The sequence below is a fragment of the Rhizobium yanglingense genome (assembly GCF_977109285.1).
Genome location: NZ_CDSAWY010000004.1, coordinates 336,104 through 393,774, shown reverse-complemented (window position 1 = coordinate 393,774; position 57,671 = coordinate 336,104). Strand labels below are relative to the sequence as shown.

The 57,671-nt window shown below is 61.4% G+C and carries 42 protein-coding genes, 9 pseudogenes and 1 riboswitch (2 of these 52 running past the window's edge); of the genes and pseudogenes, 30 read left to right on the top strand and 21 right to left on the bottom strand.

The annotated features are described in order from the left end of the window. Nucleotides 1–164, top strand: partial view of a hypothetical protein gene (locus ACW4PC_RS06850; protein WP_455873267.1) — the 3' portion only. It extends 61 nt beyond the left edge of the window; only the last 164 of its 225 coding nucleotides appear in the window; its start codon lies beyond the left edge, outside the window; it ends in the stop codon at nucleotides 162–164. 6 nt (nucleotides 165–170) lie between these two features. Here the strand turns inward: ACW4PC_RS06850 and ACW4PC_RS06845 are convergent. After that, nucleotides 171–1,806 (bottom strand): annotated as a pseudogene (locus tag ACW4PC_RS06845) (fumarate hydratase). Nucleotides 1,807–2,025: 219 nt separating this feature from the next. Here ACW4PC_RS06845 and ACW4PC_RS06840 point away from each other — a divergent pair. Next, entirely contained in the window at nucleotides 2,026–2,223 is a 198-nt protein-coding gene (locus tag ACW4PC_RS06840) for a hypothetical protein (protein ID WP_455873266.1), read from the top strand. A gap of 44 nt (nucleotides 2,224–2,267) precedes the next feature. On the opposite strand, the gene ACW4PC_RS06835 is transcribed toward ACW4PC_RS06840, so the two are convergent. Continuing rightward, on the bottom strand, nucleotides 2,268–2,408 hold the full coding sequence (locus ACW4PC_RS06835; RefSeq protein WP_455873265.1) for a hypothetical protein: 141 nt from the start codon (nucleotides 2,406–2,408) through the stop codon (nucleotides 2,268–2,270). A 123-nt stretch (nucleotides 2,409–2,531) separates the two neighbouring features. Next, a pseudogene (fumC, locus tag ACW4PC_RS06830) lies at nucleotides 2,532–3,939 on the bottom strand (class II fumarate hydratase). A 901-nt stretch (nucleotides 3,940–4,840) separates the two neighbouring features. Between fumC and ACW4PC_RS06825 the strand changes: the two are divergent. The 8 genes and pseudogenes from ACW4PC_RS06825 to gor all read left to right on the top strand — a co-directional run bounded on the left by ACW4PC_RS06825 (nucleotide 4,841) and on the right by gor (nucleotide 10,357). After that, nucleotides 4,841–5,053: a hypothetical protein gene (locus tag ACW4PC_RS06825; protein WP_455873264.1), complete on the top strand. Its 213-nt coding sequence runs from the start codon at nucleotides 4,841–4,843 to the stop codon at nucleotides 5,051–5,053. Beyond that, nucleotides 5,050–5,232: a hypothetical protein gene (locus ACW4PC_RS06820; RefSeq protein ID WP_455873263.1), complete on the top strand. Its 183-nt coding sequence runs from the start codon at nucleotides 5,050–5,052 to the stop codon at nucleotides 5,230–5,232. The genes ACW4PC_RS06825 and ACW4PC_RS06820 overlap by 4 nt, the downstream gene beginning before the upstream one ends. Nucleotides 5,233–5,463: 231 nt before the next feature. Continuing rightward, nucleotides 5,464–5,625, top strand: a complete 162-nt coding sequence (locus ACW4PC_RS06815) for a hypothetical protein (protein WP_455873262.1) — start codon at nucleotides 5,464–5,466, stop codon at nucleotides 5,623–5,625. A gap of 39 nt (nucleotides 5,626–5,664) precedes the next feature. Next, nucleotides 5,665–6,357: a L,D-transpeptidase family protein gene (locus tag ACW4PC_RS06810; RefSeq protein ID WP_455873625.1), complete on the top strand. Its 693-nt coding sequence runs from the start codon at nucleotides 5,665–5,667 to the stop codon at nucleotides 6,355–6,357. A gap of 439 nt (nucleotides 6,358–6,796) precedes the next feature. Continuing rightward, the gene (locus tag ACW4PC_RS06805) at nucleotides 6,797–6,943 is read left to right on the top strand and encodes a hypothetical protein (RefSeq protein WP_455873261.1); all 147 of its coding nucleotides are present in this window, start codon (nucleotides 6,797–6,799) and stop codon (nucleotides 6,941–6,943) included. 596 nt (nucleotides 6,944–7,539) lie between these two features. After that, nucleotides 7,540–8,247: pseudogene (gene rpiA, locus ACW4PC_RS06800) on the top strand (ribose 5-phosphate isomerase A). Between the two features lie 17 nt (nucleotides 8,248–8,264). Continuing rightward, nucleotides 8,265–8,840, top strand: coding sequence for a DUF2059 domain-containing protein (locus tag ACW4PC_RS06795; protein WP_455873260.1), 576 nt, complete (start codon nucleotides 8,265–8,267; stop codon nucleotides 8,838–8,840). A 128-nt stretch (nucleotides 8,841–8,968) separates the two neighbouring features. Next, nucleotides 8,969–10,357 (top strand): annotated as a pseudogene (gor, locus tag ACW4PC_RS06790) (glutathione-disulfide reductase). 28 nt (nucleotides 10,358–10,385) lie between these two features. Here gor and ACW4PC_RS06785 read toward each other — a convergent pair. After that, on the bottom strand, nucleotides 10,386–11,714 hold the full coding sequence (locus tag ACW4PC_RS06785; protein WP_455873259.1) for a TadE/TadG family type IV pilus assembly protein: 1,329 nt from the start codon (nucleotides 11,712–11,714) through the stop codon (nucleotides 10,386–10,388). 306 nt (nucleotides 11,715–12,020) lie between these two features. Here ACW4PC_RS06785 and ACW4PC_RS06780 point away from each other — a divergent pair. After that, nucleotides 12,021–13,402, top strand: a pseudogene (locus tag ACW4PC_RS06780) (class II 3-deoxy-7-phosphoheptulonate synthase). A gap of 192 nt (nucleotides 13,403–13,594) precedes the next feature. Then, a complete protein-coding gene (locus ACW4PC_RS06775; protein WP_455873258.1) occupies nucleotides 13,595–13,990 on the top strand; it encodes a GFA family protein in 396 nt (131 codons plus the stop codon). Here ACW4PC_RS06775 and ACW4PC_RS06770 read toward each other — a convergent pair. Together ACW4PC_RS06770 and ACW4PC_RS06765 are read right to left on the bottom strand one after the other, a co-directional pair. Then, nucleotides 13,987–14,520, bottom strand: a complete 534-nt coding sequence (locus ACW4PC_RS06770; RefSeq protein ID WP_455873257.1) for a DUF1003 domain-containing protein — start codon at nucleotides 14,518–14,520, stop codon at nucleotides 13,987–13,989. The two genes, ACW4PC_RS06775 and ACW4PC_RS06770, sit on opposite strands and share 4 nt — an antisense overlap. Before the next feature lie 630 nt (nucleotides 14,521–15,150). Further along, nucleotides 15,151–16,977 (bottom strand): annotated as a pseudogene (locus ACW4PC_RS06765) (LTA synthase family protein); the annotation flags it as partial. Between the two features lie 322 nt (nucleotides 16,978–17,299). Here ACW4PC_RS06765 and ACW4PC_RS06760 point away from each other — a divergent pair. The 3 genes and pseudogenes from ACW4PC_RS06760 to bluB all read left to right on the top strand — a co-directional run bounded on the left by ACW4PC_RS06760 (nucleotide 17,300) and on the right by bluB (nucleotide 20,766). After that, a pseudogene (locus tag ACW4PC_RS06760) lies at nucleotides 17,300–18,950 on the top strand (NAD+ synthase). Nucleotides 18,951–18,970: 20 nt separating this feature from the next. Continuing rightward, nucleotides 18,971–19,801, top strand: a complete 831-nt coding sequence (locus tag ACW4PC_RS06755; protein ID WP_455873256.1) for a TolB family protein — start codon at nucleotides 18,971–18,973, stop codon at nucleotides 19,799–19,801. A gap of 18 nt (nucleotides 19,802–19,819) precedes the next feature. Further along, a riboswitch (cobalamin riboswitch) is annotated at nucleotides 19,820–20,003 on the top strand. Nucleotides 20,004–20,079: 76 nt separating this feature from the next. Continuing rightward, nucleotides 20,080–20,766, top strand: a complete 687-nt coding sequence (bluB, locus tag ACW4PC_RS06750) for a 5,6-dimethylbenzimidazole synthase (RefSeq protein ID WP_455873255.1) — start codon at nucleotides 20,080–20,082, stop codon at nucleotides 20,764–20,766. Between the two features lie 7 nt (nucleotides 20,767–20,773). Here the strand turns inward: bluB and ACW4PC_RS06745 are convergent, their stop codons facing one another. Further along, the gene (locus tag ACW4PC_RS06745; protein ID WP_455873254.1) at nucleotides 20,774–21,859 is read right to left on the bottom strand and encodes a DUF2865 domain-containing protein; all 1,086 of its coding nucleotides are present in this window, start codon (nucleotides 21,857–21,859) and stop codon (nucleotides 20,774–20,776) included. Nucleotides 21,860–21,985: 126 nt separating this feature from the next. Beyond that, nucleotides 21,986–24,298 carry an NADP-dependent malic enzyme gene (locus ACW4PC_RS06740; protein ID WP_455873253.1) on the bottom strand — a complete coding sequence of 771 codons (2,313 nt, stop codon included), beginning with the start codon at nucleotides 24,296–24,298 and terminating at the stop codon, nucleotides 21,986–21,988. A 211-nt stretch (nucleotides 24,299–24,509) separates the two neighbouring features. Between ACW4PC_RS06740 and ACW4PC_RS06735 the strand changes: the two genes are divergently transcribed. Then, entirely contained in the window at nucleotides 24,510–25,316 is an 807-nt protein-coding gene (locus ACW4PC_RS06735; protein WP_074070286.1) for a UDP-2,3-diacylglucosamine diphosphatase, read from the top strand. Nucleotides 25,317–25,389: 73 nt separating this feature from the next. On the opposite strand, the gene ACW4PC_RS06730 is transcribed toward ACW4PC_RS06735, so the two are convergent. Next, a complete protein-coding gene (locus ACW4PC_RS06730) occupies nucleotides 25,390–25,896 on the bottom strand; it encodes an N-acetyltransferase family protein (protein ID WP_455873252.1) in 507 nt (168 codons plus the stop codon). A 242-nt stretch (nucleotides 25,897–26,138) separates the two neighbouring features. On the opposite strand from ACW4PC_RS06730, the gene ACW4PC_RS06725 reads away from it, so the two are divergent. Further along, the gene (locus ACW4PC_RS06725; RefSeq protein WP_455873251.1) at nucleotides 26,139–27,359 is read left to right on the top strand and encodes an MFS transporter; all 1,221 of its coding nucleotides are present in this window, start codon (nucleotides 26,139–26,141) and stop codon (nucleotides 27,357–27,359) included. Here the strand turns inward: ACW4PC_RS06725 and dgcA are convergent. Beyond that, on the bottom strand, nucleotides 27,311–28,294 hold the full coding sequence (dgcA, locus tag ACW4PC_RS06720) for an N-acetyl-D-Glu racemase DgcA (RefSeq protein WP_455873250.1): 984 nt from the start codon (nucleotides 28,292–28,294) through the stop codon (nucleotides 27,311–27,313). The genes ACW4PC_RS06725 and dgcA overlap by 49 nt on opposite strands. 100 nt (nucleotides 28,295–28,394) lie before the next feature. Between dgcA and ACW4PC_RS06715 the strand changes: the two genes are divergently transcribed. Genes ACW4PC_RS06715 through ACW4PC_RS06700 form a run of 4 tightly spaced genes read left to right on the top strand, consistent with a single transcriptional unit; the run spans nucleotide 28,395 to nucleotide 32,443 of the window. Continuing rightward, complete coding sequence (locus ACW4PC_RS06715) at nucleotides 28,395–29,561, top strand: MlaE family lipid ABC transporter permease subunit (RefSeq protein WP_455873624.1); 1,167 nt, start codon at nucleotides 28,395–28,397, stop codon at nucleotides 29,559–29,561. 9 nt (nucleotides 29,562–29,570) lie between these two features. Then, nucleotides 29,571–30,416, top strand: a complete 846-nt coding sequence (locus ACW4PC_RS06710) for an ABC transporter ATP-binding protein (RefSeq protein WP_455873249.1) — start codon at nucleotides 29,571–29,573, stop codon at nucleotides 30,414–30,416. A gap of 9 nt (nucleotides 30,417–30,425) precedes the next feature. Then, a complete protein-coding gene (locus ACW4PC_RS06705) occupies nucleotides 30,426–31,796 on the top strand; it encodes an MlaD family protein (RefSeq protein WP_194729819.1) in 1,371 nt (456 codons plus the stop codon). A gap of 32 nt (nucleotides 31,797–31,828) precedes the next feature. Continuing rightward, on the top strand, nucleotides 31,829–32,443 hold the full coding sequence (locus ACW4PC_RS06700) for an ABC-type transport auxiliary lipoprotein family protein (RefSeq protein ID WP_455873248.1): 615 nt from the start codon (nucleotides 31,829–31,831) through the stop codon (nucleotides 32,441–32,443). 104 nt (nucleotides 32,444–32,547) lie between these two features. Here ACW4PC_RS06700 and ACW4PC_RS06695 read toward each other — a convergent pair whose 3' ends face one another. The 3 genes from ACW4PC_RS06695 to ACW4PC_RS06685 form a co-directional block, all read right to left on the bottom strand. After that, nucleotides 32,548–32,931: a hypothetical protein gene (locus ACW4PC_RS06695; RefSeq protein WP_455873247.1), complete on the bottom strand. Its 384-nt coding sequence runs from the start codon at nucleotides 32,929–32,931 to the stop codon at nucleotides 32,548–32,550. Further along, nucleotides 32,921–33,181, bottom strand: a complete 261-nt coding sequence (locus ACW4PC_RS06690; protein WP_455873246.1) for a hypothetical protein — start codon at nucleotides 33,179–33,181, stop codon at nucleotides 32,921–32,923. The genes ACW4PC_RS06695 and ACW4PC_RS06690 overlap by 11 nt, the downstream gene beginning before the upstream one ends. Nucleotides 33,182–33,348: 167 nt before the next feature. Further along, nucleotides 33,349–39,513 carry an apolipoprotein A-IV repeat region-like domain-containing protein gene (locus ACW4PC_RS06685; protein WP_455873245.1) on the bottom strand — a complete coding sequence of 2,055 codons (6,165 nt, stop codon included), beginning with the start codon at nucleotides 39,511–39,513 and terminating at the stop codon, nucleotides 33,349–33,351. 463 nt (nucleotides 39,514–39,976) lie between these two features. On the opposite strand from ACW4PC_RS06685, the gene ACW4PC_RS06680 reads away from it, so the two are divergent. Both ACW4PC_RS06680 and ACW4PC_RS06675 read left to right on the top strand, forming a co-directional pair. Beyond that, nucleotides 39,977–40,345, top strand: a complete 369-nt coding sequence (locus ACW4PC_RS06680) for an Hpt domain-containing protein (protein WP_455873244.1) — start codon at nucleotides 39,977–39,979, stop codon at nucleotides 40,343–40,345. A 203-nt stretch (nucleotides 40,346–40,548) separates the two neighbouring features. Then, complete coding sequence (locus ACW4PC_RS06675; RefSeq protein ID WP_455873243.1) at nucleotides 40,549–40,869, top strand: 2Fe-2S iron-sulfur cluster-binding protein; 321 nt, start codon at nucleotides 40,549–40,551, stop codon at nucleotides 40,867–40,869. A 244-nt stretch (nucleotides 40,870–41,113) separates the two neighbouring features. On the opposite strand, the gene ACW4PC_RS06670 is transcribed toward ACW4PC_RS06675, so the two are convergent. Next, a complete protein-coding gene (locus ACW4PC_RS06670; RefSeq protein ID WP_455873242.1) occupies nucleotides 41,114–41,776 on the bottom strand; it encodes a DUF922 domain-containing Zn-dependent protease in 663 nt (220 codons plus the stop codon). A 103-nt stretch (nucleotides 41,777–41,879) separates the two neighbouring features. Here ACW4PC_RS06670 and folP point away from each other — a divergent pair, with 103 nt between their 5' ends. From folP to folK, 3 genes are read left to right on the top strand one after another with little or no spacing between them, the layout of a single operon-like run. Continuing rightward, on the top strand, nucleotides 41,880–42,743 hold the full coding sequence (folP, locus tag ACW4PC_RS06665; protein ID WP_455873241.1) for a dihydropteroate synthase: 864 nt from the start codon (nucleotides 41,880–41,882) through the stop codon (nucleotides 42,741–42,743). Next, nucleotides 42,743–43,114: a dihydroneopterin aldolase gene (gene folB / locus ACW4PC_RS06660; protein WP_194729814.1), complete on the top strand. Its 372-nt coding sequence runs from the start codon at nucleotides 42,743–42,745 to the stop codon at nucleotides 43,112–43,114. Before folP ends, folB begins: the two co-directional genes overlap by 1 nt. Further along, nucleotides 43,095–43,622, top strand: a complete 528-nt coding sequence (folK, locus tag ACW4PC_RS06655; protein WP_455873240.1) for a 2-amino-4-hydroxy-6-hydroxymethyldihydropteridine diphosphokinase — start codon at nucleotides 43,095–43,097, stop codon at nucleotides 43,620–43,622. Before folB ends, folK begins: the two co-directional genes overlap by 20 nt. 54 nt (nucleotides 43,623–43,676) lie before the next feature. Here the strand turns inward: folK and ACW4PC_RS06650 are convergent, their stop codons facing one another. The 4 genes and pseudogenes from ACW4PC_RS06650 to ACW4PC_RS06635 form a co-directional block, all read right to left on the bottom strand. Then, nucleotides 43,677–44,228 (bottom strand): hypothetical protein, encoded by a 552-nt coding sequence (locus ACW4PC_RS06650; protein WP_455873239.1) that lies wholly within the window; start codon nucleotides 44,226–44,228, stop codon nucleotides 43,677–43,679. Between the two features lie 202 nt (nucleotides 44,229–44,430). Beyond that, nucleotides 44,431–45,514, bottom strand: a pseudogene (locus ACW4PC_RS06645) (YcjF family protein). Then, a complete protein-coding gene (locus tag ACW4PC_RS06640; RefSeq protein WP_455873238.1) occupies nucleotides 45,511–46,986 on the bottom strand; it encodes a YcjX family protein in 1,476 nt (491 codons plus the stop codon). Before ACW4PC_RS06640 ends, ACW4PC_RS06645 begins: the two are co-directional and overlap by 4 nt. Nucleotides 46,987–47,061: 75 nt before the next feature. Continuing rightward, nucleotides 47,062–47,556 (bottom strand): SixA phosphatase family protein, encoded by a 495-nt coding sequence (locus ACW4PC_RS06635; RefSeq protein WP_455873237.1) that lies wholly within the window; start codon nucleotides 47,554–47,556, stop codon nucleotides 47,062–47,064. A gap of 275 nt (nucleotides 47,557–47,831) precedes the next feature. On the opposite strand from ACW4PC_RS06635, the gene dksA reads away from it, so the two are divergent. Then, complete coding sequence (dksA, locus tag ACW4PC_RS06630) at nucleotides 47,832–48,251, top strand: RNA polymerase-binding protein DksA (protein WP_028739636.1); 420 nt, start codon at nucleotides 47,832–47,834, stop codon at nucleotides 48,249–48,251. Between the two features lie 87 nt (nucleotides 48,252–48,338). On the opposite strand, the gene ACW4PC_RS06625 is transcribed toward dksA, so the two are convergent. After that, a complete protein-coding gene (locus ACW4PC_RS06625; RefSeq protein WP_455873236.1) occupies nucleotides 48,339–49,385 on the bottom strand; it encodes a flagellar biosynthetic protein FliO in 1,047 nt (348 codons plus the stop codon). 279 nt (nucleotides 49,386–49,664) lie between these two features. Between ACW4PC_RS06625 and cckA the strand changes: the two are divergent. Beyond that, nucleotides 49,665–52,275: pseudogene (gene cckA / locus ACW4PC_RS06620) on the top strand (cell cycle histidine kinase CckA). A 30-nt stretch (nucleotides 52,276–52,305) separates the two neighbouring features. Here the strand turns inward: cckA and ACW4PC_RS06615 are convergent. Together ACW4PC_RS06615 and ACW4PC_RS06610 are read right to left on the bottom strand one after the other, a co-directional pair. Then, on the bottom strand, nucleotides 52,306–53,232 hold the full coding sequence (locus ACW4PC_RS06615; protein ID WP_455873235.1) for a pseudouridine-5'-phosphate glycosidase: 927 nt from the start codon (nucleotides 53,230–53,232) through the stop codon (nucleotides 52,306–52,308). Nucleotides 53,233–53,262: 30 nt separating this feature from the next. Then, a complete protein-coding gene (locus tag ACW4PC_RS06610) occupies nucleotides 53,263–54,204 on the bottom strand; it encodes a carbohydrate kinase family protein (protein WP_455873234.1) in 942 nt (313 codons plus the stop codon). Nucleotides 54,205–54,436: 232 nt separating this feature from the next. Between ACW4PC_RS06610 and recA the strand changes: the two genes are divergently transcribed. Both recA and alaS read left to right on the top strand, forming a co-directional pair. After that, the gene (gene recA, locus ACW4PC_RS06605) at nucleotides 54,437–55,525 is read left to right on the top strand and encodes a recombinase RecA (protein WP_028739637.1); all 1,089 of its coding nucleotides are present in this window, start codon (nucleotides 54,437–54,439) and stop codon (nucleotides 55,523–55,525) included. A 152-nt stretch (nucleotides 55,526–55,677) separates the two neighbouring features. After that, nucleotides 55,678–57,671: the 5' portion of an alanine--tRNA ligase gene (gene alaS / locus ACW4PC_RS06600; RefSeq protein WP_455873233.1), read on the top strand. 667 nt of this gene lie beyond the right edge of the window; the window shows 1,994 of its 2,661 coding nt (coding positions 1–1,994); it begins with the start codon at nucleotides 55,678–55,680; the stop codon falls past the right edge of the window.

Here is a 57,671-nt window from a genome sequence, read left to right as displayed (position 1 = left end):
CATTGTTGCTGCCCGACAGCGGCTTCTTCGACGGCGCGTTCCGCACCGATATCCTCGCCAGCGTAAGGGCCGAAGAATCGCTGGGCGCTGCCGATTTTCAGGCTTTAGATCGCCTGGCCAGCACCCAGCAGATCGATCCGCGCAAGACCGCCGTGGTTCATTGATGGCACTCAGCCGAGATTGAGCTCCTGGAAGAAGTCGTTGCCTTTGTCGTCGATGACGATGAAGGCCGGGAAATCCACGACCTCGATCCTCCAGACGGCCTCCATGCCGAGTTCCGGATATTCCAGGACGTCGACCTTCTTGATGCAATCCTGCGCCAGGCGGGCGGCCGGACCGCCGATAGAGCCGAGGTAGAAGCCGCCATGCGCCTTGCAGGCTTCGCGCACGGCGCGGGAACGATTGCCCTTGGCAAGCATCACCATCGAGCCGCCGAAGGACTGGAACTGGTCGACATAGCTGTCCATGCGGCCGGCGGTGGTCGGGCCGAAGGAGCCCGAGGCGTAGCCGGCTGGCGTCTTTGCCGGACCGGCATAATAAACCGGGTGGTTCTTCATGTAGTCCGGCATGCCTTCACCCTTTTCGAGGCGTTCGCGGATTTTCGCATGGGCAAGGTCGCGCGCGACGATGATCGTTCCCGTCAGCGACAGGCGGGTCTTGACCGGATGTCTCGTCAATTCGGCAAGGATGTTGGCCATCGACTGGTTGAGGTCGATGCGGACCATCGAATTCCGACAGCTTCGTCTCGTCGATTTCCGGCATATACTTGGACGGATCGGTTTCCAGCTGTTCGACGAAAATGCCCTCGCGGGTGATCCTGCCCTTGGCCTGACGATCGGCGGAACAGGAGACGCCGAGGCCGATCGGCAGCGATGCGCCGTGGCGGGGCAGGCGGATGACGCGCACGTCGTGGCAGAAATATTTGCCGCCGAACTGGGCGCCGACGCCCATTTGCTGCGTCAGATTGTGGATTTCCCTTTCCATCTCGATATCGCGGAAGGCGTGGCCGCTCTCGGAGCCTTCCGTCGGCAGGCCGTCGAGGTAACGTGTCGAGGCGAGCTTGACGGTCTTGAGGTTCATTTCGGCCGAGGTGCCGCCGATGACGATCGCCAGATGGTAGGGGGGGCAGGCTGCCGTCCCCAGCGTCAGGATCTTTTCCTTGAGGAAGTCGATCATGCGGTCATGCGTCAGAAGCGACGGCGTGCCCTGATAGAGGAAGGTCTTGTTGGCCGAACCGCCGCCCTTGGCGACGAAGAGGAAATCGTAGGAATCCGTGCCTTCCTCATAAATGTCGATCTGGGCGGGCAGGTTGTTCTTGGTGTTTTTCTCCTCGAACATCTTGAGAGGCGCGAGCTGCGAATAGCGCAGGTTCTTCTTCTCGTAGGCGTCCATCACGCCCTCTGCGAGCGCTGTGTAATCGCCGCCTTCGGTCCACACCCGGCGGCCCTTCTTGCCCATGATGATAGCAGTACCGGTGTCCTGGCACATGGGCAGGATGCCGCTTGCGGCGATATTGGCGTTCTTCAGAAGGTCGTAGGCGACGAAACGGTCGTTTTCGGTTGCTTCCGGATCGTCGAGGATGGCGGCAAGTTGCTTCAGGTGGCCGGGCCGCAGCAAATGGTTGATGTCGGCAAAGGCAGTTTCGGCAAGCAGCCGCATGCCCTCTGGTTCTACCGTCAGGATCTCTTGTCCCCTGAAGCTGTCGACAGAGACGTGGTCGCTGCTGATCTTGCGGTAAGGGGTGGTGTCCTTGCCGAGCGGGAAGAGATCGTCAGCCATCGAAGTGACCTTTCTTGAGATTGGCATCGCACAGTTTGGAACCGATCTAAATCGGGCGAACGGCAAATGCAATCGTCAAGCAGGCATCGTTGCCCCCATCGAATGACGACCACAGCGGCATGATTATTCGGCGTTCATGCATGATCAGTTGTGATTATACGGGCTTTAAACCGGACTTCAGCGAGCCCAGATATCAGTAAGCGGACCGGGCAGAACGCCGAACAGGTCGAGCAAAGAGATACGACGATGCAAATGTCTCAGCATCATCATTTTTTGTCGTTAACGATGGCTCTCGTCATCGTCAGCAGCGCTGCAATCGCCTTCAGCAAAGGGAGCGGTTATCTAACCGGCGCCTTCCAAACTGAAATCCTTGCAAGGCTTAATCCTGCCGAGGTTTTTTATGCCGGTTCCTTGAAGGGGCCGGAGGTTCCGGCAGCACAGTAGAAATCCGCCCGGCCCGCAGCCGGGCCAAATCCTGACAGATCAGATTAGAACGCACGCTGGGGGCGGGAGAAGCCCTGCACGAAGTCGATGTCGTCGGCGGCTTCGTGATCACGGCTGACGCAGGTGGCGGTCAGCTTCGTCGAAAGGTTGTCGACGATCTGGCAATCGAGCGTAACACCGATCACACGGCGAAAGGCTCGCGATCGACCTCTGCGAGCCTTTTGTTTTCGGTCAGCCGGTTTCAGGGCGACCGCCCATCAGCTTTCGCCTGCCGGACAGGTTTGGGAGGCGGACGAGATCGCGCCGGTTTATTTCGGGCCGATCATCTGCTCGGGGCGGACGATCTCGTCGAACTGTTCAGATGGTGACGTAGCCCGCTTGCCGACGTGCTTCTTCGCTTCAACGTCGTGCCGTTCTTGTGCGCCGTCTTGGCGATCTTGGCGGCGTTGTCGTAGCCGATCTTCGGGGCAAGCGCGGTCACCAGCATCAGCGAGCGGTCGAGCGCCGCCTTGATGTTGTCTTCGCGGGCCTCGATGCCGACGACGCAATTGTCGGTGAAGGAGACAGCCGCATCGCCGAGCAAGCTGGACCGACTGCAGGAAGTTGTAGGCCATCAGCGGGTTGATAGACGTTGAGCTCGAAATGGCCCTGGCTGCCGGCGAAGGTGAGCGCGGCGTGGTTGCCGAACACCTGGGCGCAGACCTGCGTCAGCGCCTCGCACTGGGTCGGGTTGACCTTGCCCGGCATGATCGACGAGCCCGGCTCGTTTTCCGGCAGCGTACAGCTCGCCGAGGCCGGAGCGCGGGCCGGAGCCGAGCAGGCGGATGTCGTTGGCGATCTTGAACAGGGCGGCTGCTGCGGCGTTGATCGCGCCGTGGCTGAAGACCATGCGAATCGTGCGCGGCAAGCGCCTCGAACTTGTTCGGCGCGGTGACGAACGGCAATGCCGGTGATCTTGGCGATCTCGTCCGCGACCTTTTCGGCAAAGCCGACTGGGCGCGTTGAGCCCGGTGCCGACGGCGGTGCCGCCCTGCGCCAGTTCGCAAAGGCCGGGCAGCGTCATCTCGATGCGCTTGATCGCGGAGCGCGACCTGTGCGGCATAGCCGGAGAATTCCTGGCCGAGCGTCAGCGGCGTTGCGTCCTGGGTATGCGTGCGGCCGATCTTGATGATGTGGTCGAACGCCTTCGACCTTGGCTATCGAGCGCCGCATGCAGGTGCTTCAGCGCCGGCAGCAGGTCGTGGACGACCCGCTCGGCGCAGGCGATGTGCATGGCCGTCGGGTAGGTGTCGTTCGACGACTGGCTCATGTTGACGTGGTCGTTCGGATGCACCGGCTTCTTCGAGCCCATGACGCCGCCGAGCATTTCGATCGCGCGGTTGGAGATCACCTCGTTGGCGTTCATGTTCGACTGCGTGCCCGAACCGGTCTGCCAGACCACGAGCGGGAAGTGGTCGTTGAGCTTGCCGTCGATGACTTCCTGAGCGGCGTTGACGATGGCGTTGCCGATTGTCGGATCGAGGCCGGCCGAGTTCCATGTTGGCGCGGGCGGCGGCCTGCTTGACGATGCCGAGCGCGCGGACGATCGACGAGCGGCTGCTTTTCCCAGCCGATCTTGAAATTGCCGAGGGAGCGCTGCGCCTGGGCGCCCCAATAGCGGTCGCTCGCCACTTCGATCGGGCCGAAGGTATCTGTTTCCGTGCGCGTCGATGTCATCGTGATCCCTGCCTTCGTCATGTCGGTCATCAAGCCGAAGCGCGGGTATGCCGTCGCATCGCGGCGGTCTTATAGCTCCGAATGCGGATTCTCTCTGGCAAGCAAAAGTGCCCGGTGCTTCGTGAAACGAGGTATGACAAGGGCGCGCCATGCTATTCAGTCGTTTGTACGGGGCACTCGGCTTCCTTCGTGGTCTTTTCAGTCGACATCCGCTTGCAACTTACCTTTATGGCCCGGATGGCTCGTTTGACCGCTGCGGCGATCGCGCGCAATTCGGTAAAGAAATTAACTCAATGAAATTCATAATTTTGTACGCACTCGCTCGTCCTGGCAATCGAGCGCTTTGACGGTGTTACACAAGTCATGCCGGTGCTTCGTGGCGCTCGGGAGGCGGTTTCCTTTTCATTCACCATCCTTTCTGATAAGTCCTAGAGCTACGATGACATGTTGAGAATCGGGCTTTAGCCGATGCCAGGCGACAACGCGATACGGGGACGTGGAAATCAGCATGACACATTTTTCAAGACGGCAGCGATCGTGCCGCTCACTGAGCAGCTGTTCGTTGCAGATCTTGCGGCGTGGCCGCGCCGGCGCAGGCTTATCACGTTGATGGACCTCATCCGCGGCGACAGCAGAGCGCCGACGCAGCAGATGCATCCGGTCCCGCCGCTGCCAGGCGGGCAGGTGTCAGCCGACAGAGGACCGGTCCACGCCGCTGCCGAAGGTCAGCGGTCCGCGCTACTATACCTACAAGGCCGAACGCGCTGCGCCGCGTCGATATCGGCCAAGCTTGCTCGATCCGATCGGTGACCGGCGCCGATCGCGTCAACGATGCGCTGAAGCCGGCCATGGCGCCGGTCGTCGCCGATACCCGCCAGTTCCTCGCCGAACGTGAAGGTTCGTGCACGACGTGAATGTCGCAAAGGCTCATCGAAGCCTATTACGGCACGCGTCCAAGAACCCCTTTGTCTGGATGACCGGCGCAGGGATCAACGACCGCGCCAAGGCGGCGATTGCCGTTTCCTTGCCGATGTCGGCTCAAGCGTCGGCCTCGATCCGACAGGACTACGCCGTTCAGATGCCTGCCGGCACGTTCGACCGCGGCCGATCATGATCGGCCGCCCGCGACACGTGCTCTTGTGCAGTTCGAGATCGCGCTTTCCGCGGCATGCGCTCGCCTATGTCCAGGATACGGTGCGCGGCCGCATCGATCCGAACAAGATTTCCGGCTATCACGATTTCAAGCGCAAGCAGGTCAACCTCGCTCCGGCTTCTGAAACTATGCGCGCATGAGCCCCGATGTCGCCGCCTATCTCAACCAGCCAGCACGCCGAACGGCCCGCAATTCGCTGCACTGAAGGAGGAACTCGCCAGCGCTCGAGGCCGAGTAGAGCTGGCGACGAGCGCGATCACGATCGCGCTCGGGTCACGCTGCTGAAGCCCGGGCGACAGCAATCGCCGGAGCTCGCCAATATCGTCGCAGGCCATCCGCAAGCAACGGCTCGGAGGCGCTGAAGGCGGAGCATGCGGCGACGCTCGCCGCCTATCAGCGGCGACTCCGGACTACTACGCCGGAGCTGGTTTCTGCTGGTCGAGGGCTTCCAGAAGGAAAACGGCCTGAAGCCGGACGGCGTCGTCGGCCAGGCGATCGTCCGCATCCTGACCGGCGGCGACACCAACGCATAGCAAGATCGACAAGCTCGCAGTCGCGATGGAACAGGCGCGCTGGCTGCCGGACGATCTCGGCTAGCCGCTACGTCTTCATCAACCAGCCGGCCTTTATGGCCTACTATCACGACGACAACGGCGCCGAACAGTTGTCGATGCGCGTCGTCGTCGGCTCAGAAGGCGAACCAGACCTATTTCTTCCAGGACGAGATCCAGACCGTCGAGTTCAATCCGTACTGGGGCGTGCCGCAGTCGATCATCATCAACGAGATGCTGCCGAAGCTGCGCAGCGACCCGAGTTATCTCGACCGCCTCGGCTATCAGGTGGAGATCGGCGGCCGTGCCGTTTCGTCTTCCAGCGTCAACTGGAACGGCTCGACCGCCGATGTTGCCGTGCGCCAGCCGCCGAGCAGCGACAATGCGCTTGGGCGAATTGAAGATCCTGTTCCCGAACAGCGCATGCGATCTACATGCACGACACGCCGTCGAAGAGCTTCTTCAAGCGCGACCATGCGGGCGCTGAGCCACGGCTGCGTGCGTCTTGCCGATCCGCGCCGCGATGGCAGCGGCCGTGCTCGGCACGAGCGTCGACGATGTGGCAATGCAGATCGCAGCTGGCCAGCAACAAGGCGGTCTCAGGTGCCGCAGAAGATTCCGGTCTACGTGGCCTATTTCACCGCCTGGCCGAACAAGGACGGCGTCGTCGAATATTTCGACGATGTCTATGACCGCGATGCCTATGTACGATGAACCGGCATTCGAGGCGACGACGAAGGCGCGGGACGCTCAGATCTGATTGTTTTCGATCCGGAATGGGGGCGGCGGTCTTCGGGATCGCCGCCAGCGCAAGTGCTCGTCTGACCCGGCCCCGGGTCGTTGACCGTGGTGCAAGCACCGTGTTCAAAGGCACTCATATTTGAGAGCACGCGCGAGGAAGCTCGAATAATTCGGCATCTATTGGGGCGCGCGGTCGAAATGAGTTTGCCGCGCGCTTGATCGGGAATTTCAGCGAGAAGCAGCCACCGCGTTCGACCGCGCAAAATCGCGAATGACGCTTTCGACGAGTTCGGGCGTCAGTTCGTCGATAATGCAGGATGATCCGGTCCGGGCGCAGGCGTTTCGACCGGCACGTCGGAATAGCCGAAGGGGACGGCGATCGACGGGACGTTGGCGTTTCTAGCGACGAGCGATGTCGTTGAGGCTGTCGCCGATCATCACGATGCTGCGCGCCAGTATGCCGCCGGCGCGTTCGATCGTGCCGAGTCAGGTGCTGCGCATCGGGTTTGCGGACCGGAAAGGTGTCGCCGCCGGTGATGGCGGCGAAATAGACCGGTGAGGTCGAGTCTTTCGCAGAAGCGTCAGCGCCAGCGATTCCAGCTTGTTGGTGCAGACGGCGAGCTTGTATCGCCGTTGGTTTTTAAAGCGATCCATGGCGGCGATCAGGCCGGGATATGGCTGTGTATCGACCGGGCATCGTATCGGTGTAATGGGCGATGAAGCGTTCTCAGCAAAGGCGGACAGCTCGGTCTCCGAAAGCGGCGTGGCCGCGCAGCGTGAAGGCGCGCTCGATCATCACCTTGGCGCCGTGGCCCACGAGATGGGTCAGGTCGGCATAGGTCACGGGCGCGAGACCGAGCTGCGGCGATCGTGAGGTTCAGGCTCTGCGACGAGATCGGCATGCGGTATCGAGCAGCGTGCCGTCGAGATCGAATGACGACAAGAGCATGGGGTCAAGGAAATTGCCTCTTGGCATGAAATCCGGTCTTCCCGGAGTAGGTGATGGGCATTGAAAAAGCAACGCCAAGACTATGGCCGTAACGCCGCAGCGCGATGCTTTCGCATTTCGGTTTCCTGCTATTATTTTGGCTTTCGTTTGCCATACGAGCCGTGTAAACAGCACATCCAACGACAAGCAACCGGAGTAGGCGGCGCATGGACGCCCGCGAAATGAAGATCAAGGCCGCCGAGGCGGCTCTTGACCCACGTCGAGAGATGGAATGCGCCTCGGGATCGGGACGGGAACGTACGGCAGAGGAGTTCGTTCGCCTGCTAGCGGAGAAGGTTGCCGGTGGCTTCAGGGTCGAGGGTGTTCCGACGTCGGAGCGCACGGCGCGGCTTTGCGTCGAGCTCGGCGTACCGCTGAAATCTCTCGACGAACTCCCGGAACTCGACCTGACGGTCGACGGCGCCGACGAAATCGATGCGAGCCTGCGCTTGGTCAAGGGCGGCGGCGGCGCGTTGCTGCGCGAAAAGATCGTCGCGGCGGCTTCAGACCGCGTGATCGTGATTGCCGACGAGAGCAAGCTGGTCGAGACGCTCGGCCGCGTTTCCGCTGCCGATCGAAGTCAATCCATTCGGTCTCGTTGCCACACGGATCGCGATCGAAAGGAACTGGCTGCGCAGGCTCGGTCTGTCCGGCGAGCCTGACACTGCGCCAATCCGGTGACGGAGCCTTCACGACGGACGGCGGCCACCTACATCCTCGACGCATCTTTTGGCCGCATTCCTGATGCAGACGCGCTTTCGAGCGAGCTGAATTCGATACCCGGCGTCGTTGAGCACGGGCTTTTTCTCAATATGGCGTCACTTGCGATCATCGCGGGTCCAGCGGGTGCGCGCACGCTGCAGGCGAACAGATAACAGGAGCACAGAAACTCATGAAGAAATTTGCAGGTCTTGGCCGTTTTGCCGCCGCGACGGTTATTCTCTCCGGCATCGCTTTCGGCTCAGCTGCGCAGGCGCAGGAAATTTCCGACGAGCAGTTGAAGGCCGCGCGTGCAGCCGTTGCCGCCATCGGCGCAACGGCGCAGTTCGACAATATCCTGCCCGGCCTCGCCGAACGCCTGAAGGCCGGCCTCATTCAGGATTCGCCGAACTACGAAGACGTGATCAGCGCCACGGTCGACGCGCAGGCTCTGGCGCTCGCACCGCGCCGCTCTGATCTTGAGAAGGAAGCCGCAACGAACTATGCAAAGGCATTCACGGTTGAAGAGCTGAAGGCCATCGCCGACTTCTACAACTCGGCGGTCGGCAAGAAGCTTCTGAAGGACGGCCCCATCGCATCGCGCGAGACGAACAGGGCAGCCGATATCTGGGCGCAGGGCATTGCCCGCGATCTCCAGAAGAATGCCAATACGGAACTCAGCAAGGTCATCAAGGTAGAGCCTGTGCCGGAAACTCCGCCGGCCGGCGACAAGCCGGCAGGTGCGCCTGCTCCTGCTGCAAAGCCCTGACACAGCTGATGTGATCGCGAGAGCCCGGCATCGTCCGGGCTTTTCGTTTTTGCAGGCACAGATATTATATCCATCGAACGCATTGCCTGCCGATTCCTAACGGAGCACGGCCGTCCTATCGGGGTTCTATGCGCTATGATTACGACCTCTTCGTCATCGGCGGCGGTTCGGGCGGCGTGAGAAGCGCGCGCGTTGCGGCGTCGCTCGGCAAGAAGGTCGCGATTGCAGAGGAATACCGCTACGGCGGCACCTGCGTCATCCGCGGCTGCGTGCCCAAGAAGCTGTTCGTCTATGCGTCGCAATATCACGGAGCATTTCGAGGATGCCGCCGGCTTCGGCTGGACGCGTCGGCGAAAGCTCTTTCGACTGGAAGACGCTGATCGCTGCCAAGGACGCCGAAATCGCGCGGCTGGAGGGGCTCTATCAGAAGGGACTTTCCGGCGCGAATGCGGAAATCCTCGAGACGCGCGCCGAGCTTGTCGATGCGCATACGATACGGCTGGTGAAGACCGGTGAGACCGTAACGGCTAAGACGCATCGTCATCGCCGACCGGCGGCCGGCCGAACCCGCATGCGGCACTTCCGGGGCACGAGCTTTGCATTTCCTCCAACGAGGCGTTCCATCTCGAAGACCTGCCGAAAACGATCGTGATTGCGGGAGGCGGCTATATTGCCGTGGAATTTGCCAATATCTTCCATGGACTGGGCGTCGAGACGACGCTGGTCTACCGCGGGGCGGAAATCCTCTCGCGCTTCGACCAGGATCTGCGCCGCGGCCTGCATGAGGCAATGGTTGCCAAGGGTATTCGCATTCTGTGCCGCGACACCCTGGAAACGGTGTCGAAGGGCGACGCAAGGGCTTGCCGTCGAGACCTTGAATAATGGCACGCTGAATGCCGGCGCCGGTGTTGCTCGCGCTCGGGCGCGATCCGAATACCGGCGGGCTTGGGCTTGAGGCGGCAGGTGTGAAAACGAACGAGCGCGGCGCGATCGTCGTCGACGAGTATTCGCGGACGAGCGCCGACAACATCTACGCGCTCGGCGATGTCACCGACAGGGTACAGCTCACGCCGGTCGCGATCCACGAAGCGATGTGCTTCATCGAGACGGAATACAAGAACAATCCGACGAAGCCGGATCACGAGTTAATCGCAACGGCTGTCTTCTCTCAGCCCGAGATCGGCACGGTCGGCCTTTCGGAAGAGGAGGCGGCGAAACGCTACAGGGAGCTCGAGGTCTACCGGGCGCAGTTCCGGCCGCTCAAGGCGACGCTGTCCGGCCGGTCCGAAAAGATGCTGATGAAGCTGATCGTCGATGCAGAAAGCCGCAAGGTCGTCGGCGCCCATATCCTCGGGCACGACGCCGGCGAGATGGCGCAAATCCTCGGGATCACGCTGAGGGCCGGATGCACCAAGGAGGATTTCGACCGCACCATGGCGGTGCACCCGACGGCGGCGGAAGAGCTGGTGACGATGTATGTGCCGAGCTATCGAATCCGGAATGGCGAGCGAGTTTGAGGCAGAGCCAATTGGCGGACTGCGGCTCTCAGCCGGTCAGCCGTGGCCTGTGAATGACCTTCAAGAAGAGGGCATTCATGGCGTCCGAAATGCCCTCCGTCGGCGTCACTTCGAAATAGAGGCCAGGGGAGGCGCATTCCTTCATCTTCTGCGGAATTTCGGACTGGAAAGGCGCGATCCAATCTCTATAGAAACCATTTTCGGGAAGCGGCAGATATGTCGTATATAGGATGGCGATCTTGACATTCTTGTCCTTGAGCTTTTGGCAGTAGCTCGTGTCGATCGGCTCCATGCAACGTTTGCCGCCATTAAGCCGCTTTGTGCAGGTAGTTGGCTTAATGCTATCTCCGACGCCATCGGCAACGAAGAACAGGATTTTCTCGCGATCCGTCTTGGTCATTCCGCTGCCGCCCGTGGGGATCTTCTTTTCGATTGAAGTTAGCACGTTGTCATAGCTTGTCTGGTTGTTGGGCGTGTTGTGGCTCGGAATGCTCATCAGCGTGATGTTCTTCGTCGCTTTACCGACTGCGGTGAGATCGTCAGTCAATTCCGAAACGGTGTAGAGATTGGCGTCAGATGACTTTTTGCCAAACGTGTAGGCGGCCATCTGATACTGTGCCGGCGCCACCTGCGATTTCTTGGCCGTCGTCATGAGAGCCTCGGTCGCCTTGGCGACGACATCGATGCGGATGGTCGCGCCGATGCTGCGGGCGAGATAGAAATAGCTTTCCTTATCCTCAACGCCGCTCTCCGAAACGATATGGCAGGCGAAGGCGCAATCCTTGTCCTTGCCCTCCTTGTTGCCATTCTTGGTCGCATTTCTCAAAAGTGCGACATCCTCTGGCGTCGCTCCGACGCCCATGGAGGGCGTGTTGTCGAGCAGGATGTAGAAATCCATGAACGAAGCGGTCTGATATTCCGCGGTCGCCGTGCCTGAAATTGCAATGCTGTTCTTGCCAAGAATTTGCATGAAAGCAGTCGGGACAGTGGCACTGAAGGTGACAGTCGAGCTCAGCTTGTTGGTCGTCTTTGCGACATCGATGTCGAGGTCGACGGGGATGTCCGAAAGTTCTCCGGACATCTGGGCGAAGAAGAGCTTTTGCGCATCGGCCTTGCCGAGCGAAATGCTGCCGTCGCCCGTCATCGCCATGGCCGCGGTCACGGCATCCGATTTTTCCGAGACCGAACCGACGGCCGCTGCGTCCGCCGCCGCATAGAGCTGGGTCCTGAGGCTGAGCGCGTGCGCAAAATCGACTGCCATGCCCGCCGCGCCGAGGACCGGCACGGCAAGCAATGCTGTCATTATTCCAAAGTTTCCCGAACGATCGCCCGCAAGGCGGCGCGCCAGCTTCTTCATACCATTCCCCAGGATCGGGCCGATCATCGGCGAAGACAAAGCGCGCTCTTCATGGCGTGCAGTTTCAGATTCGGGTTTGACACAAATTGCTGAATTACCCCCCAAAATTCATGGTATATGTAACGTAAACCGGAGGGCGGGATTGAAGGCGCATCAGAGGGTTTCCCTACAAGCGCGGCAGACTTCGCGACCCGCTCAGAACCTGTCGAACGGCGCTAGGCAAGCGGATGCTAAAGGTTTATAAGCCGCCGTTATTGTGGACGACAGGCGCCGGGCAGTGATCCCGGCGAGACAAAGGTGACTAAAATGGCAGAGACTTGGACCCCGAGCAGCTGGAGGCAAAAGCCGATCCAGCAGGTCCCGGATTATCCGGACCAGGCGGCGCTTTGGCGGCAACGGAAGCCCAGCTCGCGACCTATCCGCCGCTGGTCTTTGCGGGCGAGGCCCGCCGTTTGAAGAAGCAGCTTGCCAATGTCTCCGAAGGCAACGGCTTCCTGCTGCAGGGCGGCGATTGCGCCGAGAGCTTCGCCGAGCATGGCGCCGACACGATCCGCGACTTCTTCCGCGCCTTCCTGCAGATGGCCGTCGTGCTGACGTTCGGCGCACAGCTGCCGGTCGTCAAGGTGGGGCGCATTGCCGGCCAGTTCGCCAAGCCGCGCTCTTCCAACATCGAATCGCAGGACGGCGTCTCGCTGCCGAGCTACCGTGGCGACATCATCAACGGCATCGAATTCACCGAGGAAGCGCGCATTCCGAATCCGGAACGCCAGGTCATGGCTTACCGCCAGTCGGCCGCGACGCTGAACCTGCTGCGCGCCTTTGCGATGGGCGGTTATGCCAATCTCGAAAACGTGCACCAGTGGATGCTCGGCTTCGTCAAGGACAGCCCGCAGGCGCGAGCGCTACCGCAAGCTTGCCGACCGAATCTCCGAAACCATGGATTTCATGAAGGCGATCGGCATCACGTCCGAGAACCATCCGAGCCTGCGCGAGACCGACTTCTTCACCAGCCACGAGGCGCTGCTGCTCGGCTACGAAGCAGGCGCTGACGCGCGTCGATTCCACCTCCGGCGACTGGTACGCGACGTCCGGCCACATGATCTGGATCGGCGACCGCACGCGCCAGCCCGACCACGCGCATGTCGAATATTGCCGCGGCATCAAGAACCCGATCGGCCTGAAGTGCGGTCCGTCGCTGACAGGCTGACGACCTGATCGAGCTGATCGATCGTGCTGAACCCGGCAAACGAAGCCGGCCGCCTGACGCTGATCTGCCGTTTCGGCCACGACAAGGTTGCCGAGCACCTGCCGCGCCTCATCCGTGCGGTCGAGACGCGAAGGCCGCAAGGTCGTCTGGTCCTGCGATCCGATGCACGGCAACACGATCACGCTCAACAACTACAAGACCCGTCCGTTCGAGCGGATCCTGTCGGAAGTCGAAAGCTTCTTCCAGATCCACCGCGCCGAAGGCACGCATCCGGGCGGCATTCATATCGAGATGACCGGCAAGGACGTGACCGAATGCACAGGCGGTGCCCGCGCTGCTTTCGGCTGACGATCTCGCCGACCGTTACCACACCCATTGCGATCCGCGCCTCAATGCCGACCAGGCGCTGGAGCTGGCCTTCCTGCTCGCCGAGCGCATGAAGGGCGGCCGCGACGAGAAGCGCATGGTCGTCAACGGCTGATCCACCCGAAAGACTGAAATCGAGAGCCCGGCCCAGTGCCGGGCTTTTCTTATTGAACGTGCACCGATTGCTGGTCGTGGCATTTCAAGAAGCTCGGCATCAAAATTTCTGACGCTTGGCTTCAAGGAATTGGATTTGACGCAGCCCCAGGCAAGCGGCCAATCTCGCAGTTCATCGAGAACGGGGGTCCGAATGACGAAGGAATATACGGGCGGCTGCGCCTGTGGGGCGGTGACGTTTATAAGCAAGAGCAAGCCCGGTCCGGTCGTCGCATGTCATTGCTCGCAGTGCCGACGGCAGACGGGGCTCTACTACGCGTCTTGCGACGTCTCCCTTGATAGGCTGACGATCGAGGGCAAGAGCTCGATCCGCTGGTACCGGTCGAGCGAGACTGCTGAGCGCGGCTTCTGCGCAAACTGCGGCTCGGCGCTCTTCTGGCAGCGGAAGGGATCGCCAGAAGTTTCCGTGATGGCCGGCGCCTTCAACCTGCCGAGCGGGCTTTCCTTCGGCTATCATATCTACTGTGCCGACAAGGGCGATTTCTATGAGATCAACGATGGCGCGCCGCAATACGCCAAAGGTGTTTAAGCCCCTTTCGCGGCCAGTGAAGCGTTCAGGCGCCCGACCTCTTCGCGCAGTGCAGCGAGTTCGGTCACGACGTGCATGTCGATTTTCTGGTGCAGCGACAGGACCTCGAGCTCGGCCTTGAGATTTACTTCATAATCCTTGGCTGCTTCGAAGCGGTCGCGCTCGGTCTGCCGGTTCTGCGACATCATGATGATCGGCGCCTGGATTGCGGCGAGCATGGAGAGGATCAGGTTCAGGAAGACGAAGGGGTAGGGGTCGAAGGCGCGGGTCGCCAGGACGATCGTATTGATTGCCGCCCAGATCGCGAGGAAAGCGAGGAAGGCGATGATAAAGGACCAGGAGCCGCCGACCCTTGCGATACCGTCAGCGACGCGCGCTCCGAAAGTCGCCTCAGCGGCAAAGGCTTCGTTGACGTCGGTCGAGATGACCTTGCGTTCGTGTGTCCTCTTGAGGACGCGTTTTTCGATGTCGCCGAGTTCCTCGGTCGGCCTGTCGAAATGCAGGTGAACGAAATTCGAGATACTTTGCATGACTGGCTCCGATATCTGGCACCACGGGCGGAAGATCTGAATTCGTCAGCGATGGTGCTTCAGCTTGCGTCTTTGCCACCATCACCCGAATCCTCCAGGGATTGATAACATCAAGGCCAACTCCGTCGAAGTCGGTCATGTTGCGGGGGTTGCAAATGACGCCCCGCGTGAGATGGCAATGGCTGCGATCTGATCGTCGAAATGGCTGATCGGTCAGCCGGCTCGCGACGGTTCGTGGCAATGGTCGCATCGACATCTGATGCGTCCCGATCGAAGGCAGGACACGCCCGCCGATATCTTCGCTGAAAATCGGCACGATAGCGGCCTCGAGCTCCGGGCGGGCAGCGTTCCTCGGCAAGAAGGCGCAGCGCGTAGAGGATTTCGGCTCCCGTAACCGCCGTCGTGAACACCTGTGAAGAGTGCTGCGTCACGAGCCAGTCAACGACGTCCATATTCGGTGACAGCAGCAGTTCCGAAATGACATTGGTATCGAGAACGATCACTTGTCGAAATCCGCTGGTTTCGCGCGGTGGAATGTCAAACCCCCTCACCACCAGCGGGCAGCAAGCGTTGTGGAACGCAGCCGCCGACTGCCATCATTGGCCCTGGTATCCTCTCGGCAAGCAGGTCGTGTTTTGGGAAAAAGCGCTCTAGCGTCCGCGCCTTGCCGAACATGATGTCGTGCTGCAGGTAGCCGTAATCACGCACAAGAGGATCGAGCTTTTTCCGGTCGCGCACCCAGTCCGGCGTCGCCTTGTTGTTGCGCGCCGCCAGTTGGTAACGGTCGATGATGTCGTATTTCTTCTGCACGCGGCCGAGGAAGCCGGTGTAGTAGGGATGCTCGAAACCGGCCTGAACTTGAGGAGGTCTGGTAGGAGAGGAAGCGCCGGGCTGATCGTGCCGACGTTCTCCTTCACGGCCTGTCTTGTTCGACCAGACGACCAGCGGCGTTTCATGCTCGCGCCTTCATCTGCGTCGAGCGACGCCCTTGCGCGGTCGCGACCTGTCCTTCATGTAGCCGGTGCTCGGTATAGACGGTGTTGAGCGGCGGCAGGTGATCGCCGAACAGCACGATGATCGTTTCGCGGTCACGCTTCTTGGCCCAATCCATCAGCATCTTGAGACTGTCGTCAGCTTCCTTCACGCCCTGCGCATAGGTCGCAAGCGTCTGCACGGTCGGCTTCCGGAATGTTGCCTGCGGATGCTCGATCGTGTTGCGTGGCATAACGGTACGGCTCGTAGGGACCATGTCCCTGCAGGGTGACAGCGAAGAAGAAGAACGGCTTATCGAGGCCGTCGCCCTCGCGCATGATCTCCTTCATCAGCGAATTCATCGGAGGCGAAGATGCCGCGCTTTTCCATCGGCGGCATCGTTCTCTTCGGTCTGGAACTCCTCGAAACCGAAATCCTTGTAGACCGGCGTTGCGGTTCCAGAACCAGCTGCTGGAAGGGGTGCAGGGCGCGGGCGATATAGCCTTCGCCGCGGAAGAAGGTGGCAAGCGAGGGCATCGTCGCTGCGGACATATTGCTGGTAAGGAATGCTGCCATAGGGCAGGAAGGCGTTCGAGAAGCCGGTCAGTGCCTCGAATTCGACATTGGCGGTCATGCCGCCGAATTCCGGCGAGAAGACGTAGCCGGACTGCGCGGCGCGGATCGTTCGGCATCGGATCGGCGCTGAAGCGAGAGGTTTTTCAGACCTCGTCGGATCCCAAAAGGACTCACTCATCAGCACGATGATGTCCGGCTTGTCTTCCGGGCCTGTTAGATAGCCGTAGTTGCGCGAGGGGATCGCGTCGAGCGCATCGGCGTTGAGACCGGCGGGCGCTGCGACATCGGCCATCGGGATGTTGAAGAGCGAAGGCCAGTATGAAGCCGTTGCTGCGGTAGTTCTCCTTTTGGTCCCACATCATCGGCACCACCTGCAGGCGGTCGCGAATGTAGGAATATTGCGAATAGTCCATGATGCGACGCGAAAGCCGCTATCACCGGCAGCCCGAGGCAGAGGTGGCGCAGGCGAGCCTGGCGGGAGCAGTTTCGGGAAGTTCTGCCAGGCGTAACGCCATGCGAAAACGATGCCTGCGGTGAAAAGCACGATGCCGACGAGAAGTGCTGACGGCGGTCCACGGCCTGTCTCGCACCATGACCGGCAGCAGCTCCATGATCTGACGGGTAAAGAGCACGTCGGACGGATAGAAGCGGGTCGGAAAGAAAGTGCTGCTTTTGATTGGAGACAAAGGCCGGGATCAGGAAAAGCGGGATCAATACCAATGCCGATTGGTAGCGCCGTCCAAATACGGCATCGAGGGTCAACATCACGACCGTCAGCATGGCGACGGTCGTCATGCCGGGCCTAACCGTCGATGTCAGGAACTCGCCGACATCGGTCAACGTGCCGCGCGCGATCCACTCGACGGCGATAACGCTGAGGAACAGCGAGAGAAAGCGAAAATACGATGCCGATTGCCGCGCGCGCTGCCGGAGATTGTACACTCGACCCGAAACCGGCGGAAAGCAGTGCTGCTTTTCTGGCCGGTACGGACTTCATTAGCAACGCGATCAACGGCATACTCCGACGTCATAAAATCTTCACTGAAGTGTCACATGCCTGTCATGAACGCTAGATGAACCTCTCCGTTTCCCGGCTTTTCCATATGGTTTGAGTTTTTCGCCCGGCAAACTCCGCGGCTTTTCATGGCGCGGGCAATTGAAGCGGCGGGCGGCACCGCGCTAAATCGGATGACATGACCACAGGAAAACGCTCCTTTGCAATACGCTCCAGATTGCCGTTGCCCAGTTGAACCCGACAGTCGGCGATGTCGCCGGAAACCTTGCCAAAGCGCGTGAGGCGCGCGCCGATGCGGCCCGCCAGGGCGCCGATCTGCTGCTTCTGACGGAGCTTTTCATTTCCGGTTATCCGCCGGAAGACCTCGTGCTGAAACCGGCCTTTCTCAGAGGCCTGCCTGAAGGCGGTCGAAGACCTCGCGGCCGATACCGCCGACGGCGGCCCGGGCGTCATCGTCGGCTTCCCGCGGCAGGGAGAGACGGGGCGGCATAACTCGGTTGCAGTTCTCGACGGCGGCCAGGTCCTGGTGCTGCGCGACAAGATCGACCTGCCGAACTACGGCGAGTTCGACGAGAAGCGCGTCTTTTCCGACAGGATCGATGCCGGGGCCGGTCAATTTCCGCGGCGTGCGGATCGGCATGCCGATCTGCGAAGAGATCTGGAACGATCTCGGCGTCTGCGAGACACTGGCCGAAAGCGGCGCCGAAATCCTGCTGGTGCCGAACGGTTCGCCCTATTATCGCGGCAAGGTCGACGTGCGCCATCAGGTGGCGCTCAAGCAGGTGATCGAGACCGGCCTGCCGCTGATCTTCGCCAACCAGCTCGGCGGCCAGGACGAACTGGTCTTCGACGGCGCGAGCTTCGCCTTCAACGCGCGACAAATCGCTGGCATTCCAGATGAGCCAGTTCGAAGACCGCGCTGGCGGTCACGACATGGAAGCGCGGCGAAAACGGCTGGCGCTGTAGCGAAGGCCCGATGTCGCGTATTCCCGAGCCCGACGAGGCCGACTATCGCGCCTGCATGCTCGGTTTCCGCGATTACGTGAACAAGAACGGCTTCAAGAATGTCGTGCTCGGCCTCTCCGGCGGCATCGACTCGGCGATCTGCGCGGCGACTCGCCGTCGATGCGCTCGGCGAGGAGCGCGTCCGCACGGTCATGTTGCCGTATCGCTACACGTCGACGGATTCGCTGAAGGATGCGGAGGACTGCGCCAAGGCGCTCGGCTGCCGCTACGACATCGTGCCGATCGAGGAGCCGGTGAAGGGCTTCACCTCGGCGCTCTCGCCGACTGTTCGAGGGAACCGATAGCGGGCATTACCGAGGAGAACCTGCAGAGCCGCGCGCGCGGCACGATCCTGATGGCGATTTCCAACAAGTTCGGTTCCATGGTGGTCACGACCGGCAACAAGTCGGAAATGTCGGTCGGCTATGCGACGCTCTACGGCGACATGAACGGCGGCTTCAATCCGATCAAGGACCTCTACAAGATGCAGGTCTATGCGCTGTCGCGCTGGCGCAATGGTCACGTGCCGCCGGGCGCGCTGGGGCCGTCCGGCGAGGTGATCCCGCAGAACATCATCGACAAGGCGCCGTCGGCCGAGCTTCGCCCGGACCAGACGGACCAGGATTCGCTGCCGCCTTATCCGGTGCTCGACGACATCCTCGAATGCCTCGTCGAGAAGGAGATGGCGGTCGAGGAGATCGTCGCGCGTGGTCATGACGTGGCGACCGTCCACCGCGTCGAGCATCTGCTCTATCTCGCCGAATACAAGCGCCGGCAGTCGGCGCCGGGCGTGAAGATCACCAAGAAGAACTTTGGGCGCGATCGCCGCTACCCGATCACCAACCGGTTCCGCGACCGGTAACCCAAAATCCTGGAGGATGCATGCGCAGTTCGGTCGAGATCTATAACATCCGCACCGGGAAAAGCCGGATTGTCGTCCAGACGGAAAAGCTGATCGAGGCGCCGAATTTTTCGCCCGATGGCGCCTATATGCTGTTGAATGGCGACGGGTTGCTCTACAGGCTGCGGCCGGACGGCTCCGGCGGCATCCAGCGGGTCGATACGGATTTTGCGACGCAGTGCAATAACGATCACGGCATTTCGCCGGACGGGACACAAATCGTCATTTCCGACAAGACGGAATTCGGCAAGTCGGCGATCTATATTCTGCCGGCGGCTGGCGGGACGCCGCGGCTGATCACCGACAATCTGCCCTCCTATTGGCACGGCTGGTCGCCGAACGGCAAGGAGCTCGCCTATTGCGGCATTCGCGACGACGCCTTCGACATTTATACGATTTCCGTCGATGGTGGTCCCGAAAAGCGGCTGACGCATGGCGAGGGGCGAAACGACGGGCCGGATTACTCGGCCGACGGGAAATGGATCTACTTCAACTCCAGCCGCACCGGTCTCATGCAGATCTGGCGCATCCATCCGGATGGAACCGGCCTGGAGCAGGTGACGCACGACAATTACGGCAACTGGTTTGCGCATCCTTCACCGAAGAACGACAAGGTGCTGATCCTTTCCTACGATCCGGAGGTCTTCGATCATCCGCGCGACCTTGATGTGCGGCTGCGGCTGATGGACATAGACGGCGGCAACCTGACTACGCTGTTCGAGCTCTTCGGCGGGCAGGGCACGATCAACGTACCCTGCTGGTCACCGGATGGTGACGAATTTGCCTATGTGCGTTACTTCCCAGAGACTTGAACGAGGCGCCGACTCAGGAGATAGAGACTGCCGTCAGGTGCCTGCATCCAGCAGGAGAATCGGGAATCCGGTGAAGGACCGGAACGTGCCCAACGCTGTGAGGCTGACGCTTGCTGCAACAATGGCCACTGGCATCTGCCGGGAAGGCTGCAGAAAGCGGGTGACGCCAAGTCAGAAGACCGGCCTGGCAAGATAGACCGAACCGCGCGGACGGCGGCGAGGTTTTGACGCTTCCCGCGCTGCGCTGCGGGTGCTCAAGCATTGTTGGGGATTTAACGATGCAACTTGATCCTTTCGCCCGCGCCCTGGTGCCGGCCGGCGAGTTCTCCGAACACGACCGGGCCTCGGTCTATAGAGCCATCGAAACGCGCCGCGACGTGCGCGACCAGTTTCTGCCCGATCCTCTGCCCGACGATCTGGTGTCGCGGCTGCTTGGGGCAGCGCATGCCGCGCCGTCGGTCGGTTTCATGCAGCCCTGGAATTTCATCGTGATCCGCGATCCGAAGGTGCGCCAGGCCGCGTGGCAGGCGTTTTCGCGTGCCAACAAGGAAGCGGCTGAGATGTTTGAAGAGGAGCGGCGGGATATGTACAGAAGCCTGAAGCTCGAAGGCATCCGCAAGGCACCGCTCAGCATCTGCGTCACCTGCGATCCTGACAGGGCAGGGCCGGTGGTCATCGGCCGCACCCACAATCCGCGTACGGATGTCTATTCGACCGTCTGCGCCGTGCAGAACCTGTGGCTTGCCGCCCGGGCCGAAGGCATCGGGGTCGGCTGGGTCAGCGTCTTCCACGAGGCGGATATTCGGGAACTGCTCGGCATTCCGGAGCGGATCGAGATCGTCGCCTGGCTTTGCGTCGGTTATGTCGATCAGCTTTACACCGAGCCGGAACTGGCCGTGAAAGGCTGGCGACAGCGCCTGCCGCTGGAAGAACTGGTCTTCTCCGACCGATGGGGAAGCCAGTAACGCCGCGTCAGTTCTGCTGCGGCTGCGGTCCGGGCGTTGCGGGGTTCTTGAGATCGATCGCGCCCTGATCGCCGGCGAGGAACTGCGGACCGACCTGGCGGACTTTGCTGTTGGCCGGGTCATAAGGGCGGTCCGGCACCTGCGGCTGCGGGGCAGGCGTGGATGGCGCGCCCGATGGCGGCTTCGTCTTGATATTGGTGATCGAGCCTTTCCTCGGCGGTTCGCTGATCGCCTGATTCTTGCGCATGTTCTCGTAATAGGCGGAGAGATTGCAGGAACAGGAGGACTTTTGGCCGGGCGCGCGGTTCTTGTAGGCAAAGGCATTCTGCATGGCGCTGTAGGGCGCACCGGTCGAGGCCGAGATCATGTTTGCAGCTTCGGTATTCGAGATGTCTTGATAGAAAAGCTCCGTCTCGATACCGGGGCACATTTTCGAACACGTCGCTGCGTCGCGGTTGAAATCGATCGATGTTGCATTCGTGGTGATCGGGAAGAAGCCGCCGTCGCAGGTGCGCACGCACATCGTGCTGACATGCGACATGAGCTCGCCGCGCGGCATGCCATATTGTATGTCGCCCTGTTCGCCTTCTCCAAGCGGAATGAAGGTATCGCTCCGCATCGCCTGTTCTTCGGGACTTGGTGCCGGCGCATAGGCCTGCGGATCCGGCGCATAGTCGAGCTCGTCGTTGCAGCCGTTGTCTTCGAGCGCCGCCATCAGCTCTCGGCGCACGCGATAATCGGCGCCGCCCTGATTGCGCAGTTCGTTGCGCCGCTCCTGCAGGTATCGAATGTTGTCGACCATGCGCGCCTCGGACTGCTGCAGCTCGCTGCAATAATCCGCATTCTCGCCGCCGATCACGACCATGCTGTCCATCGAGCAGCCGTAGCCGCGCAGGTCGTTGCGGACTTTACGAAGCTCGAGATTCTGCTCGGCGATCGCGCTCGCATATTGGCGGACTTCGGGGCCGTTGCCGATGACATGGGGCAGATCGGCGATGCGGCCGCGCAGGTCGTCGCAGATCGCATGCGTCTGCGCGGCAGCAGGCGCGGCCAAGGCAAGCAGGATCGCAAGGGTCAGGTTTCGGCGTTTCACGGCATCATCCCGCAGCAAAGTCAGGCCAGAGCGCGGCGTGACATTCGCCGCATCCCGGCTTTCTAACTTGCTTCCGTTAACAAGCTGGCGACGCAATTGTAACGCATTTTCGCATTTTGCGACAACTTACGCCGGCTGAGAAGCCTCCACGACGGCAAGCGCGGCCATGTTGACCACGCCGCGCGAGGTGACCGAAGTCGACAGGATATGCGCAGGCTGTGCGGTCCCCAGCAGAATCGGGCCGACATGGAGCGCATCCATCATGGTGCGCACGAGGCCGAGCGAGATGTTGGCGGCATCGAGGTTCGGGAAGAGCAATAGGTTGGCTTCGCCGGCAAGCGAACTATCCGGCATGGCGCGCTTGCGCAGCGCTTCCGACAGTGCAGAACCGGCTTGCATTTCACCATCGACCTCCAGATCGGGGGCTTGTTCGCGCACGAGCTGCAGGGCATCGCGCATCTTGCGTGCGCTCTCGGAGTTTCGGGAGCCGAAATTCGAGTGGCAGATCAGCGCGGCCTTCGGCGTAATGCCGAAGCGGCGAACCTCCTGGGCCGCGAGAACGGCGATCTCGGCGATTTCCTCATGTGTCGGATTGTAGTTCACGAAGGTATCGGCGAAGAAGACCGGCCCTTTTTGGGTGATCAATAGGCTGAGACCGGCGAAGGTGCAGGCACCTGGCCGCTTGCCGATGATTTGGCCGACGTCTTTCAGGTGGCGGTCGAAGCGGCCTTCCACGCCGCAGATGAGGGCATCCGCCTCGCCGCGCTTCACCGACAAGGCGCCGATAACCGTGTTGTTGGTGCGCACGATCGTGCGGGCGGCTTCCGGATTGATGCCGGCGCGGCCGACGAGGGCGAAGTAGTCTTCGACATAGTCGCGGTAGCGCGGGTCGTCTTCGGGATTCACCACGGCGAAATCGATGTTCGGGCGAATGCGGATGCCGAACCGCTTGAGGCGAGCCTCGATGACCGAGGGGCGGCCGATCAGAATCGGCTCGCCGGTCTTTTCCTCCAGCAGAACCTGAGCCGCGCGCAGGACGCGCTCGTCTTCTCCCTCCGCGAAGATGACACGTTTCTTCTCAGAAAGCTTGGCGCTGGTAAAGATCGGCTTCATGACGAAGCCCGAACGCCAAACGAAGCGGTTCAACTGATCGAGATAGGCGTCGAAATCGGCAATCGGCCGCGACGCGACGCCCGTCTCGGCGGCGGCCTTGGCGACAGCCGGGGCGATGCGCAGGATGAGACGCGGATCGAAGGGCGAAGGAATGAGGTAATTCGGACCGAAGAAAGGCGTCTCGCCGGAATAGGCGCGGGCCGCGACGTCCGACACTTCCTCGCGGGCAAGCCCCGCGATGGCCTTGACGGCCGCCATCTTCATTTCTTCGTTGATGGCGGTGGCGCCGCAATCGAGCGCGCCGCGGAAGATATAGGGGAAGCAGAGGACGTTGTTCACCTGGTTCGGGAAGTCCGAGCGGCCGGTGCAGATCATTGCGTCCGGGCGGGCGGCACGCGCGAGGTCCGGCATGATTTCAGGGGTCGGATTGGCCAGAGCCATGATGAGCGGCTTGTCCGCCATCTGCGACAGGAGGTCGGGCTTCAGGACACCGGCAGCCGAAAGGCCAAGGAAAACATCGGCGCCGCCGATATTGTCGGCGAGGGTACGCATCTTACTTTTCTGTGCATAGACAGCTTTCCATTCGTCCATCAGTTCGGTGCGGCCTTCATAGACGAGGCCTTCGATATCGTGGACCCAGATGTTTTCGCGCTTCGCGCCGAGCGTTACCAGGAGGTTGAGGCAGGCGAGTGCTGCGGCACCCGCGCCGGAGGCGACGATCTTCACATCCTCGATCTTCTTGCCGGCAAGTTCCAGCCCGTTAAGGATCGCGGCGGCGACGATGATGGCCGTGCCGTGCTGGTCGTCATGGAAGACCGGGATCTTCATTTTCCCGCGAAGCTGGCGCTCGACCTCGAAGCATTCCGGCGCCTTGATGTCCTCGAGATTGATGCCGCCGAAGGTCGGCTCGAGCGAGGCGATGGTGGAGACCATCTGGTCGACGGTGGGGGCCTCGATTTCGATGTCGAAGACGTCGATGCCTGCAAATTTCTTGAAGAGAACGGCCTTGCCTTCCATGACGGGCTTGGAGGCAAGCGGGCCGATGTTGCCGAGGCCGAGAACCGCTGTGCCGTTGGAGATGACGGCGACGAGATTGGCGCGCGAGGTATAATCGGCCGCCGTCTCCGGATTGTCACGGATCGCAAGGCAAGGTGCTGCGACGCCGGGCGAATAGGCGAGTGCCAGGTCGCGCTGGTTGCCGAGCGGCTTGATCGCCTGGATTTCAAGTTTGCCGGGACGGGGATAACGATGGAAGAAAAGCGCCTGTTCGTCGAGGTTTCCGCCCGTCTCGTTCTTCTCCGTCTTGGATTTTTCCTGATGATCCATTGCCGTCTCCGCTGCCGCACTCACTTCTTTTGAAGACTTCTCCATACAACAATCGGCTGGCAGGGACAGTCAGAAATTCGCATCCGGGCGGAAAACTCGTGAGCGCTGCGATGCGCCAATTCGCGCATCTGTCATCTTCCTGAAACACGAGTCTGATTTTGGAAGGCGAGATGAACGATAGGACGCAGGCAAGATGCTTGTGAAAGACAATATGGATACTCGACACTTCCGTACTCTGTTCATTTCCGATGTGCATCTCGGCTCCAAGGCGGCGAAGGCGGACTTCCTCCTCGATTTTCTCCGCTACCACGACGCCGATACGATATTCCTCGTCGGCGACATCGTCGACGGCTGGCGACTGAAGCGCAGCTGGTACTGGCCGCAGGTCTGCAACGACGTCGTGCAGAAGCTGCTGCGCAAGGCGCGCAAGGGCACGAGGGTCGTCTATATCCCGGGCAATCACGACGAATTCCTGCGCGACTTCCCCGGCATGCATTTCGGCGGTATCGAAGTCGCCGAGCGCATGATGCATGACGGCGCGGACGGCAAGAAATACCTGATCCTGCATGGAGACGAGTTCGACGTCGTCGTCCGCAATGCCCGCCTGCTCGCCTATCTCGGGGACTGGGCCTATGACACGGCGATCAAGATTAACGTCGTGCTGGCCGCGATCCGCCGCCGCATGGGCATGCCCTATTGGTCTTTCTCCGCCTGGGCAAAGCTGCAGGTGAAGCATGCCGTCAATTTCATCGGCGAGTTCCAGCGCGTCGTGGCCGACGAAGCCCGCAAGCATGGCGCCGACGGCGTCATCTGCGGCCATATCCATCACGCCGTGATCGAGGACATGGACGGCGTGCGCTATATCAACACCGGTGACTGGGTGGAGAGCTGTACGGCGATCGCCGAGCATGAGGACGGCACGTTCGAGCTCATCACCTGGAGCACGATAGCCGACGCTCAAGCCATCCCGCTGGCGATCGAGCATCGCGACAGCGAACTCGAGCCGCAAGCCGCCTGATTTTCTGTTGTGAATACTGAAGCGATATAGCTCGGTGCCCAGTGCGATGCAGCGAGCTGGCTCGTGGCGTCGACTATCGCGGGACTAGTTCCAGCCGCATGAGAATTTCATCATAATAGATATCGCCCACCTTTAGAGCTTCGACCTCGACGGCCCATTCTTCAATACCTACGGATTTGTAAAGCCGGATGGCCGGAACGTTGGACGACACGACGCTGAGCCGGAGCGAGCGTAAAATCGTGCCAACTTCGTCGACGGCAGCACTCAGCAGTAAGCGTGAGAGCCCTGTGCCCCGCACCGTTTGGCGGACATACATTCCCCAGATCGATCCAATATGTTGCGTCTTGATGCCTTTGGATTTCGACACACCGATCGTTCCGGCAAGCATTCCGTCATCGCAGAGCCCTCCGATCACAAGACCGTTCTCGAGCCTGTCAGCGAAATGGGCCTCCGATTGGCTCTGCTCTTCTTCCCATGACGCGCCAAATGCCTCTGGATGGTTCGCGAGAGCCTCCAGGCGAATTTCCCTAAAAGACGACGCATCATTCCGGTCGAGGCGGCGAATCTTATATGGGCACACAAGTATACCCCCTTCTTCTTTGGAAGCGCGACCGAACCACCTAACGGTAACGGCCGCATGACGCTTGGCTCAAAATCCCACGACGCTCTGCGCGGCCCCAAACGTTAGTGGCTTTTAATTACGATGGATTGTGAGCGAAGGGGACAAGCTTTTCCTTGAAACGTTTCAGAAAGGCTATTTCTGGCCATAGTCGCCCTTGGGTTGATGTGCTAGGCAACGTCTAGTTTCCTGCAGGTCCAACGATGATTCCCGCCCAGAATGCCCCGACAGGCGAGGGGGCGCCGCCGCGCTTCCGGCTGCTCAGCGCCCTGTCCTATTGCGCTCCGCTGACTGTCAACGGTGTCGTTCTTCCCTTCTTTCCCGTCTGGCTCGCGTTCCACGAATTCACCGATCATGAAATCGGCATCATCCTGGCGGTACCGATGGTGGCGCGCGTCCTCGTTGCACCGGTCATCGCCATGTACGCCGACCGAATGAAGGAGCGCGCCGACGTGTTGTTGTGGTCCGGCGGACTGTCGCTAATGACGGCGGTCGCGCTCTGCTGGACGACAAGTTTCTGGCCGGTCCTGATCGTTTTCAGCATGCAGGGGACGACGTTTGCGCCCTATCTGCCGGTCGTCGAATCGATCGTCATTTCCGGCGTTCGCCGATGGGGACTCGACTACGGATCGATGCGCGTCTGGGGCTCGATCGCCTTCATCGCATCGACCCTGATCGGCGGCGAGATGATTGGCTATTGGGGTGGCTCGATGGTGCTGCCGGTAATGATTTTCGGTTTCGTCACGACGATGCTGATGGCGATCTACTGTCCGCGCATCGGGCCGACGCGCCGGCGCGGCACGCCGGTCGACATACCGGCTGCCACCGGCAGTTCGCTGCGGCAGCCGCATCTGCTGGTGCTGCTTTGGGGCGTGGCGATCCAGCAGTCGAGCCACGCGCTTCTTTACGCCTTCGCCTCGATTTACTGGCATCACCTCGGCTTTTCGGGAACGGAGGTCGGTATTCTCTGGAGTGCGGGCGTCGCTTCCGAAGTCATGGTGTTCTTCGTCTCGAAGCATTTGAACCGCCGCTTCAACGCCTGGACGCTCATCCGTATCGGCTGCGCGGTCTGCATCTGCCGCTGGATCCTGTTCCCGATGCATTGGGGATTCGTTGGCTTTTTCGTGCTGCAGTGTCTCCATTCCTGCAGCTTTGCCTTCGTGCATACCGGCGTGCAGAGGCGGATCGTGGCAACGGTACAGGAGACGCAGGAATCGTCGGCCCAGGGCGCCTATTTCTTCTATAACGGCATGTTCATGGGGCTGATGACGCTCGCCTCCGGCTACATCTATACCTGGCTCGGCCTCGCAAGCTTCTACGTCATGGCACTCGTCGCGGTGCTGGGGATGTCTCTGGTCTTCGTCGCCTACTACCTTCAGCCCCAAAGGCTGGTCTCGGGCGGCCAGACAAGGGAAGCGGTGTAGCGCAGGCCGCGTTCGCGGTCGCGGGCAAGAAGCAGCGGACCGTCGAGATCGACGAATTCCGCGTCCTGCGCCAAGAGTACGGCGGGCGCCATTGCGAGCGATGTGCCCACCATGCAGCCGAGCATGATCTGGAAGCCGAGGCGCTGAGCTTCCCGTTTCATGACGAGTGCCTCCGTCAGGCCGCCGGTCTTATCGAGCTTGATGTTGATCGCGTCGTAGCGGTCGCGCAGGCTTGCAAGATCGCCGGTATGATGGACGCTCTCGTCGGCACAGACGAGGACCGGGCGCACCATGCCGGCAAGCATTTCGTCCCGGCCAGCGGGCAGCGGCTGCTCGACGAGGGCGATATTCATCTCGGCGGCGATGCGCAAGTGATGTTCCAGCGTTTCCTCGGGCCAGCCCTCGTTGGCATCGAGGATGATGGTGCTGTCAGGCGCGGCTTCGCGCACGGCGCGTATGCGGCTTTCATCGTCGCCGGTGCCAACCTTGACCTTGAGTAGCGCCCTTGCAGAATATTCGCGCGCTTGCGCGGTCATGACCTCCGGTTCGCCGAGCGAGATCGTGTAAGCGGTCGTGAGCGGCTTTGCGGACGCAAGCCCAATGCGTTCGGCAACGCTCTTTCCGCCGAGCTTGGCTTCGAGGTCCCATATCGCGCAATCGACGGCATTCCTCGCTGCGCCGGGCGGCAAGGCCGAAAGCAGCTCTTCGCCTGAAATGCCTTGCTCGATCATCGGCCGGGCGGATTCGATCTGCGCGGCGACGCTTTCCATCGTTTCTCCATAGCGGCGGTAGGGGACGCATTCGCCCCAGCCGCGCCTGCCGTTTTCCGTCAGAATGCAGGTGATGACGTCCGCCGATGTCTTTGCACCACGCGAGATCGTGAAAGTGCCCGCAATGGGGAAAGAATTCATCTGGATTTCGAGCGAGCGTGGCATAATTGCAATCCTGCGAGCATGGAAATTCTATGTGTCTTCGGTATATTGACGCGCCGGGCGTGAGCGATTTGTTCGCGAGTCGGCAATGTCGCCGCAAGCCTTGAAAGACACAAGCATTTTGAAGCCCGACACCCGCAAAGCCGCCTCACTGCACGTGGACGACCAAGCCGATGGTGGAGGACGCCGCGTTCATCTCGAAGGCAATTGGCGCAGCGCGAACATCCACCTCGTCCTCCACGACTTCGAGAAGATTACCCGTGCTAAAGGTGATCTGACGCTTGACCTGTCGGGCGTCACGGATATCGACACGGCCGGTGTCTGGCTGCTTTGCCGGCTCAAGCTGCAGGAAGAGGCGGCCGGGCGGCAGGTTCGTTTTGAAGGCACCAATCCACACATCGACGAGATGATCGAGGAATTCTCCGAGAAACCGGAGGAGGAAGTGACTGAGGCTGCGATGAAAAGCGGCATTGGCGAGCGCATCTTCGCACCGGTCGGCAAGATGACCATGGACCTCTGGAATGACCTCACGGCCGCGATGTATATCCTGGGCTCGGCGGTGCGCGGTGCGCAGATGAAGTTCGGGCGCGGCAGCGGCGTTTCTCCGGCATCGATTGTCAACCAGATCGACCACATGGGCGTGCGCGCCGTTCCGATCATCCTTTTGATGTCGTTCCTGATCGGCGCCATCATCGCGCAACAGGGGGCGTTCCAGCTCCGCTATTTCGGGGCCGAAGTCTTTGTCGTCGACCTCGTCGGCATCCTGCAGCTCCGCGAAATCGGCGTGCTCCTGACGGCGATCATGATCGCCGGTCGTTCGGGCAGCGCGATCACGGCCGAAATCGGCTCGATGAAGATGCGTGAGGAAGTCGACGCGCTGAAGGTCATGGGCCTCAATCCGGTGGGCGTGCTGATCTTCCCGCGGCTTGTGGCACTGACGGTGGCGCTGCCGCTTCTGACGGTGCTGGCGAACTTCGCCTCGCTGTTCGGCGCGGCTGCAGTCGCCTGGGCCTATTCCGGCATCACCTTCGCAACCTTCATGTCGCGCCTGCACGAGGCGATCACGCTGTCGACGGTGCTTTCCGGCATGATCAAGGCGCCGTTCATGGCGCTCGTCATCGGTATTGTCGCGGCCGTGGAAGGTCTTAAGGTCGGAGGCAGCGCCGAATCGCTCGGCCAACACGTGACGGCTTCCGTGGTGAAGTCGATTTTCGTCGTCATCCTCATGGACGGGCTGTTCGCCATGTTCTATGCGGCCATCAATTTTTAAGGGGTCAGCGTGGACGGGCAGCAGTCAGATCAGGGTGAGAAGGAGCGGGACATCGTGCTTTCGGCGCGGGACGTGACCGTCGGCTTCGGCCCGAAGATTGTGCTCGATAAGCTCAACCTGAATATCTACCGCGGCGAGATCTTGGGCTTCGTCGGGGCATCGGGTACCGGCAAATCGGTGCTGATGCGGACCATTTTGCGCCTTTTGCCGCGCCGCTCCGGCACGATCGAGATCCTGGGGCAGAATTTCGACAAGCTCGATGAAAACCAGCGCAACGCACTCGACATGCGGCTCGGAGTGCTTTTCCAGCAGGGCGCGCTTTTTTCCTCGCTGACGGTGAGGGAGAATATCCAGGTGCCGATGCGCGAATATCTGGATCTGCCGAAATCGCTGATGGACGAGTTGGCCCAGCTGAAGATCCGGCTTGTGGGTCTTGCTGCCGATGCGGCGGACAAGTATCCCTCCGAGCTTTCCGGTGGCATGATCAAGCGCGCTGCCCTTGCGCGGGCCTTGGCGCTCGATCCGGAACTGGTGTTCCTGGACGAGCCGACATCGGGCCTCGACCCGATCGGGGCTGCGGAATTCGATGAACTGATCGCCCGGCTGCGCGATACCCTGGGGCTGACGGTCTACATGGTAACCCACGACCTCGACAGCCTGTTTTCCGTCTGCGACCGTATTGCCGTGCTTGGACACAAGCGAGTAATGGTTGAGGGAACGATCGACGACATGCTGGCCTATGATGATCCGTGGGTTCAGGCCTATTTCAAGGGCAAGCGCGCGCGCTCGATCGTGCCGCAAGAAGAAACAGCTGCCGGCCGTGCCGAAAGCACTGGCGACAGCCGCGGGAAGTGACCGGAAACGATGGAAACCAAAGCGAACTACACGATCGTCGGCTTTTTCACTGTTCTGGTGATCGCAGCCGCATTCGGCTTCGTCTACTGGATGGCAGAGTACGGACGCAGCGGTCCCATGGCGGAACTCGTCGTGCGCATTCCGGGATCGGCAAACGGTCTCAGCGTCGGGTCGCCGGTGCGTTTCAACGGCATCCAGGTGGGATCGGTGACGTCGCTGTCGATCGATGCCGACGACCCGCAATATTCGCTGGCTTTCACCGAGGTGCGCGTCGATGCGCCGATCTATCCTTCCACCAGGGCCATCCTTGAAATCCAGGGCCTGACGGGTGCGGCCTATATCGAGCTTTCGGGCGGCAAGGTGGGTGAGGAGAACATCCTGCAGAAGGCCATCGAGACCGGCAAGCGCGCGGTCATCGTCGCGGATCAATCGAGCGTGACGAACCTCCTGGCGACGGCCGACAGGATCCTCGACCGGGCGAACGATGCGGTGGGAGAGGTTCAGGGTTTTGTCCGCGACGCGCGCGGACCGCTGACGAAGACGCTGCAGAATGCCGAGACCTTCTCCGACGCGCTGGCGAAGAACTCCGGCAACATCGATTCCTTCCTACAGAGCGTCGGCCAGCTTTCCGAAACAGTGCGCAACGTTTCCGGCAAGGTCGATTCTACGCTGGAGGCCGTCGAGGCGCTGGTGCGTGCGGTCGATGCGAAGAAGATCGATACGATCCTCAGCAATGCCGAAAAGGTGAGCCGCGATATCGCGAATGCCTCCGGCGACCTGAAGGGTGCGATCCAGAGATTCAACGACACGGCGACGACGTTCAACGATTTCGGCAAGAAGGCGCAGACGACGCTCGATCGCGTCGATACGCTGGTGGCGCAGATCGATCCCGCCAAGGTGAAGGGGTCGGTCGACGATATTGCGCAGGCGACGAAGGATGCGCGCGTCGCGGTCGCCTCCATTCGGGACGTCGCCAATACGGTTTCGGCGCGCCAGAAGGATATCGACCAGACGATCCAGGACGTCTCGCAGATGGCCAACAAACTGAACTCGGCTTCGACGCGCGTCGATGGCATCCTGATCAAGCTTGACGCGCTGTTCGGCACCGACAATTCGCAGTCGCTCTTTACCGAAGCGCGCGCGACGCTCGAATCCTTCAAGAAGATGGCGGACAACCTCAACGCCCGGATCGGTCCGATCGCGGACAATCTGCAGCGATTCTCGAGCGGCGGCTTGCGCGACGTGCAGTCGCTCGTCGACGATGCCCGCCAGACCATGCAGAATCTCAACAGTGCGATCAGCAATTTCGATCAGAATCCGCAGCGGCTGATTTTTGGTGGCGATACGGTGAAACAATATGACGGCCGGACGCGCCGTTGACATGGATATTTGAGAAGCAGGGGTAATAAAATATGGCCGTATCGCATGTGTTGGCGCGCCGTTCATTGCTGGCAAGGACGGCGTTCCTTTTGCCGCTTATGGCACTGGCAGTGACCGGTTGCGGCACGGCGGCCAAGAACGATACCTTTGATCTTTCCGCCTCCGTCAGCGTTGATGGCCCGGCGGCCAAGCGCCGCCAGATCCTCGTGCCGGCGCCGACGGCGCTGAAGCCGCTGGACAGCGAACAGATCGTTGTCCGCGTTTCGCCCTCCGAAATCCAGTATCTGTCGCGTTCGCAATGGAGCGACAGGCTGCCCCGCATCGTGCAGTCGAAGCTGGTCGAGGCCTTCGAAAACTCCGGCAAGCTCGGTGGCGTCGGCAAGCCGGGGCAGGGCCTTGCGATCGACTACCAGGTCGTGACCGACATCCGCTCCTTCGAGATTGACAACAGCGCCGGCGGCCAGGCGGTCGTCGAAATCTCCGCGAGTATCCTCAACGATCGCAATGGTACGGTCCGCGCCCAGAAGGTTTTTCGCGCGGCCGTTCCCGCCGCCGGCGGATCGAGCCAGGGCTACGTCAAGGCGCTCGACCGCGCATTTGCAGCGGTGACTGGCGAAATCGTCGATTGGACGCTGCGATCGATCTGACCGAGCCGGTTTTCGGGGGCCGCCCGATTAGCCTTCGATTGGGCGAAGACGCTCCATGTCGTGGTCTGCCTGCTCCATCATATGTCGATGCGGGGGCGACATATTCACGACCTGCATGAGGCCATTGATTTTCTCAAGGCTGGAGATGATTTCGCCGAGCTGGTGAAGATTGCGGAATATCCTTGCTGGGCGCCATCGATCTTCACCTCGAAAGCATGGATGTGCTCGCCCGGAACCTTCACGCTGTTCTCAGCCTCAGCGAACGAATCCCGGCTCTTGTCGCTTGTTGATTTCGTGCCTGTGGCGAGCGGCTCATTGGCAACAATTGCGAAGAGGCATCGGGCTTCGCCTGCTCGTTCTCCATCCATCCAGCATTTGATGCACCAATCGGCGGTCCGGAATCTTTGCACATTGCGTCCATGAATTACTGTTGAAACCACGTTGGATCGAACGGATGAGTTCGAGCCTGCAGTGAGCTCAATCGTCATCGTCGTCATAATAGGGGTCGCGATAGCGGCGCCGTTCGCGTTCGTGGCGGCTCTGCCAGTCGTCGCGATATACACGGTGCCGGACGTAGCGCTGGCAAAAGCCGTCTTCGCAGAAGGTATCGACAATTCGCGCGCGCATGGCGCCGCTGTTGGATGACCTGCTCGAGCTTGTGTTCGACGACTGGCTTCCTGCCTCCGCCATGCTGGTTGTCATCGCGGCGGCGGCAAATATGACGAGTTGGACGCGCATAGATCTCTCCTTCCATGGCCATCACATTCAGCCATCAGGCCAGGGTGTGGCTGGACGATCCGATAGCCGCTTTGCAACAGAACGGTCCGTCCCGTCTGGCAAAAAGCAACATGAAATGGGCCGCCTTTGGGCGACCCTTCGTGTAGCAATCGTCTGCTTTGCTTCCGTTAGCTCAGGCGGCCTGCGGCGTGGGCCAGCATCGTATAGACCTTGCCGGTATCCGACGTCAGGTACGATTGCGTAATCGTCCGGTCGCGGTCAGTGCGGGCGACGTCGGCAAGCAATTTCTCGAAATCGGCGATGTAGCGGTCGACGGCGGTGCGGAATTCCGGTTCGCGATCGTATTTGCGCTTGATCTCGTCGAAGGTCTGCTGGCCCTTCAGCGTGTAGAGGCGGCGGGTGAAGACGTCGCGTTCACCGCGCTGATAACGGCGCCACAGATCGACCGAGGCGTCGTGATCGATCGCGCGGGCGATATCGACCGAGAGCGAATTCAGCGATTCGACGACGTGGCGCGGATTGCGGGTATCGGCGCTGCGCTGCTGTGCCGGCGCGGGCTGGGCGCTCGGGGCTGCCGTGCGTGCAGCGGGCGCTTCCTCGGCGGCTTCATCGCGCGAGGCGCCGCGCAGCAGGTCGCTGATCCAGCCGCCGGTTTCCTGACGGGCAGGCGTCGCCGGTACAGGCGCGGCCCGCTGCGGCGCAGGGGCCGCCGGCGGAGCGATCGTGCCGCGGAGCGCAAAGCCGTCTTCGACGACGGGCTGGCGGGCGGGCGCCGGGCCAGGCTGCTGGGCCGCGGGCGCCGGGCGCGGAGCGGGTTGGGCCTGTGCTGCGGCGGCGCGGGCGACCGGCTCGGAGACTTCAAGCTGCTGCGTGGAGCGGCTGACGATCTGCGAAATATCCTGCAGCGCCTTGATCTGCTCGGCAACGGCACGGCGCATGGCGGCCGCACTCTCCTTGGCTTCTTCCGGAAGGTCGAATGCGCCGCGCTTCAATTCGCTGCGCGTCATGTCGAGCTCCTTGCGGATATCACCGGCCGAACGGCGGATTTCGTCAGTGGCGCCGGAGAAGCGGGCAACCGCTTCTTCGACGGCTTCGCGAAGCGATTCGCGGAGCTGCTGGGCAGCGCCGTCCGATGCGCGGCCTGCCTCGCCGAGCATTCGCTCGACATCCGAAAGCGACGCGGTCAGCCCGCCGCGTAGGCGGTTCACCAGGTCGTTCGAGCGACGTTCGGCATTGTCGAAGGTGCCTTCGATCGTTGCGTTCGCTTCTTCGCCAGCCTTGACGATTGAGCTGCGCATCGCCTCGGCGGCTTCCTCGGCGCGCTTTTCCGTCTCCGAAAGCACGCGGCCGATATCGGCGAAGGAGGATTGCACGCCCTGGCGCAGATTGCCGGTGACCTGGTTGGAGCGCTGCTCGGCACGCTCGAAGGCATTCTCGACCATGCCGGAGAGGGCACGCATGGTCTTTTCGATCTCTTCGGAACGTTGGACGAGGCCGACGGAGAGGCTCTGCAGCGCGCCTTCGCGTTCCTCGAGTGTCGAGACGAGGTTCGACTGCGCGGCTGCGAGCAGGTTTGAAGCCTGGCTTAGGACCTTCGAGTGCTCGTCGAAGCGGCCGATGATGCCGCCGACCTGCGCCAGCGTTTGGCCCGATATGTCGGAGAGGCGGTCGACCTTGCCTTCGAGAAGACGGGTCGAGGCGGAAACCATCTCCGCCGCCTTCGACGCCGAGTCGGTGAAGCGCGAGGTGGTCTCGCCGAGGCGGCCGTCGACAGTGGCAAGATCTTCCGCCGCACTGTTCATCATCATCGCCATCGAGGCACTGTTTTCGGACAGGCGCTCGATAAGTGCGTTGACGTTGGCAAGCAGGCTCGTTTCAATAGCATTGACCGCCGTGGAAGCGCTCTCGGTGCGGGCCGCGATCGCATTCGCCAGGACTGCGTTTTCGGCGCGCAGGCGGTCCGCACTCTGTTCGGCTGCGGCGGTGATGCGGGCTGCAGCCTCCTTGCCGGCTTCCGTGTAGCGCTCGATCATCGGATGCGCGGTTTCGTCGATCAGGCGCGAGAGCTCGGAAGAACGGCCGGCGAGCATGGAGTTGAGCTCGCGGGTGCGCTCGTCGAGCGTCGAACGGATCGTATGGCCGCGGGCTTCGAGCGCCTTTTCGACATCGGTCAAGGTCGCATCGATTTCGCGTGCGCGCTCTTCCAGACCGGAGCGGATCGCGCTGCTGCGGGCTTCGAGAGCCCTGTCGACGTTCGACATGGTCGTGGCGATGCCTTCGCTGGCGCTTGCGATCGTCGAGCGGATTGCGTCGCCGCGGCTCTCCAGCGACGATTGGGCCTCGGAGAGAGCCTGCGAAATGGCATTCACCTGGCCGCTGACGAGCGTTTCGGCTTCAGCGACCTTGTTGACGATCGCATTCCCCGCCTCGGAGAAGGTCTGGGCGACGGCGGCTGCCTGGCTCGCGAGGCGGTTCTGCGCCTCGGAAACGCGGCCGACGATCTGTTCGGAGCGCTCGTCCATGGCACGCGCGAACTCGCCGCTCTTCTGGTCGAGGCCTTCGGTGAACTGCTGGCCGGTGCGGGCCATCAGTTCGGCCGTGCGTGCGGCTTCGGCATCCATGCCCTGGGCAGCATCGGCGACGGCGTTGCGCAGCGTCGAGGCGAGGCCGGCGGCCTTGCCTTCGATCGTCTGATTGACGGCGTTGAGGCCAAGGGTGAGCGCCCGGTCCATGGTGGACAGGCGTTCGTCGATATGCTCGCTGCCGCGATGCATCGCTTGCGCAAGGTTTGCCGTGCGGTCGTCGATGGAGGTTGCGAGATTTGCGGCACGATCGTCGATCGTCATCGTGAGATTTGCAGCGCGTTCATCGACGGCGGCAGTCAGAGCCAAAGTCCGCTCGCCAATCGCAGCTGCGAGACTTGCTGTGCGCTCATCGATTACGCCGGCGAGGCTTGCCGTGCGCTCATCGATCGCGCCGGTAAGCGTATCGCTCGTGCTTTCCAGGACAGTCGTAACGCGCAAGGCGGCATCGTCGCCGAGTTCGCGCAGTTGCGAAATGCTGTCGTTAAGGGTTTCCGCAAGGCGGCTGCCTGCGGCATCCACCTGCGTTGCGACACCGCCGACTCCGTCGCGGATTCGGTTTTCGAGAGCGGCAAGGCCCGCTTCGACGCGCGAACCGGTTTCAGCAAAACGGCCGGTCATACCGTCTATCGATTGATCGAGGTGCATGGAGAAAGTTTCGGCCGAGCGCGAGATTTCGCTTGCCGCATCCTGGAAGCGGCCGGCGATCTGGCCAGCGCCTTCACGCAGGCGCTCTTCGAGCGACCTGGCGCTGCCGTCGATCGTCTGGCGGATGGAAGCTTCATGATCTTCCAGCGACATTTCGAGCATGCTGGCGCTTGCGGCGACCGAGGCGCCGATGGTCGTCGCCTGGTCGGACAGCGTATTGCTGAGCTGCACATGGGCGTCGCTGAGCGAAAGGCTGATCGCGTTCGCACGATCGTCCAGCGTTGCGCGGATGCGATCATGGGCGGAGGCAAGGCTGCCGTCGATGCGGGCGGCAGCTTCGCTGGTAAGCGATTCCATGCGTGCGGCTGCTTCGCCCGTCAGCGACTCAAGGCGGTTGTTGCTGCTGGAGAGCGTCGAGGAGAGCGCTGCGACGTGTTCGCCGAGCGACCGTTCGAGCCGTTCCTGGTTGTCGGTATAAGCGCTGCGGATCCCCTCTGCCTTGTCGGTGAAGGCGCCGGCAACCCGGGCCTCAGCACCTGCAACGGTATCGAGGAGTGCGTTGGTGCGCGCTTCAAGTGCGCTGTCGAAGCGGCTCTGGCTATCGTCGAGCGATATGGCGAGCGCCATCGTTTTTTCGTCGAGGGCGTCGGCCAGGCGGTCGTGATTGCTCGAGAGCGCGCCGACGAGTGCGCTGCTGCGTTCCGCCATGACACCGTCGATGCGTTCATGGGCGGAATCCAGGGCTTGGGTGATCGCAGCGGCACGCTGGGAGATTACGTTGTTGAGCTCGTCGGCGCGGCCGAAGGCGGAGGTTATCTGCTCCGTGCCGGCGGAGACGGCAGCCGTAAGGTCGGACGTGGTCGACAGCAGCGTCTCGCGGAATTCCGTCGAACGCGCCGCGAGATTGTTGTGGAGTTCGGACGTGCCGGTTGCGAGCGCTAGCGAGATTTCACCGGTGGCGTTCTGCAGAGCAGATGCCAATTCGCTGGTGCGGCCCGAAAGATTCGCCTGCAGCTCAGAAGTGCCGGATGTGAGAGCCTCGGAAAGCTCGCTTTTAGCATTTTTGAGCGCGGAGGTCAGTTTGCCGGTGTGGGTCGAAAGGTTCGTCCGCAGATCGGTCGTGCCGGACGCCAGCGTCTCAGAAATTTCATCCTTTGCGCTCTGCAGCGCGAAGGTGAGCTCGCTCGTGCGGCCTGAAAGGCTGCCATGCAGATCGGAGACGCCCGAGGCGAGCACCTCAGAAATCTCGCCGCTTGCGGACTGCAAGGCAGAAGTGATCTCGCTGCTGCGGGCCGAAAGGCTGCCATGCAGCTCGGAAACGCCGGAGGCGAGCGCTTCGGAAATCCCGCCGCTCGCAGACTGCAGGGCAGAGGTGATCTCGCTGGAGCGGGCCGAAAGGGCGTTGGAGATTTCGTCGACCTTGCTGCCGAGAGAGCTTTCGAGAACTTCCTGACCCGTACTCAGCGCAGTCGCCAGCGCGAAGGACTGGTCGGTCATCGAGGCGCCAAGGCGCTCGATGCTGGAATTGAGGATGCCGTCGATCGATTCCGAGCCGCCGGCCAGCGTCTCGTTGATGCGCGCGAGGCTTTCCATCAGCTTGGTGTCGAGCGAACCAGCGCGCTTGTCGAAGGCGTTTGTGAATTCCGCCACGCGCTCGTCGAACGCGGTCGACATCTGGGCGACGGTTGCCTGCAGGCGTTCGTCGAAGAAGCCGGAGCGCAGGTCGAGGTCCATGATGGCGTCGTCGGCGCTGGACTGCAGGCTCTGACGGAAGCTTGCGCTCTTATCGTCGAGCGACGCGTTGAGCTTGGCAAGTACGTCGTCGAGCGTGCCGGTGATTTCGCGTTCGCCACCGGTCAGACTTTCGTTGATTTCGCGGGTGCGGGCAATCAGGATTTCGTTCAGCTGGCGGGCGCGGTCGTTCAGCGCCGCATTCAGCTTCTCGGCGCTGCTGTCCATAGTGGAGGCACGCGTTTCGAACTGGCTGAGCAACTGCTCACCGCGATCATTGAGGTTGGAGGTGAGCGTCTCCAGGCGCGTGTCGAATTCGTGTGCCAGCGCAAAACCGGAGGAGGTCAGCGTCTGCAGCAGCGAGTCGGTCTTGGCTGCGAGAAGCGAGCCGAGCGACTGGATCGCCGTTTCCGATTTTTCCGTCAGCGTCGCAGCCCGGGTGTCGATCATCGATGCGAAGGCTTCGCCTGACGTCGCAAGGCGCACGGCGATCTCTTCGGTCGCGAGCGAAAGGTCTTCCTTCAGCTGGTCATGGACGCCGACGATCGAGCTGCGGATGCGCTCCGCGTGATTAACGATTGCTTCGCGCTCGGAGCCCAGTTCATGAACCAGGCCGCGCACGCGCAGTTCATTATCGGCATAGCTGCGCTCAAGCGCGTTAACTTCGGAGTGAACCAGGGTTTCAAGCTCGGAAGCGCGCGCGATCGTGCGCTCGATGCCTTCGTTCATGGCGGAGACTTCACGGCGAACGGCTTGGCCGACCGTCATGATGCGTTCGGATGCGATCGTCTCCGGTTCGGAGAGACGCAGTGCCACTTCCGCCATGGAGCGGGCGGCGTTGCGCATGTCCTGAGCGCGCGAGATCATGATTGCAAAGGCATAGAACAGAAGCACCGGCACGATGATACCGATGATGCCGGCAATGACGCCGGGGAGGGCCGCGAGATCGGTGACGGAACGGATCTGCCAGATCTGCGGCGAGTAAAGCAGGGCCATCAGGCCGACGCCGCCGACGATCCACAGCAGCGAGAAGAGCGTGGCGTTGCGCACGGCCGAACGCGTCGAGCCGCCGTCCAGCGATTTCAGAATGGAGGCCGCCGTCATGCGGTTTGCATCGTTCGCCGCGGCCAGCGCCGGCGCGCGGGCCACCTGCTCCGCCCTAGAGCCGCGGCCGCGGCGGCGCTGGCTCTCTTCCTGGTCCTGCTGATTGCTGCGGGCAGATGGCGTGTCGGACACTTTGGCCTCCGGGGCGTCAGGCGTTTTAGCGCCGCGAGAGGGCGCCTTCTGCTGGCTGAAGTCGATCTGGAGCGCTTCGTCCAATGCTTTGAACGCCTTGTCCTCGATCGACTCGCTGTACTTGTTGTTCGCCATTCGGTTACGCCTCGTTACATCTCAGCCGGTTCAGCCGCATTTCCCGGACCGTGCCGCGTCCGGATTCCAACCCTTGCCTCTGACCTTCCCATCCGAGCCCACGGACGGATAAGCATGTCATTTCAGAGTAGATAGCCGCTTTTTCAAACGGACGGTATCAAAACATTACCACTATCCACTTGGCCAGCAAAGGCGCGTACCATAAACCTAGTCTATCAGTATCGTAGTGACACATCCGGGCTTCCGAGACAATTAATGAAGCCTTGCTAATCACCATCCATTAATCCGTTGTTAACATAATTTAACGCAGGCGGACGTCGAAAAACCAATAATTTAGGGGCGTTAAGCGGTTGTTAACCATAGCGGTAGAATTCCGTCCTCAATGTGCCAGAATTTAACGCGATCGCCACTCTCCAACCGCAGTGTGAATCCACCTGCGGGGTAAAGACGGGAGAATTGGCACATGGCAGCAGTCAGTATTGCGTTCGAGGCGCCGGATAATTCAAACGGGCCTTGCCCCTCGAAGGGTCGCCCGATCGACCTTGTTCATCTGGCAAAGCAGACGATGGGCGACAAGGCGCTTGAAGTCGAGGTCCTGAAGATATTTGCGCGCCAGGCACGCGCCTGCCTGCAGGAGGTTTCGTCGGGCGATGCAAAGAAGATGCAAGGCGCTGCCCACCGGCTGAAAGGGGCGGCGAGCGCGGTTGGGGCCTTCCAGGTATCCGAAGCGGCAGACATGCTCGAGAACAATTGCGGCGATGCAGCGTGCATGGCCGCGGTCGGAGCCGCCGTCGTCGAAGCCGAAAATTTCATTCTCAAGCTCAGCCGCTAGAGCCGAGCATATTAAGCCACTCGGCCCGCTGCTCCATTCCGGAACAGCGGGTCTTTTTGTGGCCAGCGGTATGACGCAAATGGAAAAGCCCGTCGCTTTTAAATATGGAATGAAACCGTGAAGGCGGTCGATGTTGACTGCCCATCGGATTTGTTGGAAGAAAAATTCCGATCCTCCCTCTTCATGTAATACCGGAAAGCATCATGCCCAAACTGACTATCGTTGCCTTCGACGGCACGCGCTTCGATCTGGATGTCGATCAAGGCTCCACCGTGATGGAGAATGCCGTGCGCAACTCGGTGCCAGGCATAGAAGCCGAGTGCGGCGGCGCCTGCGCCTGTGCGACCTGTCATGTCTATGTCGACGAAGAATGGGCCGAGCGCGTCGGCCCGCCGGAACCGATGGAAGAAGACATGCTCGACTTCGCCTTCGATGTCCGCCCGACTTCGCGGCTTTCCTGCCAGATCAGAATGAAGGCGGCGCTCGACGGACTTATCGTCCAGGTGCCCGAGCGCCAGGCCTGATCTGCGCAAAAAAAGCCTCGCGCGCCGGATGACGTGCGAGGCGAGGCGGGCGCATAACCATCGGGCGAGGGAGGACCGCCCGCGGCATAGAACGCGCCAGGAGAACCAAGTAACAGAAGATCAGGTCAATCCCACCTGAACTTCCGTATGTGTTCATATTAGCGCGTGCGGGTTGAGTTGCATATCGATAATTTTCATCATTAACAGGCTTTGGAGGAGGAAAGCTTCGCATAAGTTTCGTTGCTCAGCTAACGATATCGCGAGCTTGCGAAAATTGGATTATTATTCGCTGCCGGACTGAACTGATTCGCTTGTTGAGCAAGCGCATCATCCTGCTTTGAAAGTTGACTGCCTCGATGCGGTCGAAACGCGCCTGCAACCTGTCGTGTTCTTGTATTCCGCGATTAGATTCTTCCGTGACAAGCTCCTGCATGGCTCCGCAGCTGCGCTGGGCAGGCAGCGCGAGGATCCGTCGCTCCATGAGACGTGCTTGTGTGCGGGCGATTTCCGCGTGCCGCTCCTCATGCCTTTTGATATCGCTCGAGAGTGCATCCCAGATCGTCGACAGCTGTTTGCTGGCGCCGTTGCGGTTTCGCCAGCGCGGCAGAATGATCTGCGTGTGAACGGTCACCTTTGCGCTGGCGATGCGGCAGCGGCCATTGCTCTGCACGTAGGTCGCCTCGCCGCCGAAGCGGATTTTCGTGGCGCCGGGGTGGCGCGCGGAGGAGCCGCTCGCCGTCGGCCCGCGTCGGCTCAGTTCCTCATCGAGCTCGCCGGCACTCTTTCCGCGGATGTCGAAATAGGAGTAGCTTTTGGTCGCAACGACTTGGGCCGAGGCGGGAATGCAGAGGGCAACCGTCATGGAAAAGGCAAGGACGAAACGCATATAACGCGATGCGGAAGGCATTCTTGACGCTACCCGTGTTGAAGTTCGGCGGAGCTTGGGGCATAGCCACCGCGAGCGCAATACAGGGCGTCGGCTTTTTTTATTATCAATGGGATAAACCCCGATGCTACAGCTTCGAAGCAGTTTCTGGCGCGTGGCGCATGGCCGTGAGATAGAACTCGGGCCGCGCGGCGTAATCATGGCGATCATCAATGTGACGCCGGATTCCTTTTCGGACGGCGGACGCTACGAAAGCGTGGATGCCGCCGTCGATCATGCCCTTCAGTCCGTCAGTGAGGGGGCCGCGATCATCGACATCGGCGGAGAGTCGACACGCCCGGGTGCTGCCGAAGTCAGCCCTGCGGAAGAGCAGTCCCGCGTGCTGCCGGTGATCGAGGCTCTGCGCGGCAGGAGCGATGCGCTGATTTCGATCGACACCTACCGCGCGGAGACGGCGCGGCTCGCCGTCGGGGCCGGCGCGCATATCATCAACGACGTCTTCGGATTGCAGAAGGAGGCGGAGATCGCGAGGGTTTCGACCGATACCGGCGCCGGGCTCTGCCTCATGCATACGGGCCGCGAACGCGAGAAGCTTCCGGACGTGATTGCGGATCAATATCATTTCTTGGTCCGCTCCCTGGAGATCGCCGCGGAAGCAGGCGTCATGCGCGAGCGGATCGTGCTTGATCCGGGATTCGGCTTTGCCAAGGATGCCGACGAGAACCTGGAGCTGATGGCGAGGTTTGCCGAATTGCAGCGTTTCGGATTGCCGCTGCTGGCGGGCACGTCGCGAAAGCGCTTCGTCGGTACGGTCACAGGACGGGATGCGGCTGAGCGCGACGTTGCGACGGCGGCGAGCAGCGCACTGCTCAGGCTACAGGGTGCTGCGGTTTTCCGGGTGCACAATGTCGCAATCAACAGGGATGCGCTGGCGGTCGCGGATGCTATGCTGGCGGCGCGCCGGGATTTCGAGCAAAGAGAAGGCTGATGGGCACGAAATATACAATCACGCTGCAGAATTGCGCGTTCTTTGCGCGTCACGGGGTTCACGACGAAGAGGAGTTCCTCGGCCAGCGGTTCTTCGTCGATGCCGAGCTCGACGTCGTCGCGGCGGGTGCGCTCGAGAGCGACTCGATCGACGATACCGTGAATTACGGGATTGCCTTCACCGTGATAGAGGAGATCGTCACCGGCAGGCGCCGCAATCTGATCGAAGCGCTGGCGCTCGATATCGCCAAGGGCCTCTGCGAAAAGTTTCATCAGATCAGGCGCGCCAAGATCACGGTGCGCAAGCCGAATGCGCCAGTGCCCGGCGTCCTCGATTTCGTACAGGTGAGCGTTGAACACTTTGCCGGCTGATCGTTTCAGGCCCGCCACGCTCGGTCTCGGCGGCAATCTCGGCGATCCCGTGAAATCGATGGCTGACGCTTTGCGGAAGCTCGATGGGCGTGACGATTGCCGGCTCACCGCCGTGTCGCGGCTCTACCGCACGCCGCCCTGGGGCAAGACGGACCAATCCTTCTTCTTCAATGCATGCGCGGCACTCGATACGTCGCTCGAACCGGAAGCGTTGCTCGACGTCTGTCTCGGCATCGAGCGCGACATGAAACGCGAGCGCATCGAGCGTTGGGGACCGCGAACGCTCGACATCGATCTACTGACATTCGACGATATCGAACAGGGGGCACCGAGGCTGGAACTGCCGCATCCGCGCATGACCGAGCGAGGCTTCGTTCTGATGCCGCTTGCAGATTTTGCCGCGGACCTCGTCGTCAAGGGCCGCACCGTCGCGGATTGGCTTTCCCGAGCAGATATCCAAGGCATCGAGATCGCCGATTCCGATCGCGAGTGGTGGCGCAGCGCCTGAAATGAAAAAGCGGCGGAGAATCCGCCGCTTGGGGTGACTGCTATCGCACAGCTCTTACTCGACGGAGCCGACCGTCATTTCATCGATCTGGCGGGTCAGGGTGAGGCCGATCACCGGGACCATGCGATCCTCGACCTTTACCGACACGGTGACGTTCATCGTCTTGTCGTCGCGGACGCGGGCGATCATCGCGCCGTTTAGCTTGGCGCGGTTCAGGCCGACGACGACGGTGTCCTGTGTGACGGTGCCCGAGACGACATCGAGACCCTTACCGGCGGCGCCATCGAGGAATTTGCCCTTATAGCCGCCGCGCGACTGGGTGATGAGGGCGGACATTGGCTGTTTGAACACGCCAACGCGGCAAGAGCCGTCGAGCTTGATGCCGGCACCGCCGTCGCTCACGGCAGAACCGATGAGGTTGCAGCTAAATTTCGTGCCCTTGTATTTGCCGGCGACGATTTCGCCCGGACCTCTCCAGTTGCCCGCAACAGAATCGAAGAAAGCCTTGTCGCGTGTGGCGGCGGTCGCAGCAGGGGCAATATCGGCCGCCGGAGACAATGCCGCGGCGACGAGCCCGCATACGAAGAGAACTTTGCGCGAATACATGGATTTTCCTTGGCAAACACCACCCGTTACTAGCCTGGAGTTTTGCCGAATAATGGTTAATGCTTGGTTTCCAATGCGTTGAAATGCACGGAAACGAAGGGCTTTCCGAAGGCTTTCCAAATTCAATTCATGTTGCCAGTGCCATGAATTTCCTGCGTTTTGCAATTCCCTCCGTTACGGAAGGCCCCAGGTGCGAAAATGTTTATTTGCGACCGGTGCGCGGCACTACCGAGGGCGCCAGATCGCCGATGAAGTCGCCGATTCCCGGCCGCTTCAATGGCGCGGAACGCAAGCGGACGGCACAGATCCATCGCAGCTATGCCGATACGGGCTGTCATCAACCCGTTGATAATGCCTTCGCCGAACCTGGCCGAGAGCTTGGAGGCAAGGCCGTGGCCCAGGACCTGTTGCACGAGGCTGTCGCCGACGGCGATCGAGCCGGTGACGGCGAGATGCGCCAGAACGTCCCGCATCAGGCGAATCATCCCAAGCGTGCCCGGCCTGCCGCCATAAAGCTCGGCCATGGCGCGGATCAGGCGCGAGGCTTCGAAAAGCACGTAGAGCAGATCGACGATCGCGCGCGGGCTGACAGCGGTGACGATCGAAACGCGCTTCGATGAATTGACGATCAGCGCTCTTGCCTGGCGGTCCAGAGGCGCCAGCAATTCGCGTTCGGCGAGTGCGACGAGATGCGGCGCGTCGATGATGTCGCCTTCGGCGGCTTTCAAGGTTGCGCGGCCCTTGGCGGTTTCCGGCTTTCCGGCAAGCAGGCTTGAAAGGTTCTTCACAAGGGCGCGTGCCTTGGCGGGCTTCGTCTCCAGTATGGCGGCCTCCGCCTCGGCCTTGATCGTCTGCACCGCCGCGAGGCGCATTATACCCGCCGTTTCGCGGATCACGATGGCGACGACGGCGAGGATGCCGATCGCGAGCGCCGCCAGCGCGGTGTAACCAAGCCAGTCGGCGCGGGAAAAGAGGTCCCGGATCAGGCTGTCGGTCCACAGGCCGACGGCGAGCGAAAGCAGGACGCCGAAAGCAGTTAGTGCGACCTTGGCAAAGGAGGTGCGCCGTTTGCGCGGCACCGCGACCGGCAAGGGGGTGATATCCTTGTCCGGATTGATGAAGGGATCGTCTTCGTCCGATGTGAGGACGATTTCGCCGCCGAAGCTTGCCGGCTTGCGGGCCCCCTGCTTCCTGTCCGTCTCGACGGGGCGCGGATCGTCCTCATAGGCAAAGGCTGCCGGTGTGCGGCGCGGCCGGTCCGAATCTCCAGAAGCGGGTTTGCTCATGCGAGGCGGTCTCCAAACAGAAACTGCATGGCCCGGTCGAGCCGGATATGCGGGACCGAAAGCTTGATGCCGCTGCCGGTTTCCTCGAGCTGCGGCGGCCGGAAGCGCACAATGTTCACATCAGGCAATTGGACATCGCGGCTGGCAGATTCAATGCCGTCGAACAGGCTTTCGGGGTCCTGCGGAAGGTCGCCCGGGAAGACCGCCGTCTTCCTCATGCCGTCGAAGCGCTCGCCGGCGATCGTTTCGCCATCGATGGGCGTGCCGACGATCACCGGCAGATCGTGGCCGTCGCGCTTGACGGTCGCCTCCCGCGTGGCGCGCACCGAGGCAAGCGCCATGACGTCGATGCCGGCGCCTGCCATGCCGATCCGGTGGATGGCGCGCTCGACAAGGCGGCGCGTCAGCGCATCGAGGCGGTCGTGGCTTTCGTGATGCAGATGATCGGCTTTCGTGGCGGCCACGAGAACGCGGTCGATCCGGCGGCCGAGGAGTGACGAAAGCAGTGAGTTCGTACCGGGACGGAAGCAGGCAAGCACATCCGTCAACGCGCGCTCCAGATCCTGGATCGCCTCCGGGCCGCGGTTCATCGCCTGCAGCGCGTCGACGAGAACGATCTGGCGGTCGAGCCGGGCAAAATGTTCGCGGAAGAAGGGTTTGACGACGACGGATTTGTAGGCCTCGTAGCGGCGCTCCATCATCGCCCAGAGCGAACCCTTGGGCGCTTTGCCTTCGGAAGGCAAAGCGAGTGGCGCGAAAGTGAGCGCGGGAGAACCTTCAAGGTCGCCGGGAAGCAGGAAGCGGCCGGGCGGCAATGTTGACAGCGAGCGCTCGTCGGCCTTGCAGGCTTTCAGGTAATTGGTGAAAGCCGTCGCGAGATCGCGCGCCTGCATCTCATCGGCAGGCGCCTTGACATCGCTCTCTCCGGTCAGTGCCAACCAGCCGCTAGAAAGTTGCGCGCGGATGCCGCTGCGGGCGAGCGCCAGCGTCTCCTCGCTGAAGGTTCGGTAGTCCTTGGCCAGCAGCGGTAGATCAAGCAGCCACTCTCCGGGATAATCGACGATATCGATCGAGAGACGGCCGGGCGAGAACAGACGGTTCCAGCCACTGGCGCTCTGATAGTCCAGCGTGATGCGCAGTTCGGATATGGCGCGGGTCGAATCCGGCCAGACACGGTCCTTCACCAGCGCCCGGATATGATCCTCGTACTGGAAACGTGGCACGGCGTCATCCGGCTGATGTTCCAGTCGCACGTCCGACACCCGGCCGGACTGAACCGGCTCAAAAAGTGGCAGGCGTCCGCCATGCAGCAAATTATGCACGAGGGACGAGATGAAGACCGTCTTGCCGGACCGGGAAAGCCCGGTGACGCCGAGGCGGATAGTCGGTTTGACGAGACTCGAGGCGCGGTCTGCGAGGTTGTCGAGCGCGATACGCGCGTCGCCGGTAAGGGATGTCAGGCTTGGCGGCAAGGCGGAATTCCGATTGTCAGTGCTCAAGCATATAGGACGTGGATGCTGTCCGAAAAAGAAGCGGCGCGAAAGACGTCAGTCGTGCACGAAGTCGGTAAGCTTCCACCCTGCAGACGCGCCGTCGAAATCGAGGACTGCAAGGCCCGCCGTGGGAAAGCCGTCCGGCAATGCACGGAGCAGGGCATCGTGACCGATGAGCGCTTCAAGCGTCTGCTCGGCTGTCGGGTTGTGACCGACAAGCATGACGGAGCCCACGGTCTGGCTGCCGATGATATCGAGGTAGACCTCGGGGGTGGCGTTGTAGAGTTGGTCGACGTAGCGGATGTCGAGCGACAATCCCATAGCGCGATGCACGGCGTCCGTGGTCTCGCGGCAGCGCCTCGCAGTGGAGCTTATTAAAAGCTCCGGCCGGTAGCCTTTGTCGGCGGCGCGGTCTGCCACGAGTTCCGCATCGTCATAGCCCTTTTCATTCAAAGGCCGGTCAAAATCCCGTTCGCCGGGCTGCGCCCAGGCGGCTTCTGCATGCCGCAACAGATAGATTCGTGAGGGCGAAGGCAAGGTTGCGGCCATAGAAGATTCCACGAGCGAAGGAGCCTTTCCAGTAGCGTCCGCGGATCACCGCCGTCAACCGCATCGGCATAGGGATGGCGCAAAACGTTAAGCTCAACACGCGTTCTTGAACGGGAAGCAAAAACCAGCATTCCTAATAGTGGTGCGAAAATAGTCTGTTAGCTTAAAAATATGACAGATTTAAAAATCTGTTTACCTGTCGTATTTGGCTTGAACCCGCGATAGCGCTTGGGATATACACCCCGCCATATGAGATGTTCTTCAGGAGAATCGCGTTGAGTGAGAAGATCGATCTTAGCAGCTACGTTCCCTCGGAAGACGAGGAATTCATGAACGCAAACCAGCGGGCTTACTTCAGAGCCAAACTTGTTGCCTGGAGAAATGATATCCTTAGAGAAGCGCGCGAGACACTCGATCATCTCGCAGAAGAAAGCGCCAACCATCCGGACCTCGCGGATCGAGCCTCTTCCGAAACGGACCGGGCAATCGAACTTCGCGCCCGCGACCGCCAGAGAAAGCTGATTTCCAAGATCGATGCAGCATTGCAGCGGATCGAAGACGGCACCTATGGCTACTGCGAGGAAACCGGCGAGCCGATCGGCATCAAGCGTCTCGACGCACGTCCGATCGCAACGCTGTCGATCGAGGCGCAGGAGCGCCACGAGCGGCGCGAAAAGGTTTATCGCGACGAGTGAGCTTTTCAAAGTTCTTCGTAGACATTGAAGGCACCGCAGTCTGCGGTGCCTTTTTTCTTGCGAGAGCTTTCCTGCAGGCAGGGCGGCTTACTTTTCGCGATTGACGCTCATTTCGCCAAAGATGCGGGCCACTTCCTTTTGAAGGTCGGCATCGGCGCCGGTAATCGGTGCCATGTCCGGATCGCGGCGCTGCGGGTTGCCGGGCTGCGGCGGAACCGGGCGGGCAGGGGCGCTCGCAGCGGGAACAATGCGCTGCGCCGCAAGGGTATTGTTCATCTCTTCCTGAAGAATGCGCTCGAAGTCGCTGGGCGCTGCCTTCGAGGTGGCGGCAGCGTCGCCGGTCACGACAGGTATGCCTTCGGCGACGGTCGGAAGGCTCTGTGCTGGCGGCGTCGAGACCTGCGGCTCCATCCGCTGCTGCGGCAGAACGCGCTGGCGCGCCGCGTCGAGGATATCGGCGGCGCTGGCTGCCTCGATCACCGGGGCGGCGGCGGGCCGCTCTGCCGGCCTCGGAATGTTCGGCGGCAAAGCAGCAGGGCTGGCAGGCTCCCGCTCGATTTTTGCCGCCACGGCCGATGTTGCCGCGGACGGCGCTGCGGGCTCCTGTTCAGCGGGTGCTACGGCAGGAGCGATTGCTACGGGATCCAGACGCGGCTCGACGGCAGGCGCGGGGGTCGGAGCCGGAGCCGGAGCGTAGGGTTCGTCAGGTTCCGGTTCGCGCTCGAAAGCTGTGACCGGTCTTGCCGGCTTGACAGGCGGCTCTTCGGGCGTCGAGACGACAGGCTCCGGCCGAGGCGCCGGCGGGGCTAAGGGCGCTATGAAGGCGTGGTCGGAACCCTCATCTGTATCCTGCAGGATGCGGCTTTCGATAACGATGTCGGTCGGACCACCGATCATGATCAGATGCTCAACGTCGTCACGGCGCACAAGCACCAGCCGGCGGCGCGTATCGACGGCTGCGGCATCCAGCACCTGCAATCGCGGCTGACGGTTCTTGCCGCCGCGTACAAAGGGTGAGGGCGCTCGGCTGCGGAGGATCCACAAGATACCGATCAGGAGCACCAGCGCGATGCCGACGCCGCCCGCTGCGAGGAGGAAACGGCTGCCATAGGCGCCCATTACTTCGTCGAACATGATCTTCTACTCCGGTTGCCGCGTTCGCCATAACATGACGGCTTTTCAGCTCCTTAGGCAATAGGCAGCCTGATTGTCCAGTCATGTCCGAACGCCAGGACATGTTTCTGCGGCGCGCTTGGTTGTCGAAAGTGGCGCCGTTCGTTGTGAATTCAAGCATTCTTGGCTCTTCACAGTGTTTTTGCGGACGCAGCAACTTGCTAAGAAGGAACGAACGCCTGATTCCTGCTTTGTCTTGAGATTATAAGCGAATGTTGGACAGGCTCATGTGAGGAATAGATGACGACACCACGTCAGGCTGACGACTACAATGCCCCGATCGTGGATCGCGGTGGACGCTCGGGAACGGCTGTTCGCATCATTCTTCTGGCGCTTGTGCTTGTCGCAGCCGCAGGCAGCTTTGTGTACTTCAAGGATTCGCTCGAAAACGAAATGGTCCTCGGCGTGCTGGGCGTGCTGGCCATGGTCGGCATCTTCTTCCTCGTTTCCTCGGTCATCGGCTTCATCGAGGTCATGCCCCAGCGGCAATCGGATAGTCTCGCCAGGTCATTTCTCAACAGCCATCCGGACGGTTCGCTGATTACCGATGGGAAGGGCCGGATCATTTATGCCAACGCGGCCTATGGAAAGCTGACCGGCGCCCGCAAACCGACCGAAGTGCAGACGCTCGAAGCGCTGCTTTCGCGCCACCGGGAATCGAACGAGGCGCTTTACCGTCTGTCGAACGGTCTGCGCGAGGGCAAGGAAGGCCAGGAGGAATTCCGTCTGCTGCGGACCCTTGGCCCGGCAACGAACAATTCTGGCGCTCACTGGTACCGTCTCAAGGCGCGAAGCCTGCGAACCGAGGAAGGTGCCGGCAAGCCGCTACATATCTGGCAGATCAGCGACATCACCGCCGAGCGCGATGACCAGGAGCGCTTCTTCAAGGAACTGCAGAACGCGATCGATTACCTCGACCATGCGCCGGCAGGTTTCTTCTCGGCAGGGCGCAAGGGCGAGATTTTCTACCTGAACGCAACACTTGCCGAATGGCTGGGGCTCGATCTCACGAAGTTCGTGCCGGGCTCGATGACGATCGGAGATCTCGTGGCAGGCGGCGGGCTGGCACTGATCCAGTCGGTGCAGGCCGAGCCCGGTCTCAAGAAAACCGATACGCTCGACCTCGACCTCAAGAAGGCGAACGGACAGAGTCTGCCGGTGCAGATCATCCACAGCGTGACTTCCATGCGCGACGGTGCGCCGGGCGAGAGCCGGACGATCGTGCTCAGGCGGCAATCGGGCGGCGAGAACGAGCAATCCGCTTCTGCCGCGGCGATGCGCTTCACGCGCTTCTTCAACAACACGCCGATGGCGATCGCCTCGGTCGACGGCGACGGTCGGATCCTGCGCACGAATGCGCCATTCCTCAAGCTCTTCTCCGGCATCGTTTCGCGCGATGACGTCGAAAATGGCGCAGCGCTCGAAGTCATCCTTCAGGAAAGCGATCGACAGAGGCTGAAAGATGCCCTGGTTGCGGCAAAGGATCGCCAGGGCGATATCCCGCCGATCGACTCGCGCATGCCGAACGATGAAGCGCGTCATTTTCGTTTTTACGTCAACGCAGTCATCGACCAGAGCGACGAGGCGCCGGAAGAGGCCGCGATCGTTTATGCCGTCGAGATGACGGAGCAAAAGGCGCTGGAAGCGCAGATGGCGCAGACGCAAAAGATGAATGCGGTCGGCACGCTTGCCGGCGGAATCGCGCACGACTTCAACAACGTGCTGACGGCGATCCTGTTGTCTTCCGACCATCTGCTGCTGCAAGCGCGGCCGTCCGATGCAAGCTTTGCCGACCTGATGGAAATCAAGCGCAATGCGAACCGCGCCGCGGTTCTCGTCCGCCAGCTGCTTGCCTTCTCGCGCAAGCAGACGATGCGTCCGACGGTCTTGAACCTCACGGATGTCGTCGGCGACCTGCGCATGCTTGTCGACCGGCTGTTATCCGGCACCAACGTCAAGCTCGATGTCGAATACGGCCGCGATCTCTGGCCGGTGAAGACTGACCTGTCGCAGTTCGAGCAGGTGCTGATCAATCTTTGCGTCAATGCGCGCGACGCGATGCCCGAGGGCGGCAAGCTGACGCTGCGCACCCGCAACGTCACGGCCGCGGAAGTGGCCGGTTTCAATTATTCCTACATGCCGCATGAGGACATGGTGCTGATCGAGGTGGCCGATACCGGCACCGGTATTGCGCCCGACATCATGGACAAGATATTCGAGCCTTTCTTCACAACCAAGGAGGTAGGCAAGGGCACGGGTCTCGGGCTGGCGATGGTCTACGGCATCGTCAAACAGTCCGGCGGCTATATTCAGCCGGAATCCGAAGTCGGGCAAGGGAACGACCTTCCGGGTCTTCCTGCCGCGCCACGCCATCGACGCGGCTGTCGCCGCCGAGGCGGACGCTGTTGCGGCAGCCGAGGCCGGTGCGGCTGCACAAATGCCGGCCGCAGCTCAGCCGGAGCAACCGGAAGATCTGACGGGCAACGCCGTCATTCTGCTCGTAGAGGACGAGGAAGCGGTGCGCCGCGGCGGCAAGCGCATGCTGGAAACGCGCGGCTACACCGTGCACGAGGCCGGCTCAGGCGTCGAAGCGCTCGACATTATGGACGAGCTGGACGGCAAGGTGGACATCGTCGTTTCTGATGTCGTCATGCCGGAAATGGACGGCCCGTCGCTGCTGCGCGAATTGCGCAAGCGATATCCGGACCTGAAATTCATCTTCGTTTCCGGCTATGCGGAAGACGCTTTCGCCCGCAACCTGCCTCCGGACGCCAAGTTCGGGTTCCTGCCGAAGCCCTTCTCGCTGAAGCAGCTCGCCGTCGTCGTCAAGGAAACCCTGGAAGGCGAATAGGGGAGGCGGTAAGCGCTTCCCGTCAAAATCTCAATCGTCGAGCGCCACGGCAATTTCTGCCGCCAGGCGGGCATTGTTCTCGACGAGCGCGATATTTGTCTGCAGGCTCCTTCCGTCGGTCAGATCGAATATCGTGCTGAGAAGATAAGGTGTCACGGTCTTGCCGCTGATTTCGTCGCGTTCGGCGCTGTCGAGTGCGCGCTCGATATAGATCTCCATCTCCTCGCGCGGAATTTCATCTTCTTCCGGAACCGGATTGGCGATCAGCATGCCGCCCTCGATGCCAAGCTGTTCTCGGGTGATCTGGAAATTGGCGATGGCGGCCGGGCTGTTCAACGTTAGCGGGCTGCGCAGGCCCGAGGAACGGGACCAGAAGGCCGGGAACTCGGCACTCTCGTAGGTGACGACAGGAACGCCGCCGGTCTCCAGCACTTCCAGCGTCTTTGGGATATCGAGGATCGCCTTTGCGCCGGCGCAGACGACGATGACGCCGGTGCGGGCAAGCTCCTGCAGGTCGGCCGAGATGTCGAAGCTCTCTTCGGCACCGCGATGCACGCCGCCGATGCCGCCGGTCGCAAAGACCTTGATGCCGGCACGGGCAGCGGCGATCATCGTGGCAGCTACCGTCGTGGCACCGGTGCGCCGCTCGGCGATCGCGAAGGCGAGATCGGCGCGCGAGACTTTCATCACGTCCTTTTCCTTCGCGAGTTTCTCAAGCTCTTCCGGCTCCAAGCCGATATGCAGGACGCCGTGAATGACGGCAATCGTTGCCGGAACGGCACCCTGCTCACGGATAATCGCCTCGACACTGCGCGCCATTTCGATATTGCCGGGGTAGGGCATGCCGTGAGTGATGATCGTCGATTCAAGCGCCACCAGCGGCGCGCCGCGCTGCTTTGCAGCGGCAACCTCCTTGGAATAGGAGACCGGCAGGAGGGGGGAGATCGGTTTCGTCATTGTCTCTTCCGTTTCATCGATGTTGCCGCTTCAATGCAGAATTCTGGCACGCTGAACAAGGGCAAGGGTTTCCGCAAGCAGTTCCGCGGAGAGTTTTTCGTTGACGGCATAGGGCGACTGGACCGTGAGTGCAGCAGCGGCCACGCCGTGCCGCAGGGCTTCCTCGAGCGGCAGACCCTGCATCAAGGCAAAGAGGATGCCGGCTGCGAGCGAATCTCCAGCGCCCGTTACGTCGGCGATGGTCTCGACCGACGGCGGCTGCAGGCAGAAGGTGCCACCCTTGCCGAAGGCGATCAGTTCGCGCTGCCCGCGCGTAATGACGCCGCTCTTCAGGCCGATATCACCGAGCAGTGACACCCAATCCTCCGGCTTGTCGGGGCATTGGCCGGTCAGGGCTGCGGCCTCCGCCTCGTTGAGGAAGAGATGGTCGATGCCGCAGATGCAGGGCTTGAGCTTGACCACCTTTGCCGGCGATATGGCAATCGCGGCCACGGGTACGCCGAGCGAATTGGCGCGGCTGACGATCGCCGCGATCGTCTCTTCCGGCAGGTTCGCATCGAAAAGGATGAGGTCGTTTGCGGCAAAGGCTTCGCGCACCCAGCGAATCGCCAGCCGACGCGGGACGAAGTAACGGTAAAGCTCCATGTCCGCGAGCGCGATCACCAGGTTGCCGTCCCGCTCCAGAATGGCCGTGTAGCTCGGTGTCTTGCGATCGAGAAATACGAACGGCCGGTCGTTGATGCCGGCTGCATAAGCCGCCTCCGTCACCATCTCGCCCGCCGGATCGCCTCCGCGCGGCGCGATCATGGTGACCTCCACGCCGAGCCGTGCAAGGTTTCTCGCAGCGTTGAAGCCGCCGCCGCCCGGTTCCTCGAACCAAGCGCCCGGGTTGCTGGCGCCTGGCGCCGTCTCGCCGGAAATGCGCCCGCGCCGATCGATATGTGCGCCGCCGAGAACGAGGATTCTTTTCATCGCCCTGAATGCTCCCAGCCGATGGAGGAAACGAATCGTAGCAGGGCGCCGGATGCGGCAGCCTTGGCGTGACGCCTCCTAAGGCGTTGCTTTGCATTGATAAAACATATATAGAACACGGGCTGTTTTACCTTTTTCTTTCAATTGTTTGGGCACCTATTGCGCGGCTGGAACAAATAGAGTACAAACCAGACATTGCTCAAGCGGCTTCAATAACCTAAAGGTGGATCGGATGTCTCAAAATTCATTGCGGCTCGTAGAGGACAAATCGGTGGACAAAAGCAAGGCGCTTGAAGCGGCACTCTCACAGATTGAGCGGTCGTTCGGCAAGGGCTCGATCATGAAACTCGGCTCCAACGAGAATGTTGTCGAGATCGAAACTATTTCGACCGGTTCCCTCAGCCTCGATATCGCGCTCGGTATCGGCGGTTTGCCCAAGGGCCGCATCATCGAGATCTACGGACCGGAAAGCTCCGGCAAGACGACGCTTGCGTTGCAGACGATCGCCGAAGCGCAGAAAAAGGGCGGCATCTGCGCATTCGTCGATGCAGAACATGCGCTCGATCCGGTCTATGCCCGCAAGCTCGGCGTCGATCTCCAGAACCTCCTGATCTCGCAGCCGGATACCGGCGAGCAGGCGCTCGAAATCACCGATACGCTGGTGCGCTCCGGCGCCGTCGACGTTCTCGTCGTCGACTCCGTTGCAGCGCTGACACCGCGCGCCGAAATCGAGGGCGAGATGGGCGACAGCCTTCCGGGCCTACAGGCGCGCCTGATGAGCCAGGCGCTGCGCAAGCTCACGGCGTCGATCTCCAAGTCGAACACCATGGTCATCTTCATCAACCAGATCCGCATGAAGATCGGCGTCATGTTCGGCTCGCCCGAAACGACGACGGGTGGCAACGCGCTGAAGTTCTATGCCTCCGTCCGGCTCGACATCCGCCGTATCGGCGCGGTCAAGGAGCGCGAAGAGGTTGTCGGCAACCAGACCCGCGTCAAGGTTGTCAAGAACAAGATGGCGCCTCCCTTCAAGCAGGTGGAATTCGATATCATGTATGGCGAGGGTGTCTCGAAGACTGGCGAACTGATCGATCTCGGCGTCAAGGCCGGCATCGTCGAGAAGTCCGGTGCCTGGTTCTCTTATAACAGCCAGCGCCTCGGCCAGGGCCGCGAGAATGCCAAGCTCTTCATCCGCGACAACCCGGATCTCGGCCGCGAGATCGAGATGGCGCTTCGGCAGAATGCGGGGCTGATTGCTGACCGCTTCCTGCAGAATGGCGGGCCGGACGCCAACGATGGCGATACAGACACGGATATGTAATTGCAACTTCAGTTTTGATGTATCGAAACCGGCCGCATTCCTTGATCAGAATGCGGCCGGTTCTCTTTGTCTGCTGGACAGTGGTTAATGCGGACGATAAAAGCCACTGGATTTTCGTTTGACCTGCCTTGGGCAGCATTGAAGGGCATAGCATGAGCGGCGTGAATGATATCCGGTCGACCTTCCTCGACTATTTCAAGACGAACGGCCACGAGATCGTGCCGTCGAGCCCGCTCGTGCCGCGCAACGACCCGACGCTGATGTTCACCAATGCCGGCATGGTACAGTTCAAGAACGTCTTTACGGGCCTGGAACAGCGCCCCTACAGGACGGCATCGACGGCGCAGAAATGCGTCCGCGCCGGCGGCAAGCACAATGACCTCGACAATGTCGGCTATACCGCGCGCCACCATACCTTTTTCGAGATGCTCGGCAATTTCTCCTTCGGCGATTATTTCAAGGAACGGGCGATCGAGCTTGCCTGGAACCTGATCACCAAGGAATTCGGTCTCGACGCCAAGCGCCTGCTGGTGACCGTCTATCACACGGACGACGAAGCCTTTAACCTCTGGAAGAAGATCGCCGGGCTTGCGGACGAAAAGATCATCCGCATTCCGACCAGCGATAATTTCTGGGCGATGGGCGATACCGGCCCGTGCGGTCCCTGTTCGGAGATCTTCTACGATCACGGCGATCAAATCTGGGGCGGCCCCCCCGGCTCTCCGGAGGAAGACGGCGACCGCTTCATCGAGATCTGGAACCTCGTCTTCATGCAATATGAGCAGTTGACGAAGGAAGAGCGCGTCGACCTTCCGCGTCCCTCGATCGATACCGGCATGGGACTTGAGCGCGTGGCGGCCGTGCTGCAGGGCAAGCACGACAATTACGATATCGATCTGTTTCGCGCGCTGATCGAAGCTTCGGAGGAGGCAACGGGCGTCAGGGCCGAGGGTGAGCGCCGGGCGAGCCACCGCGTCATCGCCGACCATCTGCGCTCCTCCGCATTCCTCATTGCCGATGGCGTGCTGCCGTCGAATGAAGGCCGCGGCTACGTGCTGCGCCGCATCATGCGCCGGGCCATGCGCCATGCTGAGCTCCTGGGTGCCAAGGAACCGCTGATCTGGAAGCTGCTGCCGGCGCTCGTCCAGCAGATGGGCCGCGCCTATCCGGAACTCGCACGCGCCGAAGCACTGATCTCGGAGACGCTGAAGCTCGAGGAAACCCGTTTCCGCAAGACGCTGGAGCGCGGCCTGTCGCTGCTTTCCGACGCGACGACGACGCTCGGCAAGGGCGATATGCTCGACGGCGAGACGGCATTCAAGCTCTATGACACCTACGGCTTCCCGCTCGACCTGACGCAAGATGCGCTGCGGGCCCGCGAAATCGGCGTCGATCTCGCCGGCTTTACCGATGCGATGGAGCGTCAGAAGGCCGAAGCCCGCTCGCATTGGGCCGGCTCGGGCGACAAGGCGACCGAGACCATCTGGTTCGAACTCAAGGAGAAGCATGGCGCGACCGAATTCCTGGGCTACGACACGGAGACCGCCGAAGGCGTCGTCCAGGCGATCGTCAGGGACGGCGCCGCCGTCGCATCCGCCTCGGCCGGCGACAAGGTGCAGATCGTCGTCAACCAGACGCCGTTCTACGGTGAATCCGGCGGCCAGATGGGCGACACGGGCATCATCAGCTCGGACCATGCGAAAGTGGAGATTACCGATACGCAGAAGAAGGGCGAAGGCTTGTTCGTGCATTCAGGGACTGTCGTCGAAGGTTCGCTGAAGGCCGACGAGGCCGTCGCGCTGACCGTCGATCATGCCCGCCGGTCGCGCCTGCGCGCCAATCACTCGGCAACGCACTTGCTGCATGAGGCGCTGCGCGAAGTGCTGGGTACGCATGTGGCGCAGAAGGGTTCGCTGGTCGCGCCCGAACGGCTGCGTTTCGATGTTTCGCATCCGAAGCCGATGTCCGCCGAAGAGCTCAAGGTCGTTGAGGATATGGCAAACGAGATCGTGCTGCAGAACGCGCCGGTAACGACGCGGCTGATGAGCGTGGACGACGCGATTGCCGAAGGTGCGATGGCGCTGTTCGGCGAGAAGTACGGCGATGAAGTGCGCGTCGTCGCTATGGGGCAGGGCGTGCGCGGCAC

Excerpts from the sequence above, each read along its gene's own strand:
- ACW4PC_RS06705 (WP_194729819.1), top strand. The coding sequence starts at position 30,426 with ATGGAAACCAAAGCGAACTACACGATCGTCGGCTTTTTCACTGTTCTG.
- ACW4PC_RS06650 (WP_455873239.1), bottom strand. The coding sequence starts at position 44,228 with ATGTATTCGCGCAAAGTTCTCTTCGTATGCGGGCTCGTCGCCGCGGCA.
- ACW4PC_RS06725 (WP_455873251.1), top strand. The coding sequence starts at position 26,139 with ATGATTCCCGCCCAGAATGCCCCGACAGGCGAGGGGGCGCCGCCGCGC.
- ACW4PC_RS06700 (WP_455873248.1), top strand. The coding sequence starts at position 31,829 with ATGGCCGTATCGCATGTGTTGGCGCGCCGTTCATTGCTGGCAAGGACG.
- ACW4PC_RS06770 (WP_455873257.1), bottom strand. The coding sequence starts at position 14,520 with ATGCAAAGTATCTCGAATTTCGTTCACCTGCATTTCGACAGGCCGACC.
- ACW4PC_RS06840 (WP_455873266.1), top strand. The coding sequence starts at position 2,026 with ATGCAAATGTCTCAGCATCATCATTTTTTGTCGTTAACGATGGCTCTC.
- ACW4PC_RS06675 (WP_455873243.1), top strand. The coding sequence starts at position 40,549 with ATGCCCAAACTGACTATCGTTGCCTTCGACGGCACGCGCTTCGATCTG.
- ACW4PC_RS06785 (WP_455873259.1), bottom strand. The coding sequence starts at position 11,714 with ATGAAGAAGCTGGCGCGCCGCCTTGCGGGCGATCGTTCGGGAAACTTT.
- ACW4PC_RS06755 (WP_455873256.1), top strand. The coding sequence starts at position 18,971 with ATGCGCAGTTCGGTCGAGATCTATAACATCCGCACCGGGAAAAGCCGG.
- ACW4PC_RS06680 (WP_455873244.1), top strand. The coding sequence starts at position 39,977 with ATGGCAGCAGTCAGTATTGCGTTCGAGGCGCCGGATAATTCAAACGGG.
- bluB (WP_455873255.1), top strand. The coding sequence starts at position 20,080 with ATGCAACTTGATCCTTTCGCCCGCGCCCTGGTGCCGGCCGGCGAGTTC.
- ACW4PC_RS06670 (WP_455873242.1), bottom strand. The coding sequence starts at position 41,776 with ATGCCTTCCGCATCGCGTTATATGCGTTTCGTCCTTGCCTTTTCCATG.
- ACW4PC_RS06685 (WP_455873245.1), bottom strand. The coding sequence starts at position 39,513 with ATGGCGAACAACAAGTACAGCGAGTCGATCGAGGACAAGGCGTTCAAA.
- ACW4PC_RS06635 (WP_455873237.1), bottom strand. The coding sequence starts at position 47,556 with ATGGCCGCAACCTTGCCTTCGCCCTCACGAATCTATCTGTTGCGGCAT.
- ACW4PC_RS06775 (WP_455873258.1), top strand. The coding sequence starts at position 13,595 with ATGACGAAGGAATATACGGGCGGCTGCGCCTGTGGGGCGGTGACGTTT.
- ACW4PC_RS06820 (WP_455873263.1), top strand. The coding sequence starts at position 5,050 with ATGATCGGCCGCCCGCGACACGTGCTCTTGTGCAGTTCGAGATCGCGC.
- ACW4PC_RS06625 (WP_455873236.1), bottom strand. The coding sequence starts at position 49,385 with ATGTTCGACGAAGTAATGGGCGCCTATGGCAGCCGTTTCCTCCTCGCA.
- ACW4PC_RS06815 (WP_455873262.1), top strand. The coding sequence starts at position 5,464 with ATGCGGCGACGCTCGCCGCCTATCAGCGGCGACTCCGGACTACTACGC.
- folP (WP_455873241.1), top strand. The coding sequence starts at position 41,880 with ATGCTACAGCTTCGAAGCAGTTTCTGGCGCGTGGCGCATGGCCGTGAG.
- dgcA (WP_455873250.1), bottom strand. The coding sequence starts at position 28,294 with ATGCCACGCTCGCTCGAAATCCAGATGAATTCTTTCCCCATTGCGGGC.
- ACW4PC_RS06615 (WP_455873235.1), bottom strand. The coding sequence starts at position 53,232 with ATGACGAAACCGATCTCCCCCCTCCTGCCGGTCTCCTATTCCAAGGAG.
- ACW4PC_RS06690 (WP_455873246.1), bottom strand. The coding sequence starts at position 33,181 with ATGCGCGTCCAACTCGTCATATTTGCCGCCGCCGCGATGACAACCAGC.
- recA (WP_028739637.1), top strand. The coding sequence starts at position 54,437 with ATGTCTCAAAATTCATTGCGGCTCGTAGAGGACAAATCGGTGGACAAA.
- ACW4PC_RS06735 (WP_074070286.1), top strand. The coding sequence starts at position 24,510 with ATGGATACTCGACACTTCCGTACTCTGTTCATTTCCGATGTGCATCTC.
- ACW4PC_RS06740 (WP_455873253.1), bottom strand. The coding sequence starts at position 24,298 with ATGGATCATCAGGAAAAATCCAAGACGGAGAAGAACGAGACGGGCGGA.
- ACW4PC_RS06610 (WP_455873234.1), bottom strand. The coding sequence starts at position 54,204 with ATGAAAAGAATCCTCGTTCTCGGCGGCGCACATATCGATCGGCGCGGG.
- ACW4PC_RS06795 (WP_455873260.1), top strand. The coding sequence starts at position 8,265 with ATGAAGAAATTTGCAGGTCTTGGCCGTTTTGCCGCCGCGACGGTTATT.
- folB (WP_194729814.1), top strand. The coding sequence starts at position 42,743 with ATGGGCACGAAATATACAATCACGCTGCAGAATTGCGCGTTCTTTGCG.
- ACW4PC_RS06695 (WP_455873247.1), bottom strand. The coding sequence starts at position 32,931 with ATGACGATTGAGCTCACTGCAGGCTCGAACTCATCCGTTCGATCCAAC.
- ACW4PC_RS06805 (WP_455873261.1), top strand. The coding sequence starts at position 6,797 with ATGTCGTTGAGGCTGTCGCCGATCATCACGATGCTGCGCGCCAGTATG.